Here is a 57,671-nt window from a genome sequence, read left to right as displayed (position 1 = left end):
CCTCCAGCCATAATTGCTTCTGCGTACAACAGCAATATATCAGCATAACGTAAAACAATCCAGTCATTACCTGCCAATTCTGGGTTTCCAGTAAACTCACCTGTGTCTCCTCCATCATCACCATCAGGGAAATATTTAGCACATTGATATCTCACTGAAGTTAAGTGAATAGGATCTTGTCTATAAGTAAATTGTGTTCTGTCACCACCATATAGATCTAAATCTCCTACTAAATCATAAGTTGCATAATTTAGACCACTTGATCTTCCTACAGCATTCATCCATTGTGCAGAAAAGTTTTGACTATCATCAATTGTTTGATACCCAATTGCAAAGATAATTTCATCATTTAATTCTGAATAAAAAACATCATAAAAGTTTACTAAATCAAACTCTTGGCTATTAATAATACTTTCACATAGTATCTGAGCCTTAAGATACTCAGGATTTTCTATTGATAAATAAGCCTTAGCTAATAAACCTTGAGCCGCCGCTTTTGACGCTCTGGTTTTATACGTGTTATCTAAACCATCTTTAGCTGTTTCTAAATCACTTATAATAAGATCGTAAACTAGATTCTTATCTACTCTTATAAATTGAGTATCTGTCTCAGATGCTGTAAGTACATGATCTACTAAAGGAATATCTCCAAACAACCTTACTAAGTTAAAATAAGCGTAAGCTCTAATAAACTTGGCCTCTGCTTCAATTGCAGATGTATCTTCGCTAACGTTTCCTAAATTTTCTAAAACAACATTCGCTCTAAAAATAACTTGATAAAAACTATCGTAATAATTAGCAACTATACCATTGGTTGCAAGTACACTGAAAGATTCAAATTGACCAGAATCAGAAAAATCATCTGCATCTGCAATTTTAGTAGAACTGTTACCACTTCTCATCTCTGTGATATAAAATTCGTATTGTACACCATGATTTTCATCTCTATCGTAACTACCATCTCCCTGTATAGCATCATAAGCTCCAATTAATGCTGATTCAAGCTCTGCTAAAGTTGTATAATAATTATTAGAAGTTGACGCTGAATTTGGTTTTGGATCTAAGAAATCACTACAAGATGATGCCAATACTCCTATAAAAAGGACAGCTATATATTTTACAAATTTCATAATAAAATCGTATTAAATAGTTTATTTATTAATTAAAAGTCTACGTCTAAACCTATTGATATGGTTCTATAAATTGGAGATCCACCTCTTTGGTATCCGTATTGTGTAGGACTTGTTTTATCTAAAGCTTCTGGATTCCAACCTGTATAACCATCCGCTGTTTTATACATTAAATTTTGACCTGATGCATAAACTCTAAATTTAGATATACCAAACTTAGTAACTACATCGCTAGGTAAATTGTAACCAATATTCACATTTCTTAATGCAATATACGATGCATCCTGTATCATACTGTTAGTGAAGTATTTATCTACTAAGAAGTCTGTTTCATATCCTGCTGTTGCAGCTTCTGCATTTAATGTTCTGTTGTTATTATGACTAAACAAATAATGATCTCCAATATTTCTTACTTCTGCACCATGTGATCCTTGAAACATAAATGAAAAATCAAAGTTACCTATAGAAAAATCGTTAGTTAAACTCCAAATTAATTCTGGGTAAGGATTACCTAATATCGTTTTATCTTCATCATCTAAAACACCATCACCATTTAAATCCTTCACTCTAACTAAACCAAACTCGTTACCAACATGTCTGTAAGGTCTATCTCTATATTCAATTGGCACTTCAGAATCTACTACGTATCCATAAAAAGAAGATATTGGTTGCCCTTCTTGATTAATCCATTCTGCTGGTCGTGATGGATCTAAACTCGTAACTTGACCATCTGAATCAGCAAAATCAATTAATGTATTTTCATTCGTAGTAGCTATAATCGACGTTTTCCATGTGAATTTTTCAGAATTAATATTTCTAGTTCTTAACTCAAACTCGAATCCTTCATTCTTTACTTCACCCAAATTAACTAAAGCACTATTAAATCCTGTTGTTGCAGATACTGGATTGTTTAATAATAACTGGTCACTAGTTCTTTGGTACCAATCAATTGATCCTGTAATTTTATTATTTAAGAATCCAAAATCTATCCCTGGATTAATTTCAATTAATCGTTCCCATTTTAGCTCAGGGTTTGCTAGATTTAATGGCGAGTAACCTGTAGTAATTGTTCCGTCGACCACATAAGATGTTAAATCTAATAATGCCAAGTGCGGATAATAATCTTGTAACACATTATCAGAGCTTAAAACAGAACTACTACCTTGAGCATCTGGATTTACACTTCCTGTGTTTAGTCTATCATTACCTGTTACACCAAAACTGGCTCTAAATTTAAGTGTTGAAACAAAGTCGCTATCCTCTAAGAAACTCTCTTTAGCAATATTCCAACCTACAGATGCCGCAGGAAAATTACCATATTTAAAATCCGATCCGAAAATTGAACTTCCGTCACGACGCATACTTAAAGATAATAAGTATTTGTCATCATATGCATAAGTTAATCGTGAAATCAAAGACACACCTCTTTTTTTCCATTCTAGCCCATATGTTTCGCCAGATACAATCTCTGTTGCTCCAGAAATTTGTTGTACTGCATCGTTTTCAAAACCAATACCCTTTATTGTAGAAAAGAAATAATCTCTTGTTTCAATTGAATTACCTAAAGTCACTCCTAACTCATGTTTACCAAACGTTTTACTATAATTTAAAAAGTTATCAAAAATATAGTATTGTTCTTTCTGGCTAGTTTCTACCATATATGCAGAAGCTACGGTTCTACGAGCTAAAGTACCTAAATAATCCGTTCTTTTAGTATCTTGAATTGATCCTGATAAAGTTGTCGTAAAATTTAGTCCAGAAGCTATTTTATATTTACCATATACGCTTCCAAACATCTTAAACTTTTTATCTACTCTGCTTCTCTCTGTAGTTCTGCCGTAAGGATTCTGATTTGTACTATTACCAATATTGTTAAGCTCGTCATTAACTAAACCATCTCCATCTAAATCAAATATTGTAAAGTGATCTTGTCTTGCGTAATCCCCAACTTGCAAACCTGGAAAAGATTCAGGATTTACCATTTGTAAGGTAGCCTCTGTATGATAAATTGGCAACCAAGGTTGATGTCTGGCAACATTATGTACAGATTCTGAAAACCTATCTCTATCTGTATACGACGGACTTAAATTTACACCAACTGAAAATTTATCATTTATTTTATTATCAACTTTTAGTCTAATACCATATTTTGTATAATTATCTCCTAACAACACACCTTCATCATCAGAATAATTTAAACTAGCTGTATATTTTGTGCTTTTATTACCACCTCTTAAAGAAAGTGCATGACTTGTAATAGCACCTCCATCAAAAAAAACATCTTGCCAAGAACGATCTGTACCTGTTTGCAATTGTGCTTGTGTATAAATAGAAACTACACCGTTTTCTTCCATTTGTTGCTCTGCCCATTCAGTAGTGGTATAACCATAAGCATCACTTTTTCTGGCGTCTTTAAAACCAGTATATGTATTATAACTAATTTTAGTCTTCCCTTCTATACCAGATTTCATTGTTATCATTATAATACCATTAGATCCTTTTGAACCATAAATAGAAGAAGAGGCGGCATCTTTTAAAATCTCAAAAGATTCTACATCATTCATATTTAAAGATCCTAAAAAATCTGAATCAACAATAACACCATCGACAACAATTAATGGTGTAGAATCACCAGCCATTGAACCAACACCACGAATTGTGATTGTTGGTGCAGCACCAGCCTCACCATCTGTAGCTTGTATATTAACACCTGAAACCTGACCAACTAAGGCATCATCTACCCTAGAAACGGCTATTTGACCTAAATCATCATTTACTACTTTAGAAATAGCACCTGTTGTATGACTTTTCTTTTGTGTTCCGTAACCAATAACAACTACCTCACTCAGAGAGTTATCTGATTCAACCAGCAAAACATCAATAGTCTTTTGACTATCAATTATAAATGTTTGAGTTACATAACCTACATAAGAAAATTGAACAACATCACCCTTAGCTACTTCTAATTGGTATTTACCATCGAAATCCGTAGAGGTTCCTCTGGTTGTTTTAACAATGATGATGTTAGCTCCTGGAATAGGCATATTATCTCCTGCAGAAGTTACGGTTCCGCTTATTGAATACTTTTCTTGTGCGATAAGCGATACACAAAAAAACAAAGCAAAAATCGTTGTTAACCTTATTTTTAAATTCATGTTTAAATATTAGATTAGTTAGTTATTTAGCATTTACCTCACTTTAAACCTATTACTAACTGGTTTACCAGATTGGTTTACCAAATGTATGTTATTTTTTTGTTAAATCAAAATTATTTCTGAGTAATTAAATAGCAGAAGAATTCCCTCAAAAAATAACAGTATATGTACTTTAAAGTCAAGAGATTATACTTAACTAAAGTTATAGCATATACAACAAAAAAATCCCTATGTTTACTTTAAAATAAACACAGGGATAAAAATAATATTTGATCCTAAATTTAATTCGTTAAATTAGGATTTCTATCAATCTCATCCTGTGGGATTGGAGTATCGTAATCAACAGCTGAGTTCCATTCTGGTTTCGCTCCCTCATAACCTGAAGCACTAAAAACCTGGTCTCCTAATTGTCTTCTTTTGATGTCATACCATCTCTTACATTCGAATGCAAGTTCAATTCTACGTTCTTCAAGAACATCTGCAACAGTAATTGAACCAAGATCAGCAGGAACTGCACTAGCTGCTACTGTTTCTTCAACGTAACCACCATTAGTCGTTTCACCACCATTTCTTGCTCTACCTCTTACTTCGTTAAGAAAACCAAGAGCTAATGGGCTTCCTACTTCAACTCCTGCTTCTGCAGCAATCAATAAAACCTCTGCATAACGCATCATAGAATAGTTATGACTTGTTGCTCTCTTACTACCTCTCGCAAATTCTCCTGGATAACGAGAGTACTTTGCCATATAAGGCTGGTTTGCTGCATGCTCATGTCCACTAATATCAAACTGAGTAAAATCTACTGTAGTACCATTAATAGTAGCTTCTGTTTGGAAACTTACACGTGTTCTATAATCATCTGCATCAAATGATTGGTAAACAGCCATTGTAGGCACAGCAACAGACCATCCGTCATCACCTCTAATACCACACATTGGAGATATTTGATCATATGCATTATCTGGAGCTTCTACATTGTTATAATCTAATGCGAAAATTGGCTCTATAGAGTTATCAATTTTATTAGCATTAAATAACGTTTGAAAATCTGGATCTAAAGCATAATTATAAGTCCCTGCATTCTGAATTACTTCATAAGCTTCATCATATGCCATTTGGAAATAAGTCATATCACTTGTTCCTGCTCTAGTTAAATATACTAGTGCTAAATAAGAACTTGCCGCTCCTTTAGAAGGTATAGATCTAGAAGCCTGTGTATTTGGCAACCAAGTTTTAGCCCATTGTAAATCTGCTATTATTCTATCATATACTTCAGATTCAGGTGTATTACTTAGAGAACTAGCTGCTCCGATATCATCAACTGGAGTATCAATGTAAGGAACATCACCAAAAAGTCTTACCAAATGAAAATAATAAAACGCTCTAGCAAAATAAGCTTGTGCCGTAACTGGGTTTTTAACAGCTTCATCAACCGCTACATCCTCAGCACCTGCAATGGCATTATTTGCTGCTGCAATTCCTAAATAAATTCTAGTCCATGGATCATATACCATTTCATTATCACCTGTAATTGTATGTGTATCCATTTCAACTCTACGTGTTTGAGTAGATTGAAGGTTAACCATATCAGAACGTAACATCAATGCAATAGAAAGTTTTCTTCCCCAAATTTCTTCGTTAATAGCATGTGTTAAGGAACCATCTATAGCGGTTTGAATATCCTGAGTAGATGTAAAGAAACCATCTGGCGATAATAAACCAACAGGCTCTTCTTCTAAATCTGAACATCCCATTATTGACAATCCCATTATCAATAACATTAAAATTTTAAAAGTCTTCATAATTTTTTCTTTTTAATTAAAACTGTTTTTTTCTAAAATATACGATTAAAATTTCACATTTAGACTAAAACTCACCGATTTAACTGTCGGGTAATTTCCAAAATCAAAACCTCTAACCGTATTACTTGCTGTATTATTATCACCAGCAGAGCCATAATAGTTAACCTCAGGATCTAAACCAGAATAATCTGTAATCGTTAATAGATTCTGTGCACTAAGTGTTAATCTTAGGTTTTCAATTCCTAATTTTTCAATCATTTCTGTAGGGAAAGAGTAACCAACAGCAATGTTTTTTAATCTGATATAACTACCGTCCTCTACGAAACGAGAAGAAATTTCTCTAAAACTGTTATTCCCTACACGAGGTTGATCAGTGTTAGGGCTAGCAGCCGTCCAAGCACTATTGTAATAATCATAAGTTGTATTAGCATCACCGTTATTTAACTGCACATTAGTCATGTTAAAAATCTCACCTCCTTGAGAACCTTGGAAAAAGACATTTAAATCCCAGTTCTTATACGAAAAGTTGTTTGTAATACCCCAAGTAAAATCTGGGTTTGGATTACCGATAATTGTTTGGTCATCGTTAGTAATATCACCACTTCCATCTATATCAGCAAATAATGGATCTCCTGCTGAAGCTCCTGGCAATGTAGCTGTACCGGCTGGTAACGCACCTCCTTGGAAGACACCTGCATAATCATATCCGTAGAATAAACCTACTTCTTCACCTTCTCTTAAGATAGCCGTGTTATTTACACTAAAATAACTTGGCGCACCATTTTGGAAATAATCATCACCATTAATTAATGTTGTTACAGAGTTTTTATTAGTAGCGAACACTAAATCTGTAGACCAGCTAAAGTTATCGTTAGTAATATTTCTAGTATTTAAAGAAATTTCAAATCCTTTGTTATTTATTTCACCAACATTTTTCAATATTTGATCATTGTAGAAACCTAAATACCAAGGTAATCCTCTATCAACCATGATTAAGTCCTTAGTATCAATGTTATAATAATCTAATGATAAAGAAACTTTACTGTTAAATAAACCTATATCTAATCCAAAGTTAGATTGGTAAGATGTTTCCCATTTAAGATCTGGGTTAGAAGGTTGGTTTGGCGTAATAGCCGGTACAGTTCCACCATTACTAGACGCATAAATACTAGCTAAACTTGCTAACGATTCGTAAGCACCAATTGATGGGTTACCTGTAAGACCATAACTGGCTCTGAATTTTAAGTTAGAGATAGTTTCATTATCACTTAAGAAATCTTCATTTGAAATTTTCCAACCAAACGCAGCTGAAGGGAAAATTGCATACTTTTCATTTTCAGCAAAGTTAGATGCACCATCACGTCTTACTGTAGCAGTTAATAAGTATTTATCATCATAATCGTAGTTTAATCTACCAAATTGAGATTGAATTTCAGTTTCAGTTTCATAGATATCTCCTGATCCACCATTAATTAAATTAGTAGCAGTCCATAAACCGTAGTAAGAGAATGAATCTGATATAGTACCAGTACCTTCGCTGTAAAACCCTTTTCTAACTGTTTTTTGGTAAGAATATCCTGCTAATAAAGTTAAATTACCTTTTCCTATTTCTTTATTGTACGTTAAGTAGTTTTCACTTAAAATAGTTTTAGTTTTATCTTCTGACATGATAGCTCTACCATCTAAGCCTCTACCAGCTGTAACAGCTAAAGTTCTAGGCATGTATATTCCTCTAAACTCATTCTTATTACTTAAACCGAAAGTTGTTTTAAATGCAAGACCTTCAATAATTTCGTAGTTTGCATAAAAATTCGCTCTAAAATCTTCTATTTCAGTATCATCATCTCTTTGTGTAGCAACCGCGTATGGGTTATCTACCTCATCACCAATTAAATCATTTGTTGAAAAAGTTCCGTCATCATTATAGATTCCTTTGTCTGGTGCGAAACGCATTGCTAAAGAAACAACATCATCACCACCCACAGTAACTGATCCATTGGATTGAGTAGATACTCCATCTTTTTTACTCATACGACCGTTTAAGTTAAGACCTACTTTTAACTTATCAGTAACTTGTGCATCAAGATTAGACAAGAAAGAAACTCTCTCGTATCCAGAGTTAACTAAGATACCATCTTGCTGGAAATAAGTACCTGAAGCATAATAATTAACTTTTTCAGAACCTCCTGAGAAAGAAACTTGGTTATTTGAAGTACTACCAGCTCTGTAGATTAAATCTTGCCAATCCGTATCGTAATCTCCTTGTACGTATGGAGTTGTATTACCTTGGTTAGCTCTAATTTGATTTTGGTAATCTGCAAAATCACTAGCATTTAATAAATCTAAGCTATTAGCAGTATTTTGAATTGAATATGTAGAATTAAATTCTACAACCAATTTACCACTTCTACCTTTCTTAGTAGTAACTAATACGACACCATTTGATCCTCTAGAACCATAAATAGCCGTTGCTGATGCATCTTTTAAAACCTGAAGTGATTCAATATCTCCAGCTTGTGGCATTGTACCTCCCACAAAACCATCTACAACAATAAGGGGATCACTACTTGCATTAATTGAAGTATTACCTCTAATATTAATTTTAATTGGTGCTCCTGGCTCACCACCATTATTTGATTGAACAACTACACCAGCTGCACGTCCCTGAAGTGCCTGTTCTGCTTCCAATACAGGAAAAGCAGTTAATTCTTCCTTTTTCAAAGAAGATACAGAACCAGTTACATCACTTTTTTTACGAGCTCCATAACCTACAACAACAACTTCACTTAATGAATTATCATCTTCGGCTAATGAAACATTAACAGTAGTCTGACTATCTATTGTAACAGTTTGAGCTACATAACCAACATAAGAAAACTTAAGAACATCGCCTTTGCTTACTTCCAATTGGTATTTACCATCAAAGTCAGTAGAAGTACCTCTACTTGTATTGACAACAATAATATTTGCACCAGGTATGGGCATATTATCGGATGCTCCAGTGACTACACCTGATACGGTATATGCCTCTTGAGCAAAAGCTACTACACTAAAGAAAAGTGCAATAACAGTAATGAGTTTAAATTTTAAATTCATAATTCATTGTTTAGATTAGATTGTTTTATTATTAGTTTATTTTAATAGTAAAGACTCATATTTTACGTAATAAAATGAGAATCTTTTTAAAGTTTTTTACTGGTAAACCAAATTGGTTTACCAGATTGGAAAACCAAATATATATAAATATTTGTTAAATACAACGTTTTCGTAAATTTTATATGTTAAAATAGTTAATATTTAAGGTAATATAGTAAATAACTTAAGGGCTTAATGGACTATAAGTTTGCTAACAACTATTAGTAAATGGGATAAAATAAATCTTTACGATTCTTTATCTCCAAAATAAGATGGTCCTTCGCCTGTTAAAAAATCTTCTCTCACAGGACTAAAAGTATCAATAAGTTGTCCTGCTTCTAAACATACCGCGCTATGTAATAAGTTTGGCTCTATATATACACCGTCACCTGCTTCTACTATTTGTTTTACACCGTCAATTTCAAACTCAAATTTACCTGACACACAATATGTAGCTTGCGTATGAAAATGTTGATGTGGTGCTCCTAATGCGCCTTCTTCAAACTTTACGCTAACCATCATGATTTGATTATCATAACCTAAGAACTTTCTAGAAACTCCTCCTCCTAGTTCTTCCCACTCCATATCCTTTGATACAATATACTTTTCGCTAAATCTTTTCATTTTTATTTAATTTTTGAATTATTGCTTTTTTGAGATTTTTTACAACCCTCTAAATGATATATCTTAATTGAAATAATAAGAACCTGACCATTCGTAATTCTTATCATCAATTTTTACATTATGCTTAACTTCTTTAGACGTATTTGTATTCGCGGTTATAAACAACTTCGTTTTACCATTAATAGTAGTAATTGAAATAGCCGTGTACGCGTCAGAATCTAAAACTGTTTTTATGTCTTTAATATTACTTTTTGAATTTAGAGCGGATTCTGAAACTGCACTATAACTTCCGTGTGATTCTATAACAGAAACAAAGGTTCTATTTTTTGATTTTTTTGCTCTTAGAATTAATGCAGGATCACGACGTAAATTAAATTCTGGATCATTTGCTCCAATTCTTGCGAAGATCAATTCATCTTTAGTATTGGTTACTGTTGTTAATGAATAGAACTTATCATTACTGAACCAAGAAAACTTAGTGTTCTCATCTGAAGCTTTTCCTGATCCTTCTAAATACAAATGCTGATAACCATTTTTTGAACCCAATGGTTTTAATATTTCGGGTGAATTGTATTTAAAATTTGTTTGTAATACTTGTCCAAAATAATAAAATGGAAAGTCATATTGATTTGCAGTGGCAGAAGTCACTTTCATTATGTCTAACACAAATGATTTCTCAAAATCTTCATCTTTAATGATTGCCATGGTGCGGAGCATAGTTGTTCCTGGATAGGCATTTTTTTCAATTGCACTTACTACTTGAACATTATCATTGTCCGAAGAAAAATATTGTAAATCTGAATGATGTAAGCTTCCTATGTCATATTTACCTGTAAAATGAGAAGTTTCATTTTGCGTTACTGTATTATGTGCAATAGTTTGTTTTGCCCAAGTTTTATTTTCTTTAAGGTAATTACCACCACCTTTTTGTTCGATATTTACAAAACGAGATAATCCATAATCTTGAATTACTTCTTCTCCTTTTTCATATAAAGAATAAGACAATTTATCATAATGTCCGTGGCTAGATCCTTGTGATGCATACTTAAAAACCAATTCAATATCTTGGTTTCTCAATATACCAACACCACCTTGCTTTCCTTCTGGACCATCAGATAAGTTAATAGATTTTTTTGTAAATGGCTTTTCATTTCCATTCTTAATACCAAGGGCAACCGCCAAACCAGAATCGTCTAATAAAACTTTATCTTGTTGCTTTGCTATTGACAATAAACCTGGATCTTGATCTCCAAAATGATAAGATACATCAACTGCAGTTACCAATGCGTTTGTATAATAAGACATTCCTTTTTGACCATCATTTAATGGGAAGAAATCGCCATCAGCATCTGATAAATTCAATAACGCGTTTATAGATTTTAGAAGTACACCTTCTTTATATTCAAATATTTTCAATTCTGGTTTTACGTTGTGCAAACCTTCCGCAAAAACTAAAAAAGGATACATAGCGTAACGTTGATAATATGGCCCTTCATTATAATAACCATCTGGCGAAAAAGGCTCTTCTATGTTTGCTAAAAAACCAGCTTTTCCGTCTTTGTTTAGAAAACCACCATCATCATCTTTTTTAGTTGTGTCTAATTTTAAATCTTTTATTCCGTATAAAGCACGATTGATTAATTCTTCATCATCCATAACTAAACCAATCATTCCGACTGCAGCATTACCCCAAGTACTATGGTTATGAACACGTTGGTAAAATTGCGGACTGTCTACAGAGATATGATCTGCAAATGGTCTAAATAAATTAGTCTCTAGCTTGTTTCTCTCTTCTTCCGTTAAATAATTATATATACAATCGTAAGCCTGACTAACATAGACCAACCAATTAGAATCGTTTAAACATTGCCAGAATAATTTTCCTCTTGCATAAGACCTGGTTTTTGGATGTAATGGCAAAGTTTTATAAAGTGCCTCATATTCCATTAGCATATCTTTTACATATTTGGCATATTTTTCATCATCTAAAATTTGATACAATAAGCCAGCTTTATAGAGAACAAACCAATTTTGCTTGTGTCTAGAATGTGTATAACCACCTGAATAATCTTTAGGAATAGGCACTTCTATACCTGCTTCAATTTCCGCATCAACCTCTTCCTTAACTGCTTCTAAAGATTTATCGAAAATTGGAATTGTTCCTAACTGCGCTCTAATATCTTTTACACCTTGAGCTGTTAAAATAAGTTTTGGATGTTCCTTGTTTGCAATTTTTTCATCGTCATTACCTGTTTGGGTTTTATTCTCATTGGCACATGAAAACAAGAAAAGCATTGATACAATGACAAATGATAAACTGAAGGATAATTTAATTTTCATAATATTATAGTTCTAGAATTGGTTTACCAGATTGGTTTACCAAATATATGGTTATTAGATACCTAAACAAAGTATATTGTTAAAAATTACTTAATTTATAAAGTTAGAAGCATAAAATTATACCTCAGCTAATCTTAATTTATAAATCTAACATTCTTTTAATACCAAACTCTAATCCGCGAAGTTCAGCTAAACCTCTCAATCTTCCGATTCCGGAGTAACCTGGGTTAGTTGATTTTTTTAAATCATCTAACATTTGGTGTCCATGGTCTGGTCTCATTGGTATAGAAGCATCTAACCCACTTGTTTTTGTCCTTCTATCTTCTTCAATTAAAGCGGCTTTTACTATGCTAAACATATCTACGTTGCCCTCCAAATGATTAGCTTCATAAAAATTCCCTTTAGTATCTCTTTGCGTACTTCTTAAGTGTAAAAAGTGAACTCTATCAGCAAACCTTTTAAAGATCTTAACCAAATTATTGTCTTCTCTGACACCCAGAGAGCCTGTACAAAACGTTATTCCATTAGCAATATTAGGTACTTGTTCAAATAAATAAGCATAATCTTCTTCTGTGCTTACAACTCTTGGCAATCCTAAAATTGGCATTGGTGGATCGTCTGGATGAATACACATTAATACATTTTTGGATGCTGCAACTGGAATTATATCATTTAAAAATGAAACCAAATTCTTTTTTAATTGATCTGCATCAATATTACTGTATGTATTTAAAACGTCTTGAAATTGTTCTAAAGAATAACCTTCTTCTGCTCCTGGAAGTCCTGCAATTATATTATTTGATAATTTTTCTCTTTCCGTCTCAGTGAGATTATCAAAATAGACTTTAGCATCCGTTTTTTCTTTTTCAGAATACAGTTTAGAGGCTCCAGGCCTTTTTAATAAATACAATTCAAATGCCGCAAAAGCTGTGCTATCAAAACGCAAGGCTTTAGAGCCATCTTCAACACTAAAATCTAATGACGTTCTTGTCCAATCTAGGACTGGCATAAAATTATAACAAATGATATTAATGCCACATGCTGCTAAATTTAATATACTAGTTTTATAATTCTCAATATACGCTTTAAAATTCCCTGAACGTGTTTTGATGTTTTCGTGTACAGGTATGCTTTCTACAACTTTCCAAGAAAGACCTGATTTTTCGATAATTGCTTTTCGCTCTTTTATTTCATCAATTTCCCAAATTTCCCCATTAGGAATATGATGTAATGCCGTAACGACTCCTGTTGCTCCTGCTTGTTTTATATCTGATAAGGAAACTGAATCATTAGGACCGTACCATCGCCATGTTTGTTCCATAGTATAATTATCTAAAAAAATTAAACGCCACTAAATGCACTAAATCCACCATCTATAGGAATAACAATTCCTGTAACAAATTTAGATGCTTCAGAAGCTAAATAATGAATAGCGCCATTAAGCTCATCTGCATTTCCAAAACGATTCATTGGTGTGTTTTGTATAATAGTATTCCCTCTATCAGTGTAACTACCATCTTCATTAGTTAGTAATGCTCTATTTTGATTACCAATAAAGAAACCTGGAGCGATGGCATTTACGCGCATTCCATCACCATATTTTTGAGCCAACTCAACAGACATCCATTTTGTAAAATTGTCTATTGCCGCTTTTGATGCTGAATAACCCATAACTCTGGTTATTGCTCTATCTGCAGCCATGGATGATACATTAATAATTGTTCCTATTTTATTTTGAGCCATCACTTTACCAAAAACTAAAGATGGTATAATACTACCAAACAGATTTAAGTCAATAACTTGCTTAAACTGTTCTACATCAACATCAAAAACAGATTGATTTGGACCAACGGTTGCTCCTGGTTTATTTCCACCAGCAGCATTTATCAGCACATCAATTTTACCATAAGTATCAACAATTTTTTTTGCAACGGTTTGAAGACTATCCTCCTCAACCACGTTACAAACGTAACCTTCTACTTTGGCATTAATACTTTTTAATTTCTGTACAGCGTCGCGTAAAGGTTGCTCTTTGTAATGTAACAAAATTACAGTCGCGTTATTTTCTGCTAAATATTTAGCAATACCACCACCAAGAATTCCGCATCCTCCTGTAATAAGAATTACTTTATTTTCTAAATTAAATAAATTCATTATCTATTTTTTATAATAAAATTAATCTCTATCCCTTAATTTGGAGGATAGCAAAGTAAAATTTTTGAAGCGCTTTTTGACTTAAATGTAATTTCAGAAATTGCTGCAGAGATAAATATTTCATCGCCTTGTTTATAGTCGTAATCTTTTCCATTACATGTTATAATTCCATCTCCTGAATAAATTACAGCAACATAGAAACTAGCATTACCTTGCATCGTATAATTACCATCTAAAAGTAATTCATTTAACCCAAAACAATCGGTATGTTTTTTATTAAACAACGTTCTAAATGTAAATTCATCAGAACTCTCTAAAACTTCTGGTGTAATTTTCCACTCCTTGAGCGCTTGTTCCAAATTATAGGTGTTATAGTGAAAACACTCTAACATAGTTTCTTCTCCAACGCCTTGATGAATTAATTCTGGTCCTATTTTTAATCCAGCAGGTGTTGTTTTCTCAACACGCATTGTATAGTCCGTAGGTTCTTGAACTTCCATTAAAAAACAACCAGAACCAATGGCATGAGGAACTCCGCCATAAATCATAAAGGCATCTCCTGGTTTTACTTCAATTTTATGTAAACACTCTAACATACCTTGTATGTTTTGAGTTTCAAAATGTGATTTCCAAATTTCTTTAGTTACATGTTCTTTAAATCCCATGTAAACTACAGGTTTTTCTCCATCTATTTCTCGTGTATTTAGCACGTACCAAGATTCTGTTTTACCAAACTCAGAATTTAAAATCGTTTTAGCGTATTTTTTATCTGGATGCACTTGTATGGTTAAGCGCTCCATAGAATCTAACATCTTAATAAGTACACCTGTAGTTCCATATTTTTCTGCTAATTCTTTACCTAAAAACAATTCTGGATTAGAATTAATTATGTCCTTTAATGGTACAACGCCTTGCTCTGTTTCAATTAAAGAAAGTCCTTCGTTTTCTGGTCTACCATTGCCACGTGCTGTAACCGTAGACATAATCCATTGTTCTGGCATTTGGCCATCCTCTTCTGAAGGTGCTTTTTTCCATCTACCAATTAATGCACCACCTTCATAAGTTCTCCAAACTCTATTGGAACGTTGTTTTAATGGTATGTGTGCATAATTTTGCAATTCTTTCATTTTTCTTTTAATTTAAAATTTCTATCACTCCTGTAATACCAGTGTACGATGTGTAAATAGAAAACAACAAAATAAGTCCTAAAAAAATGTTCTCCAATAACGTATTTTTATGTTTTCCCATTAAATCAGATCTGTTACTTAAATATAAAATACCTAAGACTGTAGCTGGTAAAATTACCGCATTAAAAACTTGAGATACAACCATTACAAATATTGGCCTAGCGTTAAAAATTGGCACTACAAGACCCAATATAGAGATTAAAAATACCATTATTCTATATTTTGGCAATGTCATATTTCTTTCAGAATTATTATAATCACAAAGCAACCAAGGTAGCATTAAAATATTTGGAAATTGAGATGAAACACCTGCTGAGATTATACCAATTGCAAATACAGATGTTGCAAAACTTCCGGCTAATGGCTCTAGCAAGCCAATCATTTGTGATGCCGTTGACAAACCAATTCCTTCAACATATAGTGTACCAGCAGCAGCTGCCATTATTGAGGCACTAATAACAAACATTAATGTTACTGATACGATGGCATCATTACGTTGTTTTTTTAGGTCAGATATTTTCCAACCTGCTTCTTTTACCAACGTTGTTCTTATGATGAATAAACCTGAGAAAACAGTCGTTCCAACGAGAGATGCAATTATTAAAAACGGACTTTTATCGTTACCTATAGTTTCTGGAATATTTGGTATGAGACCTTTAATAATATCTATTGGAGGCGGCATCATAATAAAAAAGTTTAAAAGGAAACTTGCCGACATAATGGCCACAATTACTGCTAATGCACGTTCAAAGAACTGAGTTTTTCCATTCCAAAAAATAAAATAGACTAATGCTATAAACGTTATGGCAAAATACACAGGAGAAATCCCTCCGTCTACGACACTTTTTGACCACTCAAAACAAATGTCTGCCACAATACCCATTACACCCATTACACTACCACAAACACCAACGGTTAATGCAACAATGAAAAAAACACCAACACCAGGATGTATATGTTTCCTGAAGGCTTGTAAAGCAGTTTCACCAGTGACTAACGTATATTTTCCATATAAATTAATCATAAAAAATGTTGTCAAACAAGATGCTACAATGGTCCACAATAAAGACATTCCATATTCTGCACCAGCTTTAGCCATAGTTGTCACACTACCAGTACCAATATTTAAACCAAGTAAAAATATACCTGGAAGAAATAATGCCATCCATTTTGAAAATTTATTTTTAAAAGTTTGTTTCATAACTAAATTTCTAATTTGGATTAATAATTAAATACATATACTCACACTTGTTTGATTTCATTCTGTAGGACGCGTGCCTTCACCTACTGTAGTCTCTTTAAACCAAACCTCAGCATAAGAACCATTAGCATATTGTTTTGCTATATCGCCATTGTAAGTATCTGAACCAGTGTACCACACGATGTTATCTTCAGGGCTTTTACCGTTAGATTGGTTGTAAGCACCTTGCTTAAAATAATTTAATTCTCCTGCATAAGCGTTATTGCGCTCAATACCGTCACGACCAATTGCTGCATATAAAGACCATATTTGATCAGGAATATTTTCTCTAGTTGCAAAATCTGACTTCAATAAGTTTTTAGTGAACTTAACGGTTTCATGACCTTTACTGGTAAACGTTAAGTACATAATTCCTTTATAAACATTTATCTCATAACTAAACTCTTCTCCTAATGCAATACCATCTTTTGGTTCTTCTGGATAAGTATCTGGAGTTTCCCCAACTACTGACATATCATATCCCCAAACTGCTGTTGAAAAGTCCCAACGACCAGAATTGTCTTCACCATCTGTATTTATTTCGTAGTTCCAAAAAACAGAACCTTGAGTGTGACCCGGAAATTTCTTGTAAAAAATCTTTAAAGGTTCGTTTTCATGACCTTCATCACTGTGAATTTGTCCAATAACAACTGAATAAGAAGCTGCAACTCTTGCATCACCAGATGTTGACACATGTTGTACTTTTAATGTTCCAGTTAATTTACCTCCAATTTCAGGTGTCCAATGTTTTTTCTGACCTAATTCTGTTCTTGTATTACTTGAAGTACGCGATGTAATCCCAGAATTTGGCGTTTTATAAACTACCCAATCCGTTTCATTTTTTGTTTCAACATAAAAAAAATCTTCCTTTGAAAAATTTACCAATGAATCACTGAAAGTACCATCTCCTAATAATATCTTCCATTCATCCATAAAAGGAATAACATCACTAGGATAAGTTATCGTTTTCTCAGTGTCTTGCTTTGCTTCTGAAATCGATTTACTGTTCTCTTTACAAGCAACTATTACTAATAATGTTAGTATTGTTAATAGTTGTTTTTTCATTTCAATTTTTTGTATGGTTATAACGTATTAGATTCTTGACTTTCGGAAGAATTTATTAATACATTAACTTCTGCTTCAAGTTTTCTTCAGTTTTTATTTGACCTGAATTAGACAGCGTATTATCAGATTCTACATTGTTCTTTGCGCCCCAAAGAATAGATACAAACTGTACATTGTTATTTTTAAAGGTGTTGTTATTGATATTTACATTTACGATACCTCTGTGATTTAATAACATTCTGTTTTTCTCTTTGGCTCCACAATTGGTAAATGTACTATTTGTTACAAGTAAGTTTCCTCCAATTGTAGACTCATCGTAACCACCTCTGTAATAATCAATAACATTTTGTTTTACGTTGGTAAATTGACAGTTATCTATTGTTAAATACTCCGTATTGTAATCACCTCTATCGTTTGTTTCTTCTGACAATTCAATTCCGTTTTCACAGTTAGAAATTGCTGTGTTTTTAAAGGTAATTTCTTCAGAAAAAGATTGCTTATACACTTTTAAAGCGTAATTAAAATTACTGATTTCAGCATCTAACACCTCTAAGCCAAAGTGATTAGACATATTCTCTTTTAAGCTAGCAAAAGCATATTGAGAACCTGTTCCTTTTAATTTTATTCCTTTTAAGGTTAATTTACCATAAGGCTGTAATTCTATAGCTGGTGTATTTGCTGCTCCTGAATATTCAATTTCAGCATTTCCTTTAGATTGAATGGTAACCGATTTATTAATAATTAATGAGTTTGAAATTTCAAAAACACCTTCATTTAATTCAATTACATCTCCGCTTTCAGCTTCTTTTAATTTAGCTACTAATTCTGAAGCATTTGTTACCGCATGTGTTTTAGGGGCTTTAGCTTCTACTTCATCTGTATACCAATCTGCACCATATTTAGTTTTATCTAACAGGCTTAGACTGATGTTTTCGGCATTTAAAATAGCACCTATTTGATTTGATTTCTCTCTTGAATTCCCTAATAAATCAGCAGTTATAGTTTCAAAGTCGTAGCCTTTGTAAACTTCTACATCATCAAAACCTGACGTTGGTGCAGAAAGCCCTGTTCCTATATCTGTTAATGCTAATTCTTTGGCAATTAAACCATGACTGTTTTTAATTTCTACACCATTATTATCAATAACATTGCTTGCAAAGGTTACACCATCTGCTTTGTCGTGCTCAATAATTGGGTTGGCATCTCCTTTAGAGTTATAAATAACATTATTTACAACTTCGGTTCTTAAAGGTCTTGCTGAACGAATTTCAGATTTTGGTAATACATCTGCTTGTGCAATGTTTGTACCTACGCCAAATTGCCATGGCGAATCTGAATCTACAAACGTATTGTAAGCCACAACAACATCAGTAACTTGATTGTATCTGTTTAATGGCGATTTAGGAATTCCGTTCATAATAGCAATCGGACTTCTAAAGTTTTTCCCCTTTATTTTGTAGAATAGGTTATTAATGACCCAATGACCTGTGTTGATAATTCTGATGCCTCCATATTGGTCATTAACGCCATCTCCAATAAAATAATTTCCGTCTACAGTAACGTAATTTCCATGTCTTGTAACCACAGAACCTTCACTTTTATAAAACACATTATTCTTTATAATATTGAAATTGGTTTTACTCGAAATAATTTCTACTTCACCATTACACTCTTCAAATAAGTTGTTTGCAATTAACGTATTACTTGGCGACATAGACGTAAAACTACTTCCTAATTGAATAGTTTCTCCTCTTGCACCACCTTTTCTTGGTCTTGGCCCAAAGTGATTATTAACAATTTTGTGATAGTTTCTAATACTTTGGTTTCCTTTTAAATCTACTCTTACCGTTGGTCCTCCATTGGTTTTACCAGCAATATAACAGTTGCTTAATTCATTGTGTTTTCCGTAGAATTGTACCCAAAGATTATCTTGGTCGCGCTCTAGATTATTAAAATCTAAAATAACACAGTTGGTTACTTTAGAATGATTTGCAACTTCTTTTTCGTTTGTTCTAAAGGCGATAACATTAGTTTTTGGCGAATGTCCGTTTCTAAAAAACAAGCCATCTACTACTAAATAATCACCGCTAATTTCTAAACTAGACTCTCCTTCTATAAACACTTTTCCTGGTGTTTCTGCTTTTAAAGTAATAGGACTATCTTCTGTACCTTCTCCTACCAATTTAATTTCGAGATTATTATAAGTACCATTTTTTAATACAATATCGTCTCCTGGTTGTGCATTTTTAATAGCATCTTGTAATTCTTCATTAGTTGAAACTAACAGGTTAGATTCTGTATTTGAGTTCGTTTTTTCTCCACAAGAAATAAATGTGATTAATAAACTGAGAATGATTAAATAATTTTTCATTTGATGTTGTATTGTGTATTATTAATGTGTGACTTGAAGTTCGTAATATTTTACTTTTGAGAATGCTCCGTCTGCTGTTGAACCTAAATAATTACCAGCTTTAAAATAATTTTCAAAAGGCCATTTGTTCATACTTATATCTTGATAAACCAAAGGCGTTTCATCATTTAATTGTAATTCTAACTTTCCTGTAGATGCTGTAATTCTAAATTCAAATTCTTCAAACCCAACATAACCCATATTGGTTGATGCATCTACCCAAACATCACTTGAGTTAATTAACAAATCATCGCCAGATGTATTCTCATCTACCAATGATTTTTTATAGGCATAGATGTAACCATCTATCCAACGCATTTTAATTAAAGGCGGACCATTATTAGAAGAAAAACTATGAATTGCCATATCGTCTAAAGAAATAATACCATGAATCTGCATTACTATAGTATTATGATATTGTCTGCTGTTACTTTCATTATCTTCAGATATATCCACTACTTTTAATCGTCCTGTCATCGTACCACCTTCATCTAACGTCCAATTTTCTCTTGCATTCTCAGGATTAATAAGTTCTCTTAACTCCGTTCTAGAATATGAACTGTTTGTGGTTGAAACTCCAGGAACTGTGTAAAATTCTATTGATGAATCTGAAGCGTCATCATACATATAAGGTAGAATTGAAGCATTTGTTCTGTAGCCTCCATTAATTAATTCTGAAGGTTGATACTCATCTGGACCACCATTATTATTTTCATCAACAGGTAATGTGACTTTCCAATTAGAAAAATCTATGTTAGCATAGATTACAGGATCATCGTCGGTACTTTCAAAGATAAACTCAACATCTTCATCTTTATCATTTTTAGCACATGCAACTATAAAACCTGAACAAATAAGAGATATAACTATCAATCTTAAACTCATGAATTGCTTATTTACAATTGGTTAACCACTTTGGTTAACCAAAAATAGATTAATTTTTTCTACTAAAAGAATCAATTCGGTTAAATTTGCATACAATAGTGGTAATTAACTAAACAATCAGATTTTAACTGTTCTGGATTACTTCCAGAAAGACTCTATTTCTTCGAGTGACTTCCCTTTTGTTTCTGGAATAAACTTGTACGTTATAATTACGATAATTAAAATAAACGCAATAAAAATGTAATAAGGAAGTGAACCACTCCAAGTTGCACTGTTATTCATTTCACTTTCCATAACAACAGGAAATGATTGCGAAACAACATAATTAGCTGCCCATTGTGCTGCAACGGCAACTGACATGGCTGCGCTTCGTATTTTATTTGGAAACATTTCTGACAGCAACACCCAAACAACTGGTCCCATAGACAAGGCAAACGAGGCAATAAATATTAAAACACCTATTAATGAAATTACACCAACGGCATCTAATTGTAATGAGACTGCTAACAACAAAAATCCTAAAATCATACCAACCGACCCTATATATAAAAGTGGTTTTCTACCAAACTTATCTACAGTGTACATTGCTATAAATGTAAATACAAGGTTTACAAATGCTAATAAGATTTGTTGTTTTAAAACATCATCCTTACCAAAACCTAGTGCTTTTTCAAAAATATCTGCACCATAATATAATACAGCATTAATTCCTGTAAACTGTTGCAAAACCGAAAGCACAGTACCTATTACGATTATACCTAATATTGCTTTAGAAAAATAATTAACTTTTATCTTGCTGCTACCTTCTGCTTTTAAAGAATTTTTAATTTCTTCAATTTCTACTAGAGCATCTTTCTCGTTATGTATTTTATTTAAAACTTCTATAGCTTTTTCTTCTTTTCCTTTTAAAGCCAACCATCTTGGACTCTTTGGTATAAAAAACATGAGCACCAAAAACAAGCCACTTGGTATAAGCTCTGACCAGAACATACGTTTCCAACCAAAAGCAATATTCTCTACTTCCGACAGACCATTACCAATAAAATAAGTTGCTAAAAACACTACAAAGAAGCCTACCACAATTGCTAATTGATAATAGGTAACCATGCGACCTCTGATGTTACTTGGAGCAATTTCTGCAATGTACATTGGTGCATTCATAGAAGCAATACCAATACCTAAACCACCTATTATTCTAAATACTACAAGTACGCTGACCGTTTCTGGTAAAAACGAAGGTAGACCAGATCCCCAAGCTGACAACGAAAACAGAATTGCAGATATGATTAATGACCATTTACGTCCAATTTTTATACTAAGAGGTCCTGCTACAATAGCACCAACAAAACAACCTAAAAGTGCACTGCCAACAACCCAACCTTTTGTAGCTGCATCGAGTTCAAAATATTTACTTAAATAAAATTGAGCACCATTAATAACTCCTGTATCATATCCAAAAAGTAATCCTCCTAATGCAGACACTGCTGCGATTAGAATTAGGTATGTTTTCTTATCCATTTTATAATCGTTGTTTAGTTTATTTAGAGCATTAAATGTAATACAATTATATTGATAAAATTGCTATCTAAACTGAGTAAAATGTTAAATGAATAATTTTTCAGTAAAAAATAGAACCACAACAAAAAAAAGAATGCAGAAATTAGAAGTTTTTTACGAATTACATAAAATAACAAATCATGAATGAGCAGTAAATATGTTACCTGCAGTATATAGCACCTAATATGAGCTTAAGAATAAAAAAAAGGGCTTTAACAAAATTGTTAAAGCCCTTAGTACTCAAGGTGGGAATCGAACCCACACGTCTTGCGACATTGGATTTTGAATCCAACGTGTCTACCAATTCCACCACTTGAGCGAATTTAATTGGTCATGTTCAATACCAAAACTATCTTTGATATCTAATCCAATAACGGATTGCAAAAATAGAAAATTAATTCAGTGAAACAATCAAAATTAACTGAGATTTATACTATTTGAAGTAAAATAATTTTCTAAATTTGAATCGAACTAGAAGCATACCAAACCATCAACTAAACAACTGATACCAAATGTTACCTGAAACTAAAGAAGCTAAATTTTTTGCATGTACTCAAAGTACGGAACTTGCTGAGCAGATTGCTAAAGCCTATGGCGCTAAACTAGGTAATGTGATTACATCTACTTATAGTGATGGAGAGTTTCAACCGTCTTACGAAGAATCAATAAGAGGTACGCGAGTTTTTATTATTGGATCTACACATCCTGGTCCAAAAAACTTAATGGAATTATTATTAATGATAGATGCTGCAAAGCGTGCATCTGCAAGACATATTACAGCAGTAATGCCATACTTTGGTTGGGCAAGACAAGACAGAAAAGACAAACCTAGAGTTCCTATCGCTGCTAAATTAGTAGCTAAAATGTTAGAAGCTGCTGGTGCAACCCGCATTATCACAATGGATTTGCATGCTGACCAAATTCAAGGTTTCTTTGAGAAGCCGGTAGATCATTTATTTGCTTCTACTATATTCTTACCATACTTAAAGAGTCTTAATTTAGATAATTTAACTATTGCTTCGCCAGATATGGGTGGATCTAAGCGTGCCTATGCATACTCTAAAGCATTAAAGAGTGATGTTGTAATTTGTTATAAGCAACGTGCTAAAGCTAATGTTATCTCTCATATGGAACTCATTGGTGACGTTACTGGTAAAAACGTAGTGTTGGTAGACGATATGGTTGATACTGCAGGTACATTAACTAAAGCGGCAGATTTAATGATGGAACGTGGAGCGCTTAGTGTAAGAGCAATATGTACACATCCTATTTTATCTGGTTCTGCTTATGAAAAGTTAGAAAACTCAAAACTTGAAGAATTAATAGTTACAAATTCTATTCCCTTAAAGAGTGAAAGTAAAAAACTAAAAGTTCTAAGTTGTGCAGATTTATTTGCTGAAGTAATGCATCATGTACACAACAACGAATCTATTAGTAATAAATTTGTAATGTAATACAAAGACTAAAAATCTAAATTCCATTTTACCTTTAAACCAAACATAGCACAATAGAACCAACTATTCTTTGCTTGTCATTTACTTTATATTTTTCAAATTATAGTCTAAAACAAAAAATACTGCGTTAATACTAGTATTTTCAAAGAATATGTCTAAATTTGCAGCCCTCTTAAGCAAAATAAGCTAAAGAGTTCAAGCCCTTACAATGAGGGAATTAAATTTTATTAAACAAACATTTTAAAAATGAAATCAATTACAATTAACGGATCTCAAAGAGAAAGCGTGGGCAAAAAGGCAACTAAAGCTCTACGTAATGCTGGTCAGGTTCCTTGCGTTATATACGGAGGAGACAAAGCTTTGCATTTCTCAGCACCAGAATTAGCTTTTTCAAAACTTGTATACACTGCTAGCGCACATACAGTTGTGATTACTTTAGATAATGGTGAAGAGTATAATGCTATAATGCAAGATATTCAATTCCACCCAGTAACAGACAAAATTACACACATTGACTTTTATCAAATTTTTGAAGATAAAGCAATTTCCATGGAAATTCCTGTACGTACAATAGGTTCTTCTAAAGGTGTAATGAATGGTGGTAACTTAAGAATGCCTTACCGTAAACTTAAAGTAAAGGCTATTCCTTCTAAACTTCCAGATTTTATTGAGGTAGATATTACACCTTTAAAAATTGGTAGTAAACTTTACATTACTGAGTTAGAAAACGAAGATTATTCTTTTTTACACCCAGAAAACACAGTAGTATGTCAAGTAAGACGTAGTAGATTAGCTGTTGTTGATGCCGACGATGAAGATGAAGACGAAGAAGGAGATGTACCAGCAACGGAAACTGATGATGTAGCTGCAGTAAAAGAATAGATAAGACCTATTTCAAATATTTAAAAAGCATTCTATTTATAGGATGCTTTTTTTATTTTTACAGAAATTGAAATTATGTGGAAGGCTATTAAAAGCTGGCTTGGTTTTAGTGAAAACATTGTACTAACAGAAGAAGATAAAATGAAAAAATTCTTAATCGTTGGCTTAGGAAACATAGGTAATAAATACGAAAACACCAGACACAACATTGGATTTAAAATACTTGATCATTTAGCAGATTCTAATGATATTACTTTTGAAACCGTAAAGCTAGGTGATATTGCTACACTAAAAGTAAAAGGTAGAACATTAATACTTTTAAAACCTAGCACATTTATGAACCTGAGTGGAAAAGCCATAAAATACTGGTTAGAAAAAGAAAAAATACCATTAGAAAATTTACTAGTTATCACTGATGACTTAAATCTTCCTTTTGGTTCGCTTCGCCTTAAAACAAAAGGAAGTGATGGTGGACATAATGGTTTAAAAGACACGCAAGACAAGTTACAAACGGTAAAATACAATAGGTTTAGATTTGGTATTAGTGATGAGTTTACCAAAGGCAGACAAGTTGATTATGTATTAGGTGAATGGACTGATGACGAAAACACTAAACTGAAAGAACGTTTAAAAATTTCAGCAGAACTTGTTAAATCTTTCGCACTTGCAGGTGTAAGTAATACAATGAATCAATTTAATGGAAAATAAAATGTAGCTTCGTTCTTAAAGCAATTTTTAAAAAATAGCAATACTTTAAAGATTTGAATTCAACACTACCAAAAGTAACAACTATAGGCACATTTGATGGCATACATATAGGGCATCAAAAAATATTAAAACAAGTGGTGCAATTAGCGAAAGCTAAAGGCTATATTCCTGTGGTGTTGACTTTATTTCCTCATCCAAGAATGGTGCTTCAAAAAGACGATTCTATTAAACTGCTTAATACTATTGAAGAGCGAATAGAGTTATTAAAAACCTTTGGAATAAAAGAAGTTATCGTTAAAAAATTTACTAAGGATTTTGCCAATCTTTCCGCCAGAGACTACGTAAAACAAATTTTGGTAGATGAACTAAACACTAAAGAAATAGTCATTGGCTACGATCATCATTTTGGAAAAAATAGAAGTGCCAATATTACTAATTTATTAGATTTTTCTAAAATATATGATTTTAATGTTGAAGAAATACCTGCACAAGATTTAGAGGAAGTTACTGTAAGTTCTACAAAAATTAGAAATGCACTAAACCAAGGACAGGTTGCCCTAGCAAATTCATATTTAGGATACAATTTCTTTGTAACTGGAAACGTCATAAAAGGCAAAGGATTAGGCAGAACAATTGATTTTCCTACTGCAAACATTGGCATTATCGCATCCTATAAACTCATTCCTTGTAATGGTGTATATGTTGTAAAATCTAAGATTAATAAAAAATTAGTCTTCGGTATGATGAATATTGGCACCAACCCAACAGTTAATGGAAAAACACAATCTATTGAAGTTCATTTTTTTAATTTTAATGAAGACATTTATAATTCTGAACTAAAAATTGAATTCCTTAAGCGTTTAAGAAGCGAAGAAAAATTTAAAAATCTTGAAGCTTTAAAAATTCAGCTTAATAAAGATAGGGAAAATGCATTGTCATTTATAAAGGAGCTAGATGTATAAATTATTATTTAAGCATATAGACAACTCCGGACTCATAGTTTTTAGAATCATCTTTGGTTTATTATGTGCCTTAGAAGCTTTTGGCGCCATTTTTACAGGTTGGGTAAAAAGAACCTTAATAGATCCACAATTTACATTCTCATTTATTGGTTTTGAATGGTTACAACCACTACCTGGTAATGGCATGTATATCTATTATATGGTTATGGGATTTTTAGGAATTTGTATAATGTTGGGCTATAAATACAGGTTGAGTATGCTAACTTTTGCGGTGATGTGGACAGCAACATATCTCATGCAAAAATCATCTTATAATAATCATTACTACCTTTTAGTTTTGCTTAGTTTTATTATGATTGTTATGCCAGCGAACCGCTATGCCTCTATTGATGCCAAATTAAATCCTGCTCTAAAAAGTATCTCAATGCCTAGTTGGTGTAAATGGGTTTTTGTTCTGCAATTATTTATACTATACACCTATGCTTCTTTAGCAAAACTATATCCAGATTGGCTAGATAGTTCTGTGATAGCTATCCTAATGAGAAATAAAGCAAATTATCCTATAATTGGCGAACTACTGCAACAAAACACAGTGCATTATATTTTGGCATATGGTGGTATTTTATTTGATGGCCTCATCATTCCACTATTACTTTTTAAGCCTACCAGGAAATATGCTTTCTTTATTTCTATTTTCTTTCATTTATTTAATTCAATCGTTTTTCAAATTGGCATATTTCCTTATATGTCATTAGCGTTCAGTTTATTCTTTTTTGACCCTAAACTTATCCGTAAATTTTTCTTAAAAGAAAAACCATTTTATGATGGGAATGCTATTAGTGTACCTAAATACAAACCCATTTTACTATCCGTATTTACTGTTTATTTTATAATTCAAATAATACTTCCAATGAGGCATCATTTTATTGAAGATAATGTTCTATGGACAGAAGAAGGTCATAGACTCTCATGGCGAATGATGCTGAGAGCAAAAAATGGAAGCACTAGATATACTGTAATCAATGCTGATACAGATAAAAAAATTAAAATTAGATTAGATGATTACCTAACCAAAAAACAGCAAAGAGGAGCCACAACAAAACCAGATATCATGTGGCAATTTGCCCAACATCTTAAGCAAGATTTTGGTAAAAAAGGAATTTCAGTAAAAGTATTTGTAAACGCTCACGTAAAGGTAAATGGCAGATCTAGAACTAGACTTATAGACCAAAAAGTAGATTTAGCGAACGAGGAATGGTCGCATTTTAAACATCATAATTGGATATTACCATCAAAACTAGATTAGTTTTATGTCTAACGAAATTCAATTAAAAAAACATAAACTCGATAAAGCCCTAATTCACACGTCAAAATAGCGATAATATAATTTTTATCTGCTTAAATTATTTTTACATTTGTTCCTTGCTCTTACTGAGCTTTATTGGTATAAAAACCTAAATTAAAAGATATGTTACAAGTTGCTTTTATTAGAGAAAATAAAGAAGACATCATAGCACGTTTAGCAAAACGAAATATTGATGCAACCGAAATGATTAAAAACGCTATTGCGTTTGATGAAGAACGTAAAGCACTTCAAACTTCTTTAGATAATTCTAAAGCAGAATCTAATGCGCTTTCTAAAGAAATAGGTAATTTATTTAAATCTGGAGAAGTACAAAAAGCAAATCTTTTAAAAGAAAAAACAACGCAATTAAAAGAAGCTACTAAAGGGTTTGAGCAAGAACTCAATGACAAAGTAGAAGCACTCTCTGAGTTATTATATAAAATTCCTAACGTACCAAACACAATTGTACCAGCAGGTAATACCGATGAAGATAATGAGGAGACTTTTAGAGAAGGAGATATTCCTACTCTACACGATGGCGCATTACCACATTGGGAATTAGCAAAAAAATATAATATCATAGATTTTGAACTAGGTAACAAAATTACAGGTGCCGGTTTCCCTGTATATATTGGTAAAGGTGCAAGATTACAACGTGCGCTTATAGCCTATTTTTTAGACAAAAATACTGAAGCTGGCTACACAGAATACCAAGTGCCCCATTTAGTAAATGAAGCGTCTGGTTTTGGAACTGGTCAATTACCAGATAAAGAAGGACAGATGTATCATGTTACTCTAGATAATCTATATTTAATACCAACAGCAGAAGTACCTGCAACAAATATTTTTAGAGATACATTATTAAACGAAAGTGATTTACCAATTAGCATCACAGGTTACACACCTTGTTTTAGAAGAGAAGCTGGTAGTTATGGTGCTCACGTTAGAGGGTTAAACAGATTACACCAATTTGATAAAGTAGAAATATTGCGTGTAGAGCATCCTGATAATTCTTATAAAGCATTAGACGGCATGGTAAATCATGTAAAAGACATATTGAAAGATTTAAAACTTCCATATAGAATACTAAAATTATGTGGTGGTGATCTAGGATTTACATCTGCGCTTACTTATGATTTTGAAGTTTTCTCAACAGCTCAAGACCGTTGGTTAGAAGTATCTTCTGTTTCTAATTTTGAAACCTTTCAGGCTAATCGCTTAAAACTACGTTTTAAAAATAGCGATGGTAAAAACGAATTATGCCATACACTAAACGGAAGTTCATTGGCGTTACCGAGAATATTAGCTGGTATTTTAGAAAATTACCAAACTGAAGATGGTATAAAAATCCCTGAAGCTTTGATTCCTTACACAGGTTTTGACATGATTTCTTAAACCATAGCAAGTCTATTAAAATTTCATATTTGTTAAAAAAAAGTGTGTTTCGTCGATTTTATAAGTATTTCTTCGGTTTAATTCAATTAATTTTCAGAAATTCGTAATACCAAATTTAGAAAGACCTATTTATGAAAAATTTAAAACGAATTGTTATACTCGTATCATTGATTGCAATGGTATCCAAAGTTTTGTTTTAACTATTTATTCATTTCAAAATAATAAAGCAAAACCACGTCGGAATAACTGAATCATATTTATAAAATAATGGTTAATAGCACATTTATTTTGCTGGTAAAATGCCTAAACGATTAGTTTAGGCATTTTTTTTATGACTTTTTTTATAATATCTCGATTTTGCATTTGTTATATTTGGTGCAGTATACCATACAAAGACAAATGACAAAAATTTTTATTGCATCACTACTGACTTTTTTAGTGTTTTCATGTAAAGAATCTACAACAAAAAACATTAGCACAGAAAAAATTAATACAGCAGAGACAGGTTTAGAAAACTTAATTCAAGCACCTATTGTTAATGACGCCTTGAGCGATGAACAACTAAATAATATTTCTCATATCCACAAAACCTTCAATGAAGTTTTTCCTGTTTCATTAGAGGAAACGATTGCTAATTTTAAAAGAGATGAAAACCCAAGTGAAGAAATAACAATTTGGTTAGCCATGGCTAATGCCTATGAAAGCTTTGTAACAAAAGATTCTAATAACCTTACCTTAGACAAAAAAAAGGAAGTGTTTAAGGCCGTGTTTATACGATCAATGATGTCTGAAGATGAATTCATTCAAAAAGAAATTGATAATTTTAGACGCTTATCTAAGGATGATATAAACTACATTCTACAGCATTATAAATTACAACCTAAACCAATTATTATTGCTAAATAAAATTAAAAACTCAATTAAATTCTCAGTATTAAAGCTCTTTAAAAAAACATGCGCCAACAAATTATAGCCATATTATTAATATTTACATCTTATTTTGGTTTCGCTCAAAACAGTGAAATACAAGCAGAAAGCTATTATAAAAAAGGAGAATTTTTAAAGGCACTTATCATTTATCAAAATCTATATAAAGAAAAGCCAAAAAGTTATAAGTATGTAGATAAGTTAGTTGATATACATCAGCAATTAGAGCAATATATTGAAGCCCAAAACATTATAACAACGCAACTTGCCAGGAAAAGAGATCCAGAACTTGTTATTTCTTTAGGATACAATTACCAACTCATAGACAGTTTAGATCGTGCTAATGAACTCTACGAAGAAGCCGTCGCTTTTGCAGAAACGAAACCATATTACGTCTATACTATTGCCAAAAAATTTGAAGACTATTCTTTGTTAGACCAAGCCATAAGGTTATATGAAAAAGGAAAAAGTAATACTATAGATAGAAATTACAATATTCAATTAGCTCGTATTTATGGAGATCTTGGTAATGTTGAAAAAATGTTCGAAAACTATATAGAGTACGTTGAATACAAACCCAATTACTTAAGTAACATAAAGCGCGCTATTAGTGATTTCATTTCAGAAAATAGAGACAATGAGAACAACATTTATTTAAGAAGAGCCTTATTAAAAAAAATACAACAAGAACCACAGCCTTATTGGTATGAAATGCTAAGTTGGCTTTATGTTCAAGAAAAGGCATACAGCAAATCCTTTATACAAGAAAAAGCATTATACAAACGTAATCCCGAAAGTTTAGATCGTATAATTGACCTTGCTAATATGGCACGCAAAGACAATGACGATGATACAGCCAAGGACATTTTTAACTATGTATTAGAGACTACACAAGATAAAACAACAGCAGTAACTGCGCATCAATATATTTTAGAAATTGACACTAAAAATGCAGACAAAAAAATGTTGATTCAAATTGATGAAACCTATCAAAAACTATTTGAAAACTATGGAAAATCAGCATTTACAATTCCCTTACAATTAGCTTATGGCAAGTTCTTAGCATTCAACAAAAAGGACACAAAAGCAGCCACTGACTTTTTAAAAGAGAGTCTTAAATTAGACATTAGATATTATAGAAAGGCAAAAATAAAATTACTACTTGCCGATATTTTGGTGCTTCAAGAAAAGTTTAATGAAGCTTTAATTTTTTATTCTCAGATTCAGGCAGAAATGAAGAATAGTACCATTGCACAAGAAGCAAGATTTAAAGTTGCTAAAACGAGTTATTACAAAGGCGATTTTGATTGGGCAGAATCACAACTAAAGATTTTAAAATCTTCAACATCACAACTTATTGCTAATGATGCTTTAGACTTAAAACTATTAATTACGGACAATAAATTTGAAGACAGCCTTCAAACATCACTAAAACTATACGCAAAAGCAGATTTATATGCTTTTCAGAATAAAATAGATGATGCTATTTCGCTTTTAGATATAATTTTAGAAGAACATAAAACCGAAAATATCATTGGGCAAGCACTTTTTCAGCAAGCAAAACTATACGAATCAAAGCAACAATATTTAAAGGCTGAAGCTAATTACCAAAACATTCTAACTAATTATGGTGAAGGTATTTTAACTGATGACGCCAAATTTTATTTAGCGGAACTTTATAACACACATTTAGTAAAACCTGAAGAAGCCAAAGAGCTCTACGAAAAAATAATCTTTGAACATCAAGACAGCATCTACTTCATTGAAGCTAGAAAGAAATTTAGAATGTTGCGTGGCGATAGTATCAATTAAAATCTAAATAACGCTTTGAAAAAGCAAATTCTATTTTTTATATTACTTTATTGTAGCTCATGCACAAGTAAACCAAATCTTATTGGAATTCAACCATACGGTGAAATAGATTCTACAATTATAAATTCAATTTCAGAAAGTCTAAAAAAAGTATATGATGCAGATATAATTATTTTAAATAACAAATCACTACCTAAAACTGCTTTTGTTAATGTTAAAAGCCCAAGATACAGGGCAGATTCACTGCTAATAGATTTATCTAAAAATAGACCAGATTCCATAAATTATATCATTGGCATTACCACCAAAGATATATCAACATCTAAAAGAGATAATGATGGCAATATAAAAAAACCTGAATCTAAATATTCAGATTGGGGAATTTTTGGTTTAGGCTATAAGCCTGGCAATAGTTGCGTAATTTCAACTTATAGATTAAAAAATAAGGATTTAAAGATTTTTGATAGTCGAGTACGTAAAATTTCAATTCATGAAATAGGACACAATCTTGGTCTTGACCACTGTTCTGCAAAAAAATGTGTGATGCAAGATGCTGTAGAAACCATTAAAACTGTAGATTTAGCTGGCCTTGATTTATGTACAGATTGTTATAATGAGATAAATTAAATAAACAAGTGTACTAATTATTTGTTCTTTGTAATTTCATAATTACTATTTCACGTGAATTCAAAAAATTACAAGAATCTCTCAAACATCAAAACTTTGAAACTTTGAAACTTTGAAACTTTGAAACTTTGAAACTTTGAAACTTTGAAACTTAAATAACTTCTAAATCCATATTTTTGCATCAAAATTCTAAAGCATGATTATATACAACGTTACCCTAAACATTGATAAAAGCGTTCACGCAGAATGGTTAGAATGGATAAAAGACCATATTCCACAGGTATTAGCAACAGGTAAGTTTAAAGAAGCTAAACTTACTAAGGTCCTCGTAGAGGATAATGAAACCGAAACTTATTCTGTACAATACAGAGCACACTCTAGAGAAGCCTTAGACAGCTATTATGCAGAACATGCAGAACAATTAAAACAAGAAGGATTAAAACGTTTTGCAGATAAAGTATTATCATTTAGAACAGAACTGGAAGTTGTAGATGAATATGTTGTAAATTACAATTAGTATCAATTAAGCTTACAACTCTGCTAAAGTCCACAATCATCCACGTATCTTTACAAAACATAAGCTTTACGCATTTGCGTCTTTGCTAAATAAATAAAATTATCATGACAGTTAAAGCGAAAAAACATCTCGGACAACATTTCTTAGAAGATGAATCTATTGCTAAAGATATTGCAGATAGTTTATCTTTAGAAGGCTACAATGATGTGTTAGAAATTGGTCCTGGAATGGGTGTTTTAACCAAATACCTTCTTAAAAAAGATACCACAACGCACGTTATTGAAATAGATACAGAATCTGTAGATTACCTAAAAAATAATTACCTTAATCTTGCGGATAGAATCATAGAAAAAGATTTTTTAAAATACGATTTAAACCTCGTTTTTAAAGACAAACCTTTTGCTATCATAGGGAATTTTCCATACAATATATCGTCTCAAATTCTGTTTAAAACCTTAGAATTAAGACATCAAATACCAGAATTTTCAGGCATGTTTCAAAAAGAAGTTGCCATGCGTATTTGCTCTAAAGAGGGTTCAAAAGTTTATGGTATTCTATCTGTTTTAACGCAAGCGTTTTATGATGCAGACTATTTATTTACGGTTCCTCCTACGGTTTTTAATCCACCACCAAAGGTAGATTCTGGTGTGTTATTACTTAAAAGAAAAGAGAATTTTACATTGCCTTGCGATGAAAAATTATTCTTTAGAGTTGTAAAAACTGGTTTTCAGCAACGTAGAAAAACATTACGTAACAGTTTAAAAACATTCAATCTATCGGATAATTTAAAAGCAAATACTATATTTGGGCAGCGACCAGAACAATTAAGTGTTTCACAATTTATTGAACTAACTACACTAATTGAAAATGATTCAATTTAAACTCTAAACTAAGAGTGGAAGACATCCAAGAAAACATACAATTTCAGCTTACTGATGCCCTTATTGAAAAGGTAGAAGTTCTTATCGAAGACGAAAACGATAACGAATTAAAAACCCTTTTAAATGAGTATCACTATGCAGATATTGCCGAAATTCTGGATGATTTAAACCTTGATGATGCTGTCTATGTCATAAAACTTCTCGATTCTGAAACCACTTCTGATATCTTAATGGAGCTTGATGAGGACATTAGAGAAAAAATTCTAGAAAAACTTTCTACCAAAGAGATTGCAGAAGAGGTTGAAGAATTAGATACTGATGATGCGGCAGATATGATTGCCGAGCTTCCTGAAGAACGTCAAGCAGAAGTTATCTCTCAAATTGAAGATGATGAACACAGAGAGGAAATTCAAGAACTTTTAGCTTATGATGAAGATACAGCTGGTGGACTAATGGCAAAAGAATTGGTTAAAGTCTATGAAACTTGGACGGTTGCTGGATGTTTGCGTAGAATTAGAGGACAAGCTAAAGACGTCACAAGAGTACATTCTGTATACGTGGTAGACAAACAAGACAAACTAATTGGAAGACTATCTCTAAAAGATTTAATCATTTCTAAAAGCGACATAAAAATTGCAGACATTGCCAAGGACAACGTAGACTGGGTAAATGTTAACGATGATGTAGAAGATGTTGCAAAAGTAATGTCTAAATACGATTTGGAAGCAATACCAGTAGTAGATGACAACCAAATTTTATTAGGTAGAATTACCATTGATGATATTGTAGATGTTTTAAAAGAAGAAGCAGATAAAGATTACCAATTAGCAGCTGGTATTACACAAGATGTAGAAGCAGATGATAGTGTTTGGGAACTCACAAAAGCACGTTTACCTTGGCTAGTTTTAGGCCTTTTTGGTGGACTAGGAAGTGTTTTTATTATGAAAGGCTTTGAGGAGGTTATGGAAACCGTTCCCTCTTTATTTTTTTACACACCATTAATAGCTGCAATGGCTGGTAATGTTGGTGTACAATCTAGCGCCATTATTGTGCAAGGTATTGCCAATGATAATGTAAAAGGAAGCATAGGCAGTAGACTTTTAAAAGAAATTGGGCTAAGCCTTATTAATGGTTTTGCTCTAGCGTTATTAGTAATTTTATTCGGTTTTTTAATTAACCAAAATCCAACAGAAAGTTTGGCTATTGCAGTATCAATGATGTCTGTTATTGTTGTTGCCGCCTTAGTTGGCACATTTGTACCAATTATCTTAGATAAAAGAGGTATAGATCCAGCAATTGCAACAGGTCCTTTTATCACTACAAGTAATGATATTTTGGGTATTTATTTATTCTTTGTCTTATCTGGATTAATTATTGGCTTTTAAAATCAAAAGCGTTACATCAATTAAAAAGTCTTCCTTATTTTTAAACATTAAAATATAAGGCAAATTAAGTCACAATTGATTGATGAAAATACTACACCTAGACTCTAACCATCCTTTACTCTTAAATCATCTTAACGATTTAGGATTCACAAATCACATAGATTACACATCTTCTAAAGCAGAAATTGAAGCCAAAATTGCAGATTACGATGGATTTATTATTCGCAGTCGGTTCTCTATCGATCAGCAGTTCTTAAATGCAGCTAAAAATCTGAAATTTATAGGACGTGTTGGTGCTGGTTTAGAAAATATAGACTGTGATTATGCCACAGCAAAAGGTATTCATCTCATTTCTGCACCAGAAGGTAACCGAAATGCGGTTGGCGAGCATGCTTTAGGAATGCTACTATCACTCTTCAACAAACTGAACAAAGCTCACAACGAAGTAAGACAGGGAAAATGGTTACGAGAAGAAAATAGAGGCTTAGAGTTAGATGGCAAAACCGTTGGACTAATTGGCTATGGAAATATGGGAAAAGCTTTTGCTAAAAAACTAAGAGGCTTTGATGTAGACGTTTTATGCCACGATTTAAAAGACAATGCTGAAGATGCTAATGCTAAACAAGTATCTTTAGAAGTATTACAAGAAAAAGCAGATGTACTCAGTTTACATACACCACAAACTGAATTAACTATTAATATGGTAGATTCAACATTTATAAACGGATTTCAAAAACCATTTTGGTTAATTAATACAGCACGTGGCAAATCTGTAGTGACCAAAGATTTAGTTTCAGCATTAAAATCTGGTAAAATCTTAGGTGCAGGTTTAGATGTTTTAGAATACGAAAAATCGTCGTTTGAAAATTTATTCTCATCCAATAATATGCCAGAAGCTTTTCAATATTTAATAGAAGCTGAAAACGTTTTACTAACACCACATGTTGCAGGTTGGACGATTGAAAGCAACATAAAACTTTCGCAAACTATTGTAGATAAGATTAAAGCTAAATTTTGCTAACTTGTAGTATTAAAATCATATAATTTATGACCTATAAAGCCGAAACACCTGAAGAATACATCAATCAACTTCCCGAAGACAGAAAAGAACCTATCATAAAATTAAATAAGCTTATAAAAAAACATATGCCTAAAGGCTTAGAAGCAGGTATGAGTTATGGCATGCTAGGCTATTATGTTCCAAAATCAATTTATCCAGATGGCTACCATTGTAAACCTTTTCCGCCTTTACCTTTTATAAATTTAGCATCTCAAAAAAACTTTATTGCATTATATCATTCTGGTATGTATGCTAAAAAGGAATTATACGATTGGTTTGTAGAAGAATATCCAAAGCATTGTAAATACAAATTAGACATGGGAAAAAGCTGTGTTAGATTTAAAAAAATGGAGGACATACCTTATGATTTAATTGAACAACTATTAGGAAAAATGTCTGTTGAAGAATGGATAGAAATCTACGAAAAGGCAATAAAAAAATAATGTTTCCTGCAAGGTTTTAAAACCCTTGTAGATATAAGTTTAATTAGATTCCCTTTTTCAAGGGAATGAAAATAAAATTTCGATGAAAAAAAGAGTTACAGGCATTGGTGGATTATTTTTTAAAACTAAAGACCCAAAAGCAGCGAAAGATTGGTACAAAAAACACTTAGGTTTTAATACAGACGATTACGGTTGTACATTTTGGTGGAAGGATAAAGAAGGAAAGGATTGCTCTACCCAATGGAGTCCGTTTGCAGAAGACACCAAATACATAGAGCCTTCTAAAAAAGACTTTATGTTTAACTATAGAGTTGAAAATTTAGAAGAACTTTTAAAAACCTTAAAAGAAGAAGGTGTTACAATTGTTGGTAAAATGGAAGAATACGATTATGGGAAATTTGGTTGGATTTTAGACAACGATGGCAATAAAATTGAACTATGGGAACCAGTTGATGAAGCTTTTTTATAATTATAATTGAATCAATTATCATTGACCTATTTAGAAATTCTTCAATCCTATAATTTAACTGCGCTACAATGGATTGCCATTAGTTTCGCAGTTTTTTTATTAGGTTTATCTAAATCTGGTATTAAAGGCATTGGTATAATTCTCATTGTAATCTTAGCCTTTGTATTTGGGGAAAAAGCTTCTACTGGGATATTGTTACCAATGTTAATTTCCGCAGATATCCTAGCGGTTATTTATTACAATAGACATGCAGATTGGGGAATTATTAAAAAACTAATCCCTTGGATGATTGTTGGTGTTTTAGTCGGTGTTTGGGTTGGTAACGACATCTCTGAATATGTTTTTAAAAAGCTTATGGCTGTAATAATCATAGTCTCTGTTTTTATAATGTTATTTCTTGAGAGAATAAAATCTACAGAACCACCAAAGCACAAATTATTTTCTTCAAGTATGGGATTTTTAGCTGGTTTCACAACTATGATAGGAAATTTAGCAGGTCCTGTTGCAAACATTTACTTTTTAACCATGCGGTTTCCAAAAAATGAATTTATTGGCACAGCAGCTTGGTTATTTTTTATCATTAATATCATTAAATTACCCTTTCATATTTTTGTTTGGAAAACCGTTTCAGTAGATTCTTTGGTATTAAATTCAGTATTAATTCCAGCTGTATTAATTGGTTTTTTTATTGGAGTAAACATTGTAAAACTAATTTCTAATGTTAACTACAGACGCTTCATTTTGATTGTTACGGCAATTGGAGGCATTATTATGTTGTTTAGATAATTAGCTATTTTATACTTGAATATATACAACACGCTTATTTTAGTAACTTTACGGTCTTAACTAAAACTAAAATCGATGTCAGACGAAACTAAAAACTTAAGTGATGACACTCTAGATTCTGCAAAAGAAGGAGTACACAACACATCAGAAAAAATTAATGATGCAACCAACGAATTGGTAAATGAGACCAAAGACACTTTAAATACTGCAAAAGAAAAAACATCTGAGTTAGCTGAAAATACCAGCGAAAAACTAAATGACTTTAAAGACTCTGCAAAAGAAACATTTTCTGAAGCAAAAGATAAAGCTGGAAAGTATGCTGATGAAGCTGGCGAAAAATTAGATCAATTCACTGATGCTGCAAAAGAAAAGGCTTCTGAATTAGCCGATGATGCTAAAGAAACTTACAACGAAACGAAAGCAAAAGCTAAAGAATTTGCTAATGAAGCTGGAGAAAAACTTGATGAGTATACAGATGCAGCAAAGGAAAAGGCATCAGAACTAGCTGAGGATGCTAAAGAAACCTACCAAGAAACAAAAGCAAAAGCAAAAGAATTTGCTGGTGAAGCAAGTGAAAAAATAAGTGAGTTTGCTGATGATGCTAAAGAAAAAGCTTCAAAATTTGCGGATGCAGCAGAAGATAAATTTGAAGATCTATCAGAAGACGCTAAGGAAACTTACACTGAAGCGAAGCAAAAAACTAAAGGCTTCTTCCAAAAGTTATTTGGCAAGAAATAAAAACTATTCGCAATTTTTACTAACTTTATAATCTAACCAATACTAATAAATTAAAGAATGTCAGACGATAACAAAAATTTAAGCGATGACCTAGAAGATATGATAGGTGATGCAAAAGAAGGTGCAAAAAAAGCAGGAGATAAGATTAGCCAAAAAGCTAGTGAATTATCTGATGATGCTAAAGAGTTTGCTGATGACGCAAAAAAAGCAGCCAGTGATTTTGCAGATGATGCTAAAGAAGTTTTAAGTGATGGAAAAAATGTAGGTATCATTGCCCATATTACGTTTATCGGTTGGGTAATCGCTATTATTATGAATAGCAGTAACAAAACTGAATTTGGTTCTTTTTATGTTAGACAAATGCTAGGATTAATTATCATAGCTATGGTAACTTCATGGATTCCGTTTTTAAATTTAGTAATGTGGCTAGTATTACTTGTAGCTTGGATTATGAGTTTAGTTGCTGCATTAGGTGGTGAAATGAAACCAACATTTTTACTTGGTAAGCAATTTCAAGAATGGTTTAAAGGCATTTAGAGAGATATAAATTACAAACCCAGAATTAACATTCTGGGTTTTTTATTTACTAATTCCATAATCTAGAGGTAAGGTATCTCCAACACGCTGTATACCCATAGAGCCACTAAAATAAATCCCTTCGATAGGTGAATAATTCCCGTAAATATCCACGTAAAATTCATCAATATCTACCTGTAATTCTGATTGAAAATCTTTATCATACAAAATAGAAACTTTGTCTTTTAAGGTTACTTTTTTTAAATTAGAGTCTACAATTGCATCTACATTAAAGTAAGACCATTCTTTTACAACGAAGCCATCAAAAAAGATGAAATAGTCTTCATCTCTTAAATTCTCGTTATATAAAGATCGCATAAAATGCTGTATAGACCCATTATAAACGCGTTCTCTGTTTTTAATTGTTTTAGGTTTATCTGAGTCCTCTAAATTTCTATAAAATGAAGTGCCGTAATAAAAAACTGACTTCACAGTAAATTCTACAGTATTTAAATTTGCGTATTTAAAGTTAATTTCAAAATCAATTAAGTCATAAGTAATTTCATAGTTAAGCGCTCTGTTTTCTATTTTAAGAGCCACTTTAGAATTTGCGTATAAGGCTTTATTCTTCTTGTCGTATTTTAAGACTAAATCTTCTTCATTTAAAATCTTACATGATTTGCCATACTTTGAGACACCAAGAAATTCTTTTTTAAATAATCTTAATTTTTGTCGTCTTGTTAAACCATCATCATATTCTATATGCACCTCATCTAATGCACTATTTGCTTCAATGAGTTCGATTTTCATATTAGTTTTTAATCTATAATCTGATATAAAAATCTTTTCGTAACCTAAATATGAAATTACTAACGTAGACTGTACTGCATCTGTATAGCTTATAGAAAACTCGCCATTACTATCTGTAGTGGTGCCAAGAGTTGTATTGTCAAAATAAATGGCAACAGTTTCAATAGGTTGTTGTGTGGTTTTATCTACAACAGTTCCTGTTAGTGTTTGAGCGAAACAAAACAAGGGCAAAAGAAATACAAAACTGCAAAGTTTAATTGTTTTGTTGCTCATGATTATCCATAAACTTTCGTTCTAATTCCGCTTGAAATTCTTCCATCACAGGCCTTACTGTACTTTCAGGTAAATCAGCAATTTTAATATACATTAAACCATCTACAGCATTGTTAAACAGAGGGTCTACATTAAAAGCGACAAGTCTCGCATTTTGCTTTATGTATTTTTTTAATAAAACAGGAAGTCGTAATGCTCCTGGTTCTACTTCATCAATAATTTTATCAAATTTATTTAAATCCGCTTCAGTTTCGTCAAACACAAATTCTTTATCCGCATCCTGTAACTTTACTTTAAATTCTTTTTTGGGATGAACATATTGCGCTACATAAGGATCGTAATAATGTGATTTCATAAACTCAATCATCAGACTTTTAGAAAAGTTAGAAAACTGATTACTTATACTTACGCCACCTATTAAATATTTGTGCTCCGGAAAACGTAACGTTGTATGCACAATACCTTTCCATAGCAAAAATAATGGCATTGGTTTTTGCTGGTATTCTTTAATGATAAATGCTCTACCCATTTCTATGGATTGGCTCATCATTTTATGCAGTTCTGGTTCAAAACGAAATAAGTCTTGCAAATAGAATCCATCAATACCATAACGTTCAAAAATTTGAGACCCTAAGCCCATTCTATAAGCACCTGCCATTATATTTTTATCGTTATCCCATAAAAACATGTGGTGGTAATAAGTATCAAACGTATCTAAATCTATAGCTTCATTGGTACCTTCACCGACTTCTCTAAATGTAATTTCTCGTAATCGTCCAATTTCTCTTAAAATATTAGGAATACCTTCTGCAGATGCCAAAAACACTTCATAGTTTTTACTTTCTAAAAGTCTACAATTGTCATCCCTTAATTTATCTACCTCAGCAATCATCACTTCTGGTGCTATTGGTGTGACAATTCGTTTTGGTAATTTTACGGGTTTTAATTGTGATTGCAGATTATCTAAAATCTTAGGTTTATCCTCAAAAGTTTTAGATAACATATAAGTTTTTCTTCTTAAAAAATCCGAAAAATCCTTTAAATTACTATGTTCCTTTTGATCTTTTACAGAAATAGGTTTACCTACTCTAACTTTTATAACACGACGCTTCTGCGTCAATAATTCTGACGGTAATTTTGCCGTTCTTAGTGTATCACTAATTTTAGAAAGTCTATAAAACAAACGGCTGTTTTTAGCATGGAAATAAATAGGAACAACTGGTACTTCAGCTTTTTGTATTAACTTCATTGCGGCTACTTCCCATTCTTTATCAACTACTAATTTACCATCGCGATATGTCGAAACTTCTCCGGCAGGAAAAACACCTAAAGGATGCCCTTCTCTTAAATGCAAAATAGCGTTTTTAAAACCTGCAATACTACTCTTTACATCCTTTCGCTCTTCAAAAGGATTTACTGGCATTATATACGGTTTTAAAGGCTCTATTCTATGTAATAAAAAGTTAGCAATGATTTTAAAATCACTTCGCTGTTCCATCATTAACTTTAACAATAGAATACCATCTATACCACCAAGTGGATGATTAGAAACTGTAATGTAAGGTCCATTTTTAGGAAGTCGTTTCATGTCTTCCTCTGGGATTTCGAACTTTATCTGAAATTCATCCAAAATACCATCTAAAAATTCAACATTACTTAAGTGCTTATTACGATTATAAACCCTATTCAATGTTGATATTTTAAGAACTTTCATCAAAATCCAACCAAAAAAAGTACCCAAGAAACCATACTTATCAGCATGTATTGCCTTAGCGACTTCTTTTGCGGTTACCAAACCAGTATCTGATGATTTACCCATAAAACAAATGTAAGAAAGTTTATTTAGTTACAATTTGCACAGTGCCTTGTGTTAATTGCTTTAATAATACTGTTTTACCTTTTTCTAGCTCTTGTATTGCATCGTCATTGTAGTGCCTAATAGTGTATAGACTCACATTATCGTTGCATGTTACATTAAATTTTGCTTTTAAATGCTGCAATAGTTTTTCTAAATTATCATATAAATTTTCGATACAAACAGAAAAACTAATTGCTGAATTTTGAATTACATCTACCTTCATTTTATACAGGTGTAATAAACTGAAGATTTCACTTATATTTTCTTCCATTATGTATGAAAAATCTAGTGAAGATAATGATATTAAAACTTGATTCTTCTTTACAATAAAACATGGAATTTCTGGCACTAAGGCTTGTCCTTTACTTACACAAGTACCTGCTTCTTCTGGATTTAAAAACGACTTGACGTATAACGGAATTTCTTTTCTTTGTAAAGGCTGCAGTGTTTTTGGATGAATTACAGAAGCACCATAAAAAGCCAATTCTATAGCCTCTCTGTATGATATTTGATGTAACAGTTGCGTGTTATCAAAATATCGAGGATCTGCATTAAGTACACCAGGAACATCTTTCCAAATCGTAACACTGTTAGCGTTTAAACAATAGGCAAATATTGCTGCTGTATAATCACTCCCTTCTCTACCTAAAGTTGTGGTAAAATTATTGGCATCACTTCCTAAAAATCCTTGTGTAATATTTAAAACATTAGCATTTAACTTAGTACTTATGTTCTCTTGAGTTGCTTCCCAATTTACATTAGAACGTCGGTAATAGCTATCCGTTTTTAATAACTCTCTAACATCTACCCAATTACTTTTTAATCCTATTTCATTTAAATAATGACTGATAATTGTAGTTGAAATCAGTTCTCCATAACCAATAACTTGATCATAGACATAATTATAATCTGGCGATTTATTACTCTTAAAAAATGCGTTTAATTCATCAAAAAATGCCTTAACATCAACGAATACTTGGTGTCTATTGTTTTCAAATAAATCTACCAAAATGTCATTGTGGTACTTAATAACGTCGTGAATAGCGCTTTGTAAATCGTCTTTATTTTCAAAATAATTTTTAACCACCAATTCCATACTATTGGTTGTTTTCCCCATTGCGGAAATTACAACTAATGCTTTCTCATGTCCTGTGGTTTGTAAAACCTTTGCTAAATTTTTTACACCATTGGCATCCTTTACAGATGCACCTCCAAATTTATAAACTCGCATACGTGTTTCCCTAATTTAAGGGAACATTTTTAATTAATAATAGATAGATAATTTTCAATCCCTTTTTCATCTAATTGAACTACGTTCCAATCTCTCATTACGTTTGCACCTTTGCTTTCGTAAAACTTAATTGCATTTTCATTCCAATCTAAAACCTCCCAACTTACGCGTTTTACTTGTATCTGTTTCGCGTATTGTACAACCGTATCTAGCAGTAGAGTTCCTAAACCTTTTCCTCTACATTTTTCACTTACAATGAGATCTTCTAGATGTAACACTTCTCCTTTCCAAGTAGAGTATCTTGAATAGACTAGTGCAATGCCTTCAATAACATTGTCTACTTCCATTACAAAACAAATGAATTTTGGCTGAGCGCCAAAACCATCATTTTCTAAATCGGAAATACTTACTTCTACAGCATCAGATTCTTTTTCAAAGATTGCCAATTCTTGAATGAGCTCTAAAACTCTTGGCATATCTTGTTTTTGGGCTAATCTTGGTTGATTCATTTGGTTAATTATAAAGAATACTCAAATATAATTCAACTTAGCAGACATCACAATAATTTTAAAGTACGAAAACGTTATAGTTTGTTAAAAAATGCGATATTTGTATGCTACTAATCAATATATTACTTCATGTCTAAAAGAAATCAAACCTTAGGGGAATTCATAATTGAAAATCAAACATCGTTTAAATATTCTTCAGGAGAACTTTCAAAACTAATTAACTCTATACGTTTAGCTGCGAAAGTGGTAAATCATGAAGTGAACAAAGCAGGTCTTGTTGACATTATTGGTGCTGCTGGTGATACTAATATACAAGGCGAAGATCAACAAAAACTTGATGTATATGCTAATGAGAAATTCATTCAAACTTTAACCAAAAGGAATATTGTTTGTGGTATTGCAAGTGAAGAGGAAGATGACTTTATCACTATAAATTCCCAAGATGAAAATCACCAAAACAAATATGTGGTACTAATAGATCCTTTAGATGGTTCTTCTAATATTGATGTTAATGTTTCTGTTGGAACGATCTTTTCAATATATAGACGTGTTACACCTTTAGGAACACCTGTTTCTATAGAAGATTTTCTTCAAAAAGGAAGTGCGCAAGTTGCAGCAGGTTACGTAGTATATGGAACATCTACAATGTTAGTGTACACAACAGGCGATGGTGTAAATGGATTTACTTTAAATCCGGCAATAGGATCTTATTACCTATCGCATCCAAACATGCAATTCCCAGAAGACGGAAATATATATTCTGTAAACGAAGGTAATTATTCAGATTTTCCTATTGGAATAAAAAAATACATAAAATACTGTCAGGAAGATGGAAACGAAAGACCATACACAAGTCGATATATTGGTAGTTTAGTGTCTGATTTTCATAGAAACATGATTAAAGGTGGTATTTACATGTATCCTAAAAGCACTAAAAATCCAAAAGGAAAATTACGCTTACTTTATGAGTGTAACCCTATGGCTTTTATAGCAGAACAAGCTAATGGTAAAGCAAGTGATGGCTTAACAAGGATTATGGATATAGAACCTACAGAATTACACGAGCGTGTACCATTTATTTGTGGTAGTAAAAATATGGTTGAAAAAGCTGAGGAATTTATTAGAGATAATGCTTAGTTTCTTTATAATTACCCATAAAAAAAGCAACCTAGATTTAGGTTGCTTTCTTTATTTTAAATAGTGTTCTAACTATCTATTCATATTTTTCATTTCCTCAATGAACGTATCAGAATCTACATCATCATGTGCTAATGCCAACGCTTTATCTGCAATGTATTTTACATTCTGAGCATGAAAACCTAACCCAACACACAATTTTTCTAATAAACTATGTTGATTTGGCCCTTGTATATCATCTGCCCAAACCATACGTGCTAAATCATAGAGACGCTCTAAACGCGTTTCGTAAGACAGTGGCGCATTCAGTGGATGTGTGCTATAATTCTCAATAATATCTTTGTAATCGTGTTCTGTAATATCTAAACGAGTTGCTAAACGATCTAAAAATAATTTTTCAGTATCCGTAATAACACCATCACTCATTGCAACTTTAACTATAGATGCAAAATGGTTTTTATTTCGCTTTTTAAATCCGCTATCAAATAAATTTGAAAATGACATATATTGTTTTATTTATTATCTAATTATTAATTCTGAACAAATATAATTCTATTCAAAGAATTATCAGTATTGAAGACTTCAAAAATTTTATATTTGCAACTTCAAATAAAGAAACTTGAGTAAAGTATCTATAACCCAAACATTCGCACAGACTTTGCAACTGCAAAATCTGCAAACTGCTATTGCCTATAGCGAAACCAAAACTCATATTAAAGGTCTGGTTGGTTCGTCGTTTTCTATAACAGTTGCTGAAGCTTTTAAAACAGCTGATAAACCATTTTTATTAATTTTTGATGATAAAGAAGAAGCCGCTTTTTATCTCAACGATTTAGAACAACTCATCAATGATAAAGATGTATTGTTTTATCCTGGAAGCTACAGAAGGCCATACCAAATAGAAGAAACTAATAATGCCAACGTGCTTTTACGTGCCGAAGTTTTAAACCGAATTAATTCGCGTAAAAAACCGTGTATTATTGTTACCTATCCTGATGCGCTTTTTGAAAAAGTAGTTACTAAAAAAGAGCTAGAAAAGAATACATTAAAAATTTCGGTTGGCAATGAACTGAGTATTGATTTTGTCAACGAAGTTTTGTTTGAATACAAGTTTAGACGTGTTGACTTTGTTACAGAGCCAGGCGATTTCTCAGTAAGAGGTGGCATTGTAGATGTATTTTCATTTTCTCATGATGAACCTTACCGAATTGAATTCTTTGGTGACGAAGTAGATAGCATAAGAACTTTTGACGTAGAGACACAACTTTCTACCGAGCGTATTAAAAAGGTCAGTATTATACCTAATGTGGCGAATAAAATGATCGCAGAGCAACGCGAAAGTTTTCTAAAATATATTTCTAACAAAACAGTTATTTTCTCTAAAAATGCATCGCTTACATTTTCTCGAATTGATAATTTTTATGGGAAAGCTGAAGATGCCTTTAAAAACTTATCTGGTGATATAAAACATGCGTCGCCAGAAGAGTTATTTTGTAATTCAGAATTACTTAAAAGACAATTTTTAGAATACTGTTTAGTAGAGTTTGGTTCTGAAGCCGTATTTGCAAAGCAACTTATTGCTTTCTATACCAAACCTCAGCCAGCATTTAATAAACAATTTAATTTACTAATTGAAGATTTAAATGACAATCACAACAACGGAATAACCAACTATATTGCCTGTGTAAGCGAGCAACAAGCTAAACGTTTTCATGATATTTTTGATGATGCAGAACAAAACGTTCATTACAAAACCGTTGTACTCTCATTGTATCAAGGTTTCATAGATACAGAACACCATATTGCTGTATATACAGATCATCAAATTTTTGATCGTTATCATAAATTCCACCTTAAAAATGGCTACGCCAAAAAGCAAGCTATTACTTTAAAAGAATTAACCAATCTTGAAATTGGAGATTATGTTACACACATAGATCATGGGATTGGAAAATTTGGCGGATTACAAAAAATTGATGTTGAAGGTAAAAAGCAAGAAGCCATAAAATTAGTCTATGGCGAACGCGATATTTTATACCTCAGCATTCATTCTTTACATAAAATCACCAAGTTTAATGGTAAAGATGGAAAACCACCAACGGTTTATAAACTAGGAAGCAAAGCTTGGAAAACCTTAAAGCAAAAAACAAAATCTAAGGTTAAGGAAATTGCCTTCAACCTTATTAAACTATATGCCAAACGTAAATTAAAGAAAGGTTTTCAGTACGCTCCAGATAGCCATATGCAATTGGAGTTAGAAGCCTCATTTATTTATGAAGACACGCCAGATCAAATTACATCTACTGCAGATATAAAAGCTGATATGGAAAGTGAACGACCAATGGATCGTTTGATCTGTGGTGATGTTGGTTTTGGAAAAACCGAAGTTGCCATAAGAGCAGCATTTAAAGCTGTAGATAATGGTAAACAAGTTGCTGTTTTAGTACCAACAACGATATTGGCTTATCAACATTCACGAACGTTTAAAGAACGACTAAAAGATTTCCCAGTTACTGTAGATTACGTTAATCGTTTTAGAACTGCCAAAGAAAAACGAGAAACTTTAGAAAGCTTGGAAAAAGGGCGTGTAGATATTATTATTGGCACACATCAACTCGCTAGTAAAAACGTAAAATTTAAAGATTTAGGTTTATTAATTGTAGACGAAGAGCAGAAATTTGGCGTGGCAGTAAAGGAGAAATTAAGGACCATTAAGGAAAATGTAGATGTATTGACTTTAACAGCAACTCCTATACCAAGAACGCTTCAATTCAGTTTAATGGCTGCACGAGATTTATCTGTCATTAACACAGCACCACCAAACCGATATCCTATTGAAAGTCATGTAATTCGTTTTGGAGAGGAAACTATAAGAGATGCTGTAAGCTATGAAATACAACGTGGCGGACAGGTATTTTTTATTCATAATAGAATTGAAAATATAAAGGAAGTTGCTGGTATGATTCAGCGTTTAGTACCTGATGCTAAAATTGCCATTGGTCATGGCCAAATGGATGGTAAAAAGCTAGAGCAACTTATGCTAGCTTTTATGAATGGTGAATTTGATGTTTTAGTAAGTACAACGATTATAGAAAGTGGTTTAGATGTACCAAATGCAAACACCATTTTTATTAATAATGCTAATAATTTTGGATTGAGTGATTTGCATCAAATGCGCGGACGTGTTGGGCGTAGTAACAAAAAAGCATTCTGTTATTTTATTACACCAGAACATTCTGCAATGACTAATGATGCCAGAAAACGTATATCTGCTTTAGAACAATTTACAGAATTAGGAAGCGGATTTAATATTGCCATGAAAGATTTAGAAATTCGTGGTGCAGGCGATTTATTAGGTGGTGAACAAAGCGGATTTATTAATGATATCGGCTTTGACACTTATCAGAAAATCTTAAATGAAGCTATTGAAGAATTAAAAGAAACCGAATTTTCAGATTTATATAAAGATGATGGTAAGCCTAAGCAGTATGTAAAAGATATGACTATTGATACTGATTTTGAATTACTTTTCCCAGATGATTACATCAATAATATCACTGAGCGATTAAATCTATATACCAAACTAAACGCCATAAAAACAGAAGAAGAACTCCATAAATTTGAATTAGATATTATTGACCGTTTTGGAGAATTACCTATTCAAGTTTCAGATTTATTAGATAGCGTACGATTAAAGTGGATTGCAACGAAAATGGGTATTGAAAAACTGATTATGAAACAAGGAAAGATGATTGGTTATTTTGTTCAAGATCAGCAAAGTGGATTTTACCAAAGTCCGTCCTTTACTAAAGTACTGCAATTTGTACAGCAGAATGTAGGTAAATGCAAAATGAAAGAAAAACAAACTAGAAAGGGTTTGCGTTTATTACTCACTTTTGAAAACATTAAGTCAACAAAACAAGCATTGGCTGCTTTATCTGATATGCAATGAGTGAAAAAAGCCATTTAAATAATCTATTATTATTAATCGTTGCAACCGTCTTTATAAGTACTTCTGGCCCATTAGGAAAGTTTATAGATATGCCAACGGTTGTAATAATTTTTTGGCGCTCCATTTTAGCCGCAATATTTTTGTTTGCGCTTTGTTTGTTTAAAGGTATTAAGCTCAAAATCAACTCTAAAAAAGATCGGCTTACTTTTTTCATTGCCGCCTTTTTAATGGGCGCACATTGGGTAACCTATTTCTATGCATTAAAATTATCTAATGTTGCTATTGGTATGATTTCAGTATTTACGTTTCCGGTAATAATAGCCTTATTAGAACCTTTATTCTCAAAAACAAAATTAGATCCTATTCATATTTTATTAGGGATTATGGTGTTACTAGGAATCTATATTCTAGCGCCAGAGTTTGATATAGAAAACAATTATTTACAAGGCATTCTATTTGGTTTACTTTCGGCTGTTTGTTATGCATTACGAATTTTAATGTTAAAAGAACACGTTACCAATTATAACGGAACTATGCTTATGTTCTATCAAGTGATAATTATAGCAACATTGCTTGTTCCTGTCTTATTTTTTATAGACACTTCTAATATAACAACACAATATCCTTATGTTTTATTATTAGCAATAGTAACTACAGTCATTGGTCACACTATGTTTGTAAATAGTTTAAAATATTTTAAGGCAAGTACAGCAAGTATTATTGGTAGTTTACAACCTATATTTGGAATCATAATTGCATTCTTTTTCTTGAATGAAGTACCAACATTACATACATTTGTTGGAGGCATGCTAATACTAGCAACAGTTATTATTGAAAGTATAAGATCTAAAGCTAAATAATGGCTTAATTATTGAAGTCGTTTACAAGATAAAAAACACCGTATAATGAAAAACACATTATTTCTATTTTTGATTTTACCTATGCTAACTATAGCACAAAGTGTAAAAGGAACATTCTCGCCTGCAGAAGATTATTCATATGCGTTTTTATATAAAGCGACACCAGAAGGCGCCAATTATATAGACAGAGGGCAATTAGATAAAAATGGTCAGTTTGAAATAAAACTAAGCGACTCTTTAGAAGCGGGTATTTATAAAATTGTTTATGCAGTTCCTCCAGAGGAGAATAATTTTGATGTAATCTACGACGGAAAGGAAACCGTTGCCTTTGATTTTAATCAAGAAAGTGGTGTCAACTTCACAGAATCTGAAGAGAATAAACTTTTTGCTTCTTACCTAAAAAGTATGGAAATGATAAACCATACCATCAGTAACTATTACAATAAAGGTATTAAAGATGAAAAAGGGTTTAACGCTATCTTTAAAACTTTAAATGATACGCAGCTGGCTTATGAAGACTTAGCTAAAGATAAATTAGTGAGCAGTTTCATTATAGCTAATAGACCATATATGCCTAAAGAATATGAAGATATCTCAACGTATTCTAATAACTTAAAACAACATTATTTAAGTCATGTAAATTTTAGTGATTACTTACTTCAGAGCTCAACGTTTTTAGTAGATAGAGTAAATGCCTATGTTTTTAATATGGTAGAAAACCCAACAAATGCCATACTAAAATCTCATATTGATGATGTTGCCGCAGCTATACCTAATAATGATTTAATTATTAAAACAAGCTTACTTGAAATGTTATGGCACCAATTTGTAAGCGGAGAAAATCATGAAGTTGCTAATTATATCACGGACAATCATCTTCTTGAATTAGCAAAATCAACAAATAACAAGGTATTAGAAGAGATGGTAACCTCATTCAAAAACACATCTATTGGTACTGTAGCGCCTAATTTTGATATCACTTCTAATGGGCAAAATACTAGTTTGCAGCAATTAAAAGGTTCGGAATATTATTTACTTGTTTTTTGGAGTAGTGCTTGCGGACATTGTTTAGACGAGTTACCTAAAGTAAAAGAGATGGTATCCAATAAATCTAACCTTAAAGTGGTTGCATTTGGTTTAGAAAATGAGGATAACAATTGGGATAAAGAAATTAAAAACTATCCAGATTTTACACATCAAATTGGTTTAGGTAAATGGGAAAACCCAACAGTAAAAACATATGGTGTTTCTGCCACTCCTATGTACTTTCTATTAAGTGCGGACAAGCTCATTATGGCCAAACCATTTGACTTCCAAGACTTAAAAGTTTTAATTGAAGGTTTGTAGAATCTTTTTTACAACTCTAAATTCAGATTTACATATTTTAATTTAGAAGAACTATATTTCATATTAAACGTTAGCAACAAGCTAAAAAAACTCACGCACAAAAATTGAAATATATTCTATCAATATTTATTACGCTATTCTTTCTCTCGTGTGAAAGCAACAAATACGAGTCAGAATCGGAATACCAAAATTGCATTAATACCAAAACGTTTGAAAGGGGAATATTATATCCTTTAAATACATCAGAATCGGAAATTACAAAATCAATTGATGTGTTCGATTCAATTAAAAAGTTTGAAAACTATTTAGAAAACGGAAAGTCTCTTTCTGGAATCAATAAAAAAGATTACTTATCACTAATCTCAAGAATTGACGAAAATGAATTTCTCAAGAAAGAGTTCTTCGAGTTTAATTTTGATAATTACTTTATTGAGAACAATTTAATGACCCCTTTGTTTTTTGAGGAGTTATTTTATGATTGTGTTATGAGTTCGTTTAAGAACCAAATACAATATGACTTCATTTTAAGAACTAAGGACAAAGTTCAACTAAATTCCTATCCGAATAGAAAAATACTAACCGAATTAGTAGATAAAATAGATTTTGAGAGCGAGACGCAAAGATTAATACTTACTTATCTAATTTATTACAAGTTGCATTGGAAATATGAAATGGAATAAAATCCAGTTGCTAACACCATGTATAATTAATAAAAAGAAAACGCTCAGAAAAACAAGTGTTTTGTCTGAGCGTTTTGAAACTAAATAACCAACCAAAATTTAGCTTCTTTTGTATCTATATATTCCTAAATACTTCTTGTATTTTCTCTAGTATTCTCTACTCTATTTGTTGTTTGCTTACGCTTTTTAAGTTCGTCTGTCTGTATATTTGATTTACCTTCTGTTGGTGCATCTCTGTAATACTGAATATATCCTCGGCCTTTAAACTCGTAAACTGTACCAGAATTTGAATGGTACAACTCTATCTTACTATCATTAATAACGTTAAGTTGGAAGAATTCATTGTCAAAGAAATCATAATCTAATGTTAATGTTTTTTGGTACATATTGCCAGACATATTTCCTACACTATAATTCCCAATGAAATCCCAATATATATTATTGATGTTGTTAATATTAGCATCTTGAGAACTTCTAAAAGTGTCATCATTCCCACCAGATAGAAATTGTAAATAATTTTCATTATCAAAATCATTTAAGGCTCCATAATTGCTTGTATATGTTTTTTCCCAAGCTTCATATTCTTGTAAGAAATAATGAATATTGTCATAAAACACAAAATCGTAATCAAAGTTAGAACGTTGGTAGCCTTCTAAGAAATAGGATGTATCGTTAAACGGATTATACAATTCAATAGTGTTGTAATCTACTTGGTACACATCAAAACTATCATAACCGTCAATAATATGGTTAACATCTAAAATCATATCGTAGGCATCATATGTACCTATCTGTACACCAAAGCCGTTCCCTTGACTTCCTATACCAACTAAATTATTATTAGCATACATTACACCATTTTGAAATGATACTGTAAAAGCTATCTGTAAAAACGGTGTTTCTCCATAACCTTGTGTTTGGTTAATATCAACATACCATAAATCATAAGAATTTAATAACTGATTTAATGAAATTGCTGGTTCATCATTATAATGTACGTCTTCTAAATAACAAGATGTAAAAAGTGTTGCAACTAATGCAAATCCTAATAGTAATTTTAAAGTTTTCATAATCTAATGGTTTTAGGGTTACATTATGTATAGTTTCAAAACGCGTGCCAAAAAAATAATTTAAGAGGTAATTAGTGGTCTTTTTTGTAAGACATAAAATGAATAATGCCAAGCAACACAACGCTTAATTACTGATAATCAAAGTAAAATAAAGCAAATTTTAATTCTTTAAATTTTCCTTACATTTGATATACTAAATCGATTTAATTCTATGAATAATACCACAAAATATGCTGTTTTTGGTGCCGGAAGTTGGGCGACTGCCATTGTAAAAATGCTATGTGAAAACCAAAATGAAATTGGCTGGTATATGCGAAGTGTTTATGCAAAAGAACATATTCTAAAAGAAAAACACAATCCTAGTTACTTGAGTTCTGTAGAGTTTCATACTGAACAATTAAAACTAAGTAATGATATTAATGAAATTGCAGATTGGGCAGATGTTCTCATTTTTGTAATCCCATCTGCATTTATTCATGCAGAATTAGAAAAATTAAATACAGATATTAGCAATAAAACCATTGTATCTGCTGTAAAAGGTATCATGCCAGAAACAGGAAAATTAGTTGGTGAGCATTTTCATGATGTCTATAATATTCCATTTGAAAACATTGCTGTTATTGCTGGTCCATGCCATGCTGAAGAGGTAGCTTTAGAACGTTTATCTTATTTAACGATTTCTTGTGCTGATGCAGAAAAAGCACAAAACATAGCAGATAATTTATCGAGTAATTATATAAAAACAAAAATTAGTGATGATATCATTGGTATAGAATACGCTGTGATGCTTAAAAACATTTATGCTATCGCTGCAGGTATTGCACATGGTTTAGGCTATGGCGATAATTTTCAGAGTGTATTGATGAGTAATTCCATTAGAGAAATGAAACGCTTTATCAAAAAAATGCACAAGATGAAGCGTAACATTAATAACTCAGCGTACTTAGGCGACTTGTTAGTAACGGGATATTCTGTATTCTCAAGGAACCGAATGTTTGGTAATATGATAGGTAAAGGTTATACTGTAAAATCTGCTCAGATGGAAATGAATATGGTTGCAGAAGGCTTTTATGCAACCAAAAGTGCTTTTGAATTAAATAAAACGAACAAGAAAAAAACGCAACTTCCTATTATTAATGCTGTTCATTCTATTTTATATGAAGGAAAAGATGCTAAGAAGGTGTTTAAAAAATTGACGGATAAGCTTGATTAGCTTTCGGTCATCAGGCATTTAATTTTAGTGAAATATTAAGCGTTAAAAATTCAAGAATTACTTTACTAAAATACCTTTTAGCTGCATTAAAGGAATAGTTTGCAGCGCCTTTTCATTAATGGTGTTTTTTCTAAACACGTAGGTCTTATCAAACATTTGATTACCTTCAAAAAACGTAATTTTAAACTCGTTATTAAGTTCTAGTACCTTTTCTTGAAGATATTCAATTTTAGCGTAGCTTCTTGCAGGTAATTTAGCAATGGTATGTCGCATTAAAGGTGTTAACTTTTTATCGTTGTAACCTCTAGATACAATAAGAACTGTTTCTAAATCTTTATCGCTATTGTTGATGATGTAAGCGTTCCAGTCTTGAGTTTTATATTCTAAATGTTGCTCTTTTACCACTGCAACATGAACATCTTTTACTTCTGGTATTTTTATATCTTTCTTCAAAGCTTATAAGGCAGACTTAAATTGCTCTAAAAAACGGACGTCATTTTCGCTTAACAATCTAATATCACTAATTTGATTTAATAACATCGCAATACGATCTATTCCCATCCCAAAAGCGAAACCAGAATACTCTTTAGAGTCTATTCCACAATTTTCTAAAACATTTGGATCTACCATACCACAACCCATAATTTCTAGCCAACCAGTACCTTTGGTAATCTTATAATCAGTTTCAGTTTCTAATCCCCAATATACATCTACTTCAGCACTTGGTTCTGTAAATGGAAAGTATGAAGGACGCAGTCTAATCTTAGATTTCCCAAACATCTCTGTAGTAAAATATTGCAGCGTTTGTTTTAAATCTGCAAAACTCACATCTTTATCAATATATAAACCTTCTACTTGATGGAAAAAACAATGAGAACGTGCCGAAATAGCTTCATTCCTATATACTCTACCAGGAGAAATTGTACGAATTGGAGGTTGATTATTTTCCATATAACGTACTTGTACAGAACTTGTATGTGTACGTAATAATATATCTGGATCTGTTTGAATAAAAAACGTATCCTGCATATCTCTAGCCGGATGATATTCTGGTAAATTTAATGCTGTAAAATTATGCCAATCATCTTCAATCTCTGGCCCTTCACTTACGTTAAAACCTATACGAGAAAAGATGTCTATTATTTCATTTTTAACAATAGAAATAGGATGACGTGCTCCAATAGAGATAGGCTCTCCAGGACGAGATAAATCGCCATAAATACCTTTATCTTCCTCTTCGTTTTCTAGGACTTCTTTTAAGGAATTTACTTTGTCCTCAGCCGTTTTTTTAAGCTGATTAATTGTTTGGCCAAATTCTTTCTTTTGATCGTTCGCTACATTTTTAAACTCAGCAAAATATTCTTTTAAAAGGCCTTTGGACCCTAAATATTTAATTCTAAAAGCTTCAACCTCTTCTTTTGATTGCGCTTTAAAAGCTTCTGCTTCTGCTATAAGTTCTTTTATCTTGTCTATCATCTTGTGCTGAATTTAATCCAGTATCTCTTTTAAGAGTCGGCAAATTTAGTTTTTTTTTATGAGTTATTGTAGTTGTATACCGTTGAAACTAGTCTATATATTCCGTTTCTACAAAATAATTTACAATAGCTTCTTTCATTAATACACTTTGCTCTCCTGCCTTTAGATGCGGCAATTGTGCTAAAACTTTATAATGTGGCCAACCGTCATCATCAACAAAATCAAATTCATAAAAACCATAAGGTTCTAAAATTTTACAAATTGCAATATGCATTAAATCTAACTTCTGGTCTTTTTTGTATTCTCTATGAAGCTGACCTAGTTCTTGTACGCCTATCAAATAAATTATAGAATCGAGATCTAATTGATCTCCATCAGCAAATTGGTTAGAGAGTTTTTCTACCACCAAATTCCATCGCTCTTTTAATTGTTCGTCTCTTGCCATGTATTCGTCCTGCGAAAACAGGAATCCTTTTTTATTATTATTTGAAAACTTAAAGTTTTAAGTTGTGTTCAAATTTAACTTTACGTTCAAAATCGTATCAAGCTTCAAAGTTAATAAACTAAAGTATCTTCAATTACGTTATTATATTAAAATGACAAAATTCATGTACTTTTGTCTAAACCGCTAGTTGTATGAGTATTATTGATATTGTTTTGGCAGCCCTTTTACTATTTGGGTTTGTCCGAGGCTTATTTAAAGGCCTTTTTGTAGAAGTTGCGTCTTTAGTTGCATTGGTTCTAGGTGTTTACGGTGCAATTCATTTTAGTGGTTTCGCTGCAGAATTTTTAGAGTCTAAAGTGGATTGGGAAGAAAGAACCATTAATATCGTTGCTTTTGCTATTACATTTGTTGTTATAGTTTTAGCTATTGGGTTAGCTGGTAAAGCATTGACTAAACTAGCAGATTTTGCTGCGCTTGGCATTATTAACAAACTAGCAGGTGGTGTTTTTGGAGCGCTTAAAATAGGCTTAATTCTAAGTGTTGTTTTAATTGTTTTTCATAAAATGAACAATACGTTGCCTTTTATGGAACAAGAAGATTTAGAAGAAAGTATGCTTTACAAACCTGTAAAATCTTTGGCACCTATGATTTTCCCTAATTTAATTAAGAGTGAAGATGAGCCTATAATTAGGGAAGAAGCCTCCTCTTAAAACTCCAACTGTAGCTTTAAACACCTATTCTAATTAAAATAATGTTCTATTTTTTAATTCAAATGATTTGCACTAATATATATCATCAACGTTATCATTTACCCAATTTAAACAGGTTTTGAAATCTTCGAAAATATGTTCATTCGGGATGAAATCTGGAATTATATCAATTCGTTCCATCATATATCTTGGTTGTTTTAGGAGTCCAACAAATAGTATTTCAATATCTTTCTTCTTTAAATCTTGGAGCATATCTTCCATTGCATATAAACCAGATTGGTCCATATATTGCATTCTACCCAATCTTAAAATAACGGTTTTTGCTGTGTTAGGAATCTGTTCTGTTAAGGCCTGAAAATCACTCGTAGAACCAAAAAACAATGGCCCTTTTAAGTGCTTAATAAACACCTCTTCTTTTAAACTTTCTGGGAATTTACCTTCATCTGCCCATGCTTCTTCTTTTAGAGATTTTACATCAGAGCGTTCTGCCGTTAAATCACCTATCTTTT

At 32.0% G+C, this 57,671-nt stretch carries 49 protein-coding genes and 1 tRNA gene (2 of these 50 cut by a window edge); 25 read left to right on the top strand and 25 right to left on the bottom strand.

Going from position 1 to position 57,671, the window contains the following annotated elements:
* The 15 genes from Q0891_RS02510 to Q0891_RS02440 all read right to left on the bottom strand — a co-directional run.
* Window positions 1–1,130, bottom strand: the 5' portion of a protein-coding gene (locus Q0891_RS02510; RefSeq protein ID WP_299098488.1) for a RagB/SusD family nutrient uptake outer membrane protein. It extends 301 nt beyond the left edge of the window; only the first 1,130 of its 1,431 coding nucleotides appear in the window; its start codon is at window positions 1,128–1,130; its stop codon lies off the left edge, out of view.
* A gap of 32 nt (window positions 1,131–1,162) precedes the next feature.
* The gene (locus tag Q0891_RS02505; protein ID WP_299098487.1) at window positions 1,163–4,285 is read right to left on the bottom strand and encodes a TonB-dependent receptor; all 3,123 of its coding nucleotides are present in this window, start codon (window positions 4,283–4,285) and stop codon (window positions 1,163–1,165) included.
* Between the two features lie 281 nt (window positions 4,286–4,566).
* The gene (locus Q0891_RS02500) at window positions 4,567–6,087 is read right to left on the bottom strand and encodes a RagB/SusD family nutrient uptake outer membrane protein (RefSeq protein WP_299098486.1); all 1,521 of its coding nucleotides are present in this window, start codon (window positions 6,085–6,087) and stop codon (window positions 4,567–4,569) included.
* Between the two features lie 45 nt (window positions 6,088–6,132).
* The gene (locus tag Q0891_RS02495; protein ID WP_299098485.1) at window positions 6,133–9,183 is read right to left on the bottom strand and encodes a TonB-dependent receptor; all 3,051 of its coding nucleotides are present in this window, start codon (window positions 9,181–9,183) and stop codon (window positions 6,133–6,135) included.
* Between the two features lie 285 nt (window positions 9,184–9,468).
* Complete coding sequence (locus Q0891_RS02490; protein ID WP_299098484.1) at window positions 9,469–9,846, bottom strand: cupin domain-containing protein; 378 nt, start codon at window positions 9,844–9,846, stop codon at window positions 9,469–9,471.
* 63 nt (window positions 9,847–9,909) lie between these two features.
* The gene (locus tag Q0891_RS02485; RefSeq protein WP_299098483.1) at window positions 9,910–12,186 is read right to left on the bottom strand and encodes an alginate lyase family protein; all 2,277 of its coding nucleotides are present in this window, start codon (window positions 12,184–12,186) and stop codon (window positions 9,910–9,912) included.
* A 139-nt stretch (window positions 12,187–12,325) separates the two neighbouring features.
* The gene (gene uxuA / locus Q0891_RS02480) at window positions 12,326–13,507 is read right to left on the bottom strand and encodes a mannonate dehydratase (protein ID WP_299098482.1); all 1,182 of its coding nucleotides are present in this window, start codon (window positions 13,505–13,507) and stop codon (window positions 12,326–12,328) included.
* A 20-nt stretch (window positions 13,508–13,527) separates the two neighbouring features.
* Window positions 13,528–14,340 (bottom strand): SDR family oxidoreductase, encoded by an 813-nt coding sequence (locus Q0891_RS02475; protein WP_299098481.1) that lies wholly within the window; start codon window positions 14,338–14,340, stop codon window positions 13,528–13,530.
* A 35-nt stretch (window positions 14,341–14,375) separates the two neighbouring features.
* On the bottom strand, window positions 14,376–15,467 hold the full coding sequence (locus Q0891_RS02470; protein ID WP_299098480.1) for a type I phosphomannose isomerase catalytic subunit: 1,092 nt from the start codon (window positions 15,465–15,467) through the stop codon (window positions 14,376–14,378).
* 7 nt (window positions 15,468–15,474) lie between these two features.
* Window positions 15,475–16,728 carry an Nramp family divalent metal transporter gene (locus tag Q0891_RS02465; RefSeq protein WP_299098479.1) on the bottom strand — a complete coding sequence of 418 codons (1,254 nt, stop codon included), beginning with the start codon at window positions 16,726–16,728 and terminating at the stop codon, window positions 15,475–15,477.
* A gap of 57 nt (window positions 16,729–16,785) precedes the next feature.
* On the bottom strand, window positions 16,786–17,832 hold the full coding sequence (locus Q0891_RS02460; protein ID WP_299098478.1) for a polysaccharide lyase family 7 protein: 1,047 nt from the start codon (window positions 17,830–17,832) through the stop codon (window positions 16,786–16,788).
* A gap of 55 nt (window positions 17,833–17,887) precedes the next feature.
* A complete protein-coding gene (locus Q0891_RS02455) occupies window positions 17,888–20,203 on the bottom strand; it encodes a chondroitinase-B domain-containing protein (protein ID WP_299098477.1) in 2,316 nt (771 codons plus the stop codon).
* Between the two features lie 21 nt (window positions 20,204–20,224).
* Window positions 20,225–21,127, bottom strand: coding sequence for a polysaccharide lyase family 7 protein (locus Q0891_RS02450; protein WP_299098476.1), 903 nt, complete (start codon window positions 21,125–21,127; stop codon window positions 20,225–20,227).
* A gap of 138 nt (window positions 21,128–21,265) precedes the next feature.
* A complete protein-coding gene (locus tag Q0891_RS02445) occupies window positions 21,266–22,645 on the bottom strand; it encodes a sugar porter family MFS transporter (RefSeq protein ID WP_299098475.1) in 1,380 nt (459 codons plus the stop codon).
* A gap of 276 nt (window positions 22,646–22,921) precedes the next feature.
* A tRNA-Leu gene (locus Q0891_RS02440) sits at window positions 22,922–23,003 on the bottom strand.
* Window positions 23,004–23,196: 193 nt separating this feature from the next.
* Here Q0891_RS02440 and Q0891_RS02435 point away from each other — a divergent pair.
* The 18 genes from Q0891_RS02435 to Q0891_RS02350 all read left to right on the top strand — a co-directional run bounded on the left by Q0891_RS02435 (window position 23,197) and on the right by Q0891_RS02350 (window position 39,612).
* The gene (locus Q0891_RS02435; protein ID WP_299098474.1) at window positions 23,197–24,138 is read left to right on the top strand and encodes a ribose-phosphate pyrophosphokinase; all 942 of its coding nucleotides are present in this window, start codon (window positions 23,197–23,199) and stop codon (window positions 24,136–24,138) included.
* A 246-nt stretch (window positions 24,139–24,384) separates the two neighbouring features.
* The gene (locus Q0891_RS02430) at window positions 24,385–25,020 is read left to right on the top strand and encodes a 50S ribosomal protein L25/general stress protein Ctc (protein WP_299098473.1); all 636 of its coding nucleotides are present in this window, start codon (window positions 24,385–24,387) and stop codon (window positions 25,018–25,020) included.
* 75 nt (window positions 25,021–25,095) lie between these two features.
* Window positions 25,096–25,728: an aminoacyl-tRNA hydrolase gene (pth, locus tag Q0891_RS02425; protein ID WP_299098472.1), complete on the top strand. Its 633-nt coding sequence runs from the start codon at window positions 25,096–25,098 to the stop codon at window positions 25,726–25,728.
* A gap of 53 nt (window positions 25,729–25,781) precedes the next feature.
* Window positions 25,782–26,690 (top strand): bifunctional riboflavin kinase/FAD synthetase, encoded by a 909-nt coding sequence (locus Q0891_RS02420; RefSeq protein ID WP_299098471.1) that lies wholly within the window; start codon window positions 25,782–25,784, stop codon window positions 26,688–26,690.
* The gene (locus tag Q0891_RS02415; RefSeq protein ID WP_299098470.1) at window positions 26,683–27,996 is read left to right on the top strand and encodes an HTTM domain-containing protein; all 1,314 of its coding nucleotides are present in this window, start codon (window positions 26,683–26,685) and stop codon (window positions 27,994–27,996) included. The genes Q0891_RS02420 and Q0891_RS02415 overlap by 8 nt, the downstream gene beginning before the upstream one ends.
* Window positions 27,997–28,158: 162 nt before the next feature.
* Complete coding sequence (serS, locus tag Q0891_RS02410) at window positions 28,159–29,430, top strand: serine--tRNA ligase (protein ID WP_299098469.1); 1,272 nt, start codon at window positions 28,159–28,161, stop codon at window positions 29,428–29,430.
* 399 nt (window positions 29,431–29,829) lie between these two features.
* On the top strand, window positions 29,830–30,336 hold the full coding sequence (locus Q0891_RS02405; protein WP_299098468.1) for a hypothetical protein: 507 nt from the start codon (window positions 29,830–29,832) through the stop codon (window positions 30,334–30,336).
* Between the two features lie 48 nt (window positions 30,337–30,384).
* Window positions 30,385–32,169 carry a hypothetical protein gene (locus Q0891_RS02400; RefSeq protein ID WP_299098467.1) on the top strand — a complete coding sequence of 595 codons (1,785 nt, stop codon included), beginning with the start codon at window positions 30,385–30,387 and terminating at the stop codon, window positions 32,167–32,169.
* A 15-nt stretch (window positions 32,170–32,184) separates the two neighbouring features.
* A complete protein-coding gene (locus Q0891_RS02395) occupies window positions 32,185–32,796 on the top strand; it encodes a matrixin family metalloprotease (RefSeq protein WP_299098466.1) in 612 nt (203 codons plus the stop codon).
* A 196-nt stretch (window positions 32,797–32,992) separates the two neighbouring features.
* Window positions 32,993–33,313: a DUF4286 family protein gene (locus Q0891_RS02390; protein WP_299098465.1), complete on the top strand. Its 321-nt coding sequence runs from the start codon at window positions 32,993–32,995 to the stop codon at window positions 33,311–33,313.
* A 104-nt stretch (window positions 33,314–33,417) separates the two neighbouring features.
* Window positions 33,418–34,194 (top strand): 16S rRNA (adenine(1518)-N(6)/adenine(1519)-N(6))-dimethyltransferase RsmA, encoded by a 777-nt coding sequence (gene rsmA / locus Q0891_RS02385; RefSeq protein ID WP_299098464.1) that lies wholly within the window; start codon window positions 33,418–33,420, stop codon window positions 34,192–34,194.
* A gap of 14 nt (window positions 34,195–34,208) precedes the next feature.
* On the top strand, window positions 34,209–35,579 hold the full coding sequence (gene mgtE, locus Q0891_RS02380; RefSeq protein ID WP_299098463.1) for a magnesium transporter: 1,371 nt from the start codon (window positions 34,209–34,211) through the stop codon (window positions 35,577–35,579).
* An 82-nt stretch (window positions 35,580–35,661) separates the two neighbouring features.
* Entirely contained in the window at window positions 35,662–36,600 is a 939-nt protein-coding gene (locus tag Q0891_RS02375; protein WP_299098462.1) for a 2-hydroxyacid dehydrogenase, read from the top strand.
* Between the two features lie 26 nt (window positions 36,601–36,626).
* Window positions 36,627–37,082, top strand: a complete 456-nt coding sequence (locus tag Q0891_RS02370; protein ID WP_299098461.1) for a DUF1801 domain-containing protein — start codon at window positions 36,627–36,629, stop codon at window positions 37,080–37,082.
* An 82-nt stretch (window positions 37,083–37,164) separates the two neighbouring features.
* Complete coding sequence (locus Q0891_RS02365; RefSeq protein ID WP_299098460.1) at window positions 37,165–37,551, top strand: VOC family protein; 387 nt, start codon at window positions 37,165–37,167, stop codon at window positions 37,549–37,551.
* 21 nt (window positions 37,552–37,572) lie between these two features.
* Entirely contained in the window at window positions 37,573–38,337 is a 765-nt protein-coding gene (locus tag Q0891_RS02360; RefSeq protein ID WP_299098459.1) for a sulfite exporter TauE/SafE family protein, read from the top strand.
* A gap of 75 nt (window positions 38,338–38,412) precedes the next feature.
* The gene (locus tag Q0891_RS02355; protein ID WP_299098458.1) at window positions 38,413–39,075 is read left to right on the top strand and encodes a hypothetical protein; all 663 of its coding nucleotides are present in this window, start codon (window positions 38,413–38,415) and stop codon (window positions 39,073–39,075) included.
* Between the two features lie 57 nt (window positions 39,076–39,132).
* On the top strand, window positions 39,133–39,612 hold the full coding sequence (locus Q0891_RS02350; RefSeq protein WP_299098457.1) for a YtxH domain-containing protein: 480 nt from the start codon (window positions 39,133–39,135) through the stop codon (window positions 39,610–39,612).
* A gap of 42 nt (window positions 39,613–39,654) precedes the next feature.
* Here the strand turns inward: Q0891_RS02350 and Q0891_RS02345 are convergent, their stop codons facing one another.
* The 4 genes from Q0891_RS02345 to Q0891_RS02330 are packed head-to-tail and all read right to left on the bottom strand — an operon-like array spanning window position 39,655 to window position 44,272.
* Entirely contained in the window at window positions 39,655–40,674 is a 1,020-nt protein-coding gene (locus Q0891_RS02345) for a carboxypeptidase-like regulatory domain-containing protein (RefSeq protein WP_299098456.1), read from the bottom strand.
* Window positions 40,655–42,493 carry a lysophospholipid acyltransferase family protein gene (locus tag Q0891_RS02340; protein WP_299098455.1) on the bottom strand — a complete coding sequence of 613 codons (1,839 nt, stop codon included), beginning with the start codon at window positions 42,491–42,493 and terminating at the stop codon, window positions 40,655–40,657. The genes Q0891_RS02345 and Q0891_RS02340 overlap by 20 nt, the downstream gene beginning before the upstream one ends.
* A 19-nt stretch (window positions 42,494–42,512) precedes the next feature.
* Window positions 42,513–43,763: an aspartate kinase gene (locus tag Q0891_RS02335; RefSeq protein ID WP_299098454.1), complete on the bottom strand. Its 1,251-nt coding sequence runs from the start codon at window positions 43,761–43,763 to the stop codon at window positions 42,513–42,515.
* Between the two features lie 29 nt (window positions 43,764–43,792).
* Complete coding sequence (locus Q0891_RS02330) at window positions 43,793–44,272, bottom strand: GNAT family N-acetyltransferase (protein WP_299098453.1); 480 nt, start codon at window positions 44,270–44,272, stop codon at window positions 43,793–43,795.
* 129 nt (window positions 44,273–44,401) lie between these two features.
* Between Q0891_RS02330 and fbp the strand changes: the two genes are divergently transcribed.
* The gene (gene fbp / locus Q0891_RS02325; protein ID WP_299098452.1) at window positions 44,402–45,409 is read left to right on the top strand and encodes a class 1 fructose-bisphosphatase; all 1,008 of its coding nucleotides are present in this window, start codon (window positions 44,402–44,404) and stop codon (window positions 45,407–45,409) included.
* A 72-nt stretch (window positions 45,410–45,481) separates the two neighbouring features.
* Here fbp and Q0891_RS02320 read toward each other — a convergent pair whose 3' ends face one another.
* The gene (locus tag Q0891_RS02320; protein ID WP_299098451.1) at window positions 45,482–45,913 is read right to left on the bottom strand and encodes a TerB family tellurite resistance protein; all 432 of its coding nucleotides are present in this window, start codon (window positions 45,911–45,913) and stop codon (window positions 45,482–45,484) included.
* 115 nt (window positions 45,914–46,028) lie between these two features.
* On the opposite strand from Q0891_RS02320, the gene mfd reads away from it, so the two are divergent.
* The 4 genes from mfd to Q0891_RS02300 all read left to right on the top strand — a co-directional run bounded on the left by mfd (window position 46,029) and on the right by Q0891_RS02300 (window position 52,248).
* Window positions 46,029–49,361 carry a transcription-repair coupling factor gene (mfd, locus tag Q0891_RS02315; RefSeq protein WP_299098450.1) on the top strand — a complete coding sequence of 1,111 codons (3,333 nt, stop codon included), beginning with the start codon at window positions 46,029–46,031 and terminating at the stop codon, window positions 49,359–49,361.
* Window positions 49,358–50,221 (top strand): DMT family transporter, encoded by an 864-nt coding sequence (locus Q0891_RS02310; RefSeq protein WP_299098449.1) that lies wholly within the window; start codon window positions 49,358–49,360, stop codon window positions 50,219–50,221. Before mfd ends, Q0891_RS02310 begins: the two co-directional genes overlap by 4 nt.
* 45 nt (window positions 50,222–50,266) lie before the next feature.
* The gene (locus tag Q0891_RS02305) at window positions 50,267–51,568 is read left to right on the top strand and encodes a thioredoxin-like domain-containing protein (RefSeq protein ID WP_299098448.1); all 1,302 of its coding nucleotides are present in this window, start codon (window positions 50,267–50,269) and stop codon (window positions 51,566–51,568) included.
* Window positions 51,569–51,672: 104 nt separating this feature from the next.
* Window positions 51,673–52,248: a hypothetical protein gene (locus tag Q0891_RS02300; RefSeq protein ID WP_299098447.1), complete on the top strand. Its 576-nt coding sequence runs from the start codon at window positions 51,673–51,675 to the stop codon at window positions 52,246–52,248.
* 125 nt (window positions 52,249–52,373) lie between these two features.
* Here the strand turns inward: Q0891_RS02300 and Q0891_RS02295 are convergent, their stop codons facing one another.
* Window positions 52,374–53,318, bottom strand: a complete 945-nt coding sequence (locus Q0891_RS02295) for a nicotinic acid mononucleotide adenyltransferase (protein WP_299098446.1) — start codon at window positions 53,316–53,318, stop codon at window positions 52,374–52,376.
* Between the two features lie 211 nt (window positions 53,319–53,529).
* Between Q0891_RS02295 and Q0891_RS02290 the strand changes: the two genes are divergently transcribed.
* The gene (locus tag Q0891_RS02290) at window positions 53,530–54,531 is read left to right on the top strand and encodes an NAD(P)H-dependent glycerol-3-phosphate dehydrogenase (protein WP_299098445.1); all 1,002 of its coding nucleotides are present in this window, start codon (window positions 53,530–53,532) and stop codon (window positions 54,529–54,531) included.
* Between the two features lie 57 nt (window positions 54,532–54,588).
* On the opposite strand, the gene Q0891_RS02285 is transcribed toward Q0891_RS02290, so the two are convergent.
* From Q0891_RS02285 to Q0891_RS02275, 3 genes are all read right to left on the bottom strand, one after another.
* Complete coding sequence (locus Q0891_RS02285) at window positions 54,589–54,984, bottom strand: hypothetical protein (RefSeq protein ID WP_299098444.1); 396 nt, start codon at window positions 54,982–54,984, stop codon at window positions 54,589–54,591.
* Between the two features lie 3 nt (window positions 54,985–54,987).
* Window positions 54,988–56,007: a phenylalanine--tRNA ligase subunit alpha gene (gene pheS, locus Q0891_RS02280; RefSeq protein ID WP_299098443.1), complete on the bottom strand. Its 1,020-nt coding sequence runs from the start codon at window positions 56,005–56,007 to the stop codon at window positions 54,988–54,990.
* An 88-nt stretch (window positions 56,008–56,095) separates the two neighbouring features.
* Window positions 56,096–56,452, bottom strand: a complete 357-nt coding sequence (locus Q0891_RS02275; protein ID WP_299098442.1) for a hypothetical protein — start codon at window positions 56,450–56,452, stop codon at window positions 56,096–56,098.
* Window positions 56,453–56,643: 191 nt separating this feature from the next.
* Between Q0891_RS02275 and Q0891_RS02270 the strand changes: the two genes are divergently transcribed.
* Window positions 56,644–57,162 carry a CvpA family protein gene (locus Q0891_RS02270; protein WP_299098441.1) on the top strand — a complete coding sequence of 173 codons (519 nt, stop codon included), beginning with the start codon at window positions 56,644–56,646 and terminating at the stop codon, window positions 57,160–57,162.
* 72 nt (window positions 57,163–57,234) lie between these two features.
* Here the strand turns inward: Q0891_RS02270 and Q0891_RS02265 are convergent, their stop codons facing one another.
* On the bottom strand, window positions 57,235–57,671 hold the 3' end of the coding sequence (locus Q0891_RS02265) for a SulP family inorganic anion transporter (protein WP_299098440.1). It continues 1,426 nt past the right edge of the window; only the last 437 of its 1,863 coding nucleotides appear in the window; its start codon lies beyond the right edge, outside the window; the stop codon is at window positions 57,235–57,237.

It is taken from the genome of uncultured Winogradskyella sp. (genome assembly GCF_947498005.1).
Lineage (GTDB): Bacteria > Bacteroidota > Bacteroidia > Flavobacteriales > Flavobacteriaceae > Winogradskyella.
This window is presented reverse-complemented; position numbering and strand designations above follow the sequence as displayed.

Coding starts and splice junctions, on each gene's coding strand:
- Q0891_RS02370 (WP_299098461.1), top strand. CDS start 36,627: ATGACCTATAAAGCCGAAACACCTGAAGAATACATCAATCAACTTCCC.
- Q0891_RS02390 (WP_299098465.1), top strand. CDS start 32,993: ATGATTATATACAACGTTACCCTAAACATTGATAAAAGCGTTCACGCA.
- Q0891_RS02320 (WP_299098451.1), bottom strand. CDS start 45,913: ATGTCATTTTCAAATTTATTTGATAGCGGATTTAAAAAGCGAAATAAA.
- Q0891_RS02270 (WP_299098441.1), top strand. CDS start 56,644: ATGAGTATTATTGATATTGTTTTGGCAGCCCTTTTACTATTTGGGTTT.
- serS (WP_299098469.1), top strand. CDS start 28,159: ATGTTACAAGTTGCTTTTATTAGAGAAAATAAAGAAGACATCATAGCA.
- Q0891_RS02290 (WP_299098445.1), top strand. CDS start 53,530: ATGAATAATACCACAAAATATGCTGTTTTTGGTGCCGGAAGTTGGGCG.
- fbp (WP_299098452.1), top strand. CDS start 44,402: ATGTCTAAAAGAAATCAAACCTTAGGGGAATTCATAATTGAAAATCAA.
- Q0891_RS02310 (WP_299098449.1), top strand. CDS start 49,358: ATGAGTGAAAAAAGCCATTTAAATAATCTATTATTATTAATCGTTGCA.
- Q0891_RS02455 (WP_299098477.1), bottom strand. CDS start 20,203: ATGAAAAATTATTTAATCATTCTCAGTTTATTAATCACATTTATTTCT.
- Q0891_RS02495 (WP_299098485.1), bottom strand. CDS start 9,183: ATGAATTTAAAATTTAAACTCATTACTGTTATTGCACTTTTCTTTAGT.
- Q0891_RS02330 (WP_299098453.1), bottom strand. CDS start 44,272: ATGAATCAACCAAGATTAGCCCAAAAACAAGATATGCCAAGAGTTTTA.
- Q0891_RS02450 (WP_299098476.1), bottom strand. CDS start 21,127: ATGAGTTTAAGATTGATAGTTATATCTCTTATTTGTTCAGGTTTTATA.
- Q0891_RS02375 (WP_299098462.1), top strand. CDS start 35,662: ATGAAAATACTACACCTAGACTCTAACCATCCTTTACTCTTAAATCAT.
- Q0891_RS02275 (WP_299098442.1), bottom strand. CDS start 56,452: ATGGCAAGAGACGAACAATTAAAAGAGCGATGGAATTTGGTGGTAGAA.
- uxuA (WP_299098482.1), bottom strand. CDS start 13,507: ATGGAACAAACATGGCGATGGTACGGTCCTAATGATTCAGTTTCCTTA.
- Q0891_RS02460 (WP_299098478.1), bottom strand. CDS start 17,832: ATGAAAAAACAACTATTAACAATACTAACATTATTAGTAATAGTTGCT.
- pth (WP_299098472.1), top strand. CDS start 25,096: ATGTGGAAGGCTATTAAAAGCTGGCTTGGTTTTAGTGAAAACATTGTA.
- Q0891_RS02435 (WP_299098474.1), top strand. CDS start 23,197: ATGTTACCTGAAACTAAAGAAGCTAAATTTTTTGCATGTACTCAAAGT.
- Q0891_RS02490 (WP_299098484.1), bottom strand. CDS start 9,846: ATGAAAAGATTTAGCGAAAAGTATATTGTATCAAAGGATATGGAGTGG.
- Q0891_RS02400 (WP_299098467.1), top strand. CDS start 30,385: ATGCGCCAACAAATTATAGCCATATTATTAATATTTACATCTTATTTT.
- Q0891_RS02295 (WP_299098446.1), bottom strand. CDS start 53,318: ATGAAAACTTTAAAATTACTATTAGGATTTGCATTAGTTGCAACACTT.
- Q0891_RS02465 (WP_299098479.1), bottom strand. CDS start 16,728: ATGAAACAAACTTTTAAAAATAAATTTTCAAAATGGATGGCATTATTT.
- Q0891_RS02500 (WP_299098486.1), bottom strand. CDS start 6,087: ATGAAGACTTTTAAAATTTTAATGTTATTGATAATGGGATTGTCAATA.
- Q0891_RS02475 (WP_299098481.1), bottom strand. CDS start 14,340: ATGAATTTATTTAATTTAGAAAATAAAGTAATTCTTATTACAGGAGGA.
- Q0891_RS02365 (WP_299098460.1), top strand. CDS start 37,165: ATGAAAAAAAGAGTTACAGGCATTGGTGGATTATTTTTTAAAACTAAA.
- Q0891_RS02405 (WP_299098468.1), top strand. CDS start 29,830: ATGACAAAAATTTTTATTGCATCACTACTGACTTTTTTAGTGTTTTCA.
- Q0891_RS02345 (WP_299098456.1), bottom strand. CDS start 40,674: ATGAGCAACAAAACAATTAAACTTTGCAGTTTTGTATTTCTTTTGCCC.
- Q0891_RS02485 (WP_299098483.1), bottom strand. CDS start 12,186: ATGAAAATTAAATTATCCTTCAGTTTATCATTTGTCATTGTATCAATG.
- Q0891_RS02445 (WP_299098475.1), bottom strand. CDS start 22,645: ATGGATAAGAAAACATACCTAATTCTAATCGCAGCAGTGTCTGCATTA.
- Q0891_RS02430 (WP_299098473.1), top strand. CDS start 24,385: ATGAAATCAATTACAATTAACGGATCTCAAAGAGAAAGCGTGGGCAAA.
- pheS (WP_299098443.1), bottom strand. CDS start 56,007: ATGATAGACAAGATAAAAGAACTTATAGCAGAAGCAGAAGCTTTTAAA.
- Q0891_RS02470 (WP_299098480.1), bottom strand. CDS start 15,467: ATGAAAGAATTGCAAAATTATGCACACATACCATTAAAACAACGTTCC.
- Q0891_RS02335 (WP_299098454.1), bottom strand. CDS start 43,763: ATGCGAGTTTATAAATTTGGAGGTGCATCTGTAAAGGATGCCAATGGT.
- Q0891_RS02305 (WP_299098448.1), top strand. CDS start 50,267: ATGAAAAACACATTATTTCTATTTTTGATTTTACCTATGCTAACTATA.
- Q0891_RS02350 (WP_299098457.1), top strand. CDS start 39,133: ATGTCAGACGATAACAAAAATTTAAGCGATGACCTAGAAGATATGATA.
- rsmA (WP_299098464.1), top strand. CDS start 33,418: ATGACAGTTAAAGCGAAAAAACATCTCGGACAACATTTCTTAGAAGAT.
- Q0891_RS02355 (WP_299098458.1), top strand. CDS start 38,413: ATGTCAGACGAAACTAAAAACTTAAGTGATGACACTCTAGATTCTGCA.
- Q0891_RS02340 (WP_299098455.1), bottom strand. CDS start 42,493: ATGGGTAAATCATCAGATACTGGTTTGGTAACCGCAAAAGAAGTCGCT.
- Q0891_RS02505 (WP_299098487.1), bottom strand. CDS start 4,285: ATGAATTTAAAAATAAGGTTAACAACGATTTTTGCTTTGTTTTTTTGT.
- Q0891_RS02415 (WP_299098470.1), top strand. CDS start 26,683: ATGTATAAATTATTATTTAAGCATATAGACAACTCCGGACTCATAGTT.